The 57,254-nt window shown below is 74.3% G+C and carries 50 protein-coding genes and 1 pseudogene (1 of these 51 running past the window's edge); 28 read left to right on the forward strand and 23 right to left on the reverse strand.

Annotated elements, in window-relative coordinates; translation table 11 throughout:
• The 4 genes from ispG to GCL84_RS27910 all read left to right on the forward strand — a co-directional run.
• Positions 1 to 1,102, forward strand: a 1,102-nt coding sequence (ispG, locus tag GCL84_RS27895) for a flavodoxin-dependent (E)-4-hydroxy-3-methylbut-2-enyl-diphosphate synthase (protein WP_156758554.1), incomplete at its 5' end; no start/stop codon positions are given.
• 24 nt (positions 1,103 to 1,126) lie between these two features.
• On the forward strand, positions 1,127 to 2,965 hold the full coding sequence (locus GCL84_RS27900) for a BTAD domain-containing putative transcriptional regulator (protein WP_156758555.1): 1,839 nt from the start codon (positions 1,127 to 1,129) through the stop codon (positions 2,963 to 2,965).
• A 236-nt stretch (positions 2,966 to 3,201) separates the two neighbouring features.
• Positions 3,202 to 5,034, forward strand: coding sequence for a BTAD domain-containing putative transcriptional regulator (locus tag GCL84_RS27905; protein WP_197523559.1), 1,833 nt, complete (start codon positions 3,202 to 3,204; stop codon positions 5,032 to 5,034).
• 103 nt (positions 5,035 to 5,137) lie between these two features.
• Positions 5,138 to 5,761, forward strand: a complete 624-nt coding sequence (locus tag GCL84_RS27910; protein WP_235926800.1) for a helix-turn-helix transcriptional regulator — start codon at positions 5,138 to 5,140, stop codon at positions 5,759 to 5,761.
• 6 nt (positions 5,762 to 5,767) lie between these two features.
• Here GCL84_RS27910 and GCL84_RS27915 read toward each other — a convergent pair whose 3' ends face one another.
• From GCL84_RS27915 to GCL84_RS27960, 10 genes are all read right to left on the reverse strand, one after another.
• Positions 5,768 to 7,849, reverse strand: a complete 2,082-nt coding sequence (locus GCL84_RS27915) for a BTAD domain-containing putative transcriptional regulator (protein WP_197523560.1) — start codon at positions 7,847 to 7,849, stop codon at positions 5,768 to 5,770.
• Between the two features lie 358 nt (positions 7,850 to 8,207).
• Positions 8,208 to 9,002, reverse strand: coding sequence for a hypothetical protein (locus GCL84_RS27920; protein WP_156758558.1), 795 nt, complete (start codon positions 9,000 to 9,002; stop codon positions 8,208 to 8,210).
• On the reverse strand, positions 8,999 to 9,763 hold the full coding sequence (locus tag GCL84_RS27925; protein ID WP_197523561.1) for a transmembrane-type terpene cyclase: 765 nt from the start codon (positions 9,761 to 9,763) through the stop codon (positions 8,999 to 9,001). The genes GCL84_RS27920 and GCL84_RS27925 overlap by 4 nt, the downstream gene beginning before the upstream one ends.
• A 28-nt stretch (positions 9,764 to 9,791) precedes the next feature.
• Complete coding sequence (locus GCL84_RS27930) at positions 9,792 to 10,982, reverse strand: acyl-CoA dehydrogenase family protein (RefSeq protein WP_156758559.1); 1,191 nt, start codon at positions 10,980 to 10,982, stop codon at positions 9,792 to 9,794.
• Between the two features lie 26 nt (positions 10,983 to 11,008).
• Positions 11,009 to 11,395, reverse strand: coding sequence for a limonene-1,2-epoxide hydrolase family protein (locus tag GCL84_RS27935; protein WP_156758560.1), 387 nt, complete (start codon positions 11,393 to 11,395; stop codon positions 11,009 to 11,011).
• A 2-nt stretch (positions 11,396 to 11,397) separates the two neighbouring features.
• Positions 11,398 to 13,143 carry an FAD-dependent monooxygenase gene (locus GCL84_RS27940; RefSeq protein ID WP_156758561.1) on the reverse strand — a complete coding sequence of 582 codons (1,746 nt, stop codon included), beginning with the start codon at positions 13,141 to 13,143 and terminating at the stop codon, positions 11,398 to 11,400.
• A 29-nt stretch (positions 13,144 to 13,172) separates the two neighbouring features.
• The gene (locus GCL84_RS27945; protein WP_235926801.1) at positions 13,173 to 14,339 is read right to left on the reverse strand and encodes an NAD(P)/FAD-dependent oxidoreductase; all 1,167 of its coding nucleotides are present in this window, start codon (positions 14,337 to 14,339) and stop codon (positions 13,173 to 13,175) included.
• Entirely contained in the window at positions 14,336 to 14,545 is a 210-nt protein-coding gene (locus GCL84_RS27950) for a ferredoxin (RefSeq protein ID WP_156758562.1), read from the reverse strand. Before GCL84_RS27950 ends, GCL84_RS27945 begins: the two co-directional genes overlap by 4 nt.
• Positions 14,546 to 14,560: 15 nt before the next feature.
• Entirely contained in the window at positions 14,561 to 15,769 is a 1,209-nt protein-coding gene (locus tag GCL84_RS27955; protein WP_156758563.1) for a cytochrome P450, read from the reverse strand.
• Between the two features lie 31 nt (positions 15,770 to 15,800).
• Entirely contained in the window at positions 15,801 to 17,237 is a 1,437-nt protein-coding gene (locus GCL84_RS27960) for an MFS transporter (RefSeq protein WP_156758564.1), read from the reverse strand.
• A 161-nt stretch (positions 17,238 to 17,398) separates the two neighbouring features.
• On the opposite strand from GCL84_RS27960, the gene GCL84_RS27965 reads away from it, so the two are divergent.
• From GCL84_RS27965 to GCL84_RS27995, 7 genes are all read left to right on the forward strand, one after another.
• Positions 17,399 to 18,037, forward strand: coding sequence for a TetR/AcrR family transcriptional regulator (locus tag GCL84_RS27965; RefSeq protein ID WP_156758711.1), 639 nt, complete (start codon positions 17,399 to 17,401; stop codon positions 18,035 to 18,037).
• 166 nt (positions 18,038 to 18,203) lie between these two features.
• Positions 18,204 to 19,193: a polyprenyl synthetase family protein gene (locus GCL84_RS27970; protein WP_156758565.1), complete on the forward strand. Its 990-nt coding sequence runs from the start codon at positions 18,204 to 18,206 to the stop codon at positions 19,191 to 19,193.
• Positions 19,194 to 19,236: 43 nt separating this feature from the next.
• Positions 19,237 to 19,830: a tryptophan 2,3-dioxygenase family protein gene (locus GCL84_RS27975; protein WP_197523563.1), complete on the forward strand. Its 594-nt coding sequence runs from the start codon at positions 19,237 to 19,239 to the stop codon at positions 19,828 to 19,830.
• 19 nt (positions 19,831 to 19,849) lie between these two features.
• Positions 19,850 to 21,205 carry an NAD(P)/FAD-dependent oxidoreductase gene (locus GCL84_RS27980; protein WP_156758567.1) on the forward strand — a complete coding sequence of 452 codons (1,356 nt, stop codon included), beginning with the start codon at positions 19,850 to 19,852 and terminating at the stop codon, positions 21,203 to 21,205.
• A 78-nt stretch (positions 21,206 to 21,283) separates the two neighbouring features.
• Positions 21,284 to 22,309, forward strand: coding sequence for a polyprenyl synthetase family protein (locus GCL84_RS27985; protein ID WP_156758568.1), 1,026 nt, complete (start codon positions 21,284 to 21,286; stop codon positions 22,307 to 22,309).
• Positions 22,310 to 22,419: 110 nt separating this feature from the next.
• A complete protein-coding gene (locus GCL84_RS27990) occupies positions 22,420 to 23,979 on the forward strand; it encodes a DUF2079 domain-containing protein (RefSeq protein WP_197523564.1) in 1,560 nt (519 codons plus the stop codon).
• A gap of 235 nt (positions 23,980 to 24,214) precedes the next feature.
• Positions 24,215 to 24,601 carry a hypothetical protein gene (locus tag GCL84_RS27995; RefSeq protein ID WP_156758570.1) on the forward strand — a complete coding sequence of 129 codons (387 nt, stop codon included), beginning with the start codon at positions 24,215 to 24,217 and terminating at the stop codon, positions 24,599 to 24,601.
• Between the two features lie 131 nt (positions 24,602 to 24,732).
• Here the strand turns inward: GCL84_RS27995 and GCL84_RS28000 are convergent, their stop codons facing one another.
• On the reverse strand, positions 24,733 to 25,515 hold the full coding sequence (locus tag GCL84_RS28000; protein ID WP_156758571.1) for an HpcH/HpaI aldolase/citrate lyase family protein: 783 nt from the start codon (positions 25,513 to 25,515) through the stop codon (positions 24,733 to 24,735).
• A gap of 98 nt (positions 25,516 to 25,613) precedes the next feature.
• On the opposite strand from GCL84_RS28000, the gene GCL84_RS28005 reads away from it, so the two are divergent.
• The 3 genes and pseudogenes from GCL84_RS28005 to GCL84_RS30435 all read left to right on the forward strand — a co-directional run.
• A complete protein-coding gene (locus GCL84_RS28005; protein WP_156758572.1) occupies positions 25,614 to 26,171 on the forward strand; it encodes a phosphatase PAP2 family protein in 558 nt (185 codons plus the stop codon).
• 8 nt (positions 26,172 to 26,179) lie between these two features.
• Positions 26,180 to 27,607: a sensor histidine kinase gene (locus GCL84_RS30765; RefSeq protein WP_156758573.1), complete on the forward strand. Its 1,428-nt coding sequence runs from the start codon at positions 26,180 to 26,182 to the stop codon at positions 27,605 to 27,607.
• Positions 27,604 to 28,224 (forward strand): annotated as a pseudogene (locus GCL84_RS30435) (response regulator transcription factor); the annotation flags it as partial. The gene GCL84_RS30765 and the pseudogene GCL84_RS30435, both read left to right, overlap by 4 nt.
• Before the next feature lie 8 nt (positions 28,225 to 28,232).
• Here the strand turns inward: GCL84_RS30435 and GCL84_RS28020 are convergent.
• On the reverse strand, positions 28,233 to 31,571 hold the full coding sequence (locus GCL84_RS28020; protein WP_156758574.1) for a TM0106 family RecB-like putative nuclease: 3,339 nt from the start codon (positions 31,569 to 31,571) through the stop codon (positions 28,233 to 28,235).
• 94 nt (positions 31,572 to 31,665) lie between these two features.
• Here GCL84_RS28020 and GCL84_RS28025 point away from each other — a divergent pair, with 94 nt between their 5' ends.
• Both GCL84_RS28025 and GCL84_RS28030 read left to right on the forward strand, forming a co-directional pair.
• Complete coding sequence (locus GCL84_RS28025; RefSeq protein WP_156758575.1) at positions 31,666 to 31,971, forward strand: hypothetical protein; 306 nt, start codon at positions 31,666 to 31,668, stop codon at positions 31,969 to 31,971.
• A 390-nt stretch (positions 31,972 to 32,361) separates the two neighbouring features.
• The gene (locus tag GCL84_RS28030) at positions 32,362 to 32,772 is read left to right on the forward strand and encodes a hypothetical protein (protein ID WP_156758576.1); all 411 of its coding nucleotides are present in this window, start codon (positions 32,362 to 32,364) and stop codon (positions 32,770 to 32,772) included.
• Here GCL84_RS28030 and GCL84_RS28035 read toward each other — a convergent pair.
• Complete coding sequence (locus GCL84_RS28035) at positions 32,769 to 33,983, reverse strand: MFS transporter (protein ID WP_156758577.1); 1,215 nt, start codon at positions 33,981 to 33,983, stop codon at positions 32,769 to 32,771. The genes GCL84_RS28030 and GCL84_RS28035 overlap by 4 nt on opposite strands.
• 285 nt (positions 33,984 to 34,268) lie before the next feature.
• Here GCL84_RS28035 and GCL84_RS28040 point away from each other — a divergent pair, with 285 nt between their 5' ends.
• The 5 genes from GCL84_RS28040 to GCL84_RS28060 all read left to right on the forward strand — a co-directional run bounded on the left by GCL84_RS28040 (position 34,269) and on the right by GCL84_RS28060 (position 37,927).
• Positions 34,269 to 34,424: a hypothetical protein gene (locus tag GCL84_RS28040; protein WP_156758578.1), complete on the forward strand. Its 156-nt coding sequence runs from the start codon at positions 34,269 to 34,271 to the stop codon at positions 34,422 to 34,424.
• Positions 34,425 to 34,502: 78 nt separating this feature from the next.
• Positions 34,503 to 35,915, forward strand: a complete 1,413-nt coding sequence (locus GCL84_RS28045; protein WP_156758579.1) for an alpha/beta hydrolase domain-containing protein — start codon at positions 34,503 to 34,505, stop codon at positions 35,913 to 35,915.
• A 217-nt stretch (positions 35,916 to 36,132) separates the two neighbouring features.
• Positions 36,133 to 37,368: a lipase family protein gene (locus GCL84_RS28050; protein WP_235926803.1), complete on the forward strand. Its 1,236-nt coding sequence runs from the start codon at positions 36,133 to 36,135 to the stop codon at positions 37,366 to 37,368.
• Between the two features lie 117 nt (positions 37,369 to 37,485).
• On the forward strand, positions 37,486 to 37,677 hold the full coding sequence (locus GCL84_RS28055; RefSeq protein ID WP_156758580.1) for a hypothetical protein: 192 nt from the start codon (positions 37,486 to 37,488) through the stop codon (positions 37,675 to 37,677).
• Positions 37,631 to 37,927, forward strand: coding sequence for a putative T7SS-secreted protein (locus tag GCL84_RS28060; RefSeq protein WP_156758581.1), 297 nt, complete (start codon positions 37,631 to 37,633; stop codon positions 37,925 to 37,927). Before GCL84_RS28055 ends, GCL84_RS28060 begins: the two co-directional genes overlap by 47 nt.
• A 652-nt stretch (positions 37,928 to 38,579) precedes the next feature.
• On the opposite strand, the gene GCL84_RS30775 is transcribed toward GCL84_RS28060, so the two are convergent.
• The 8 genes from GCL84_RS30775 to GCL84_RS28100 form a co-directional block, all read right to left on the reverse strand.
• Positions 38,580 to 38,711, reverse strand: coding sequence for a hypothetical protein (locus GCL84_RS30775; RefSeq protein WP_268891430.1), 132 nt, complete (start codon positions 38,709 to 38,711; stop codon positions 38,580 to 38,582).
• Between the two features lie 151 nt (positions 38,712 to 38,862).
• Entirely contained in the window at positions 38,863 to 41,316 is a 2,454-nt protein-coding gene (locus GCL84_RS28070) for a sensor histidine kinase (protein WP_156758583.1), read from the reverse strand.
• Positions 41,303 to 41,845, reverse strand: coding sequence for a potassium-transporting ATPase subunit C (locus GCL84_RS28075; RefSeq protein WP_156758584.1), 543 nt, complete (start codon positions 41,843 to 41,845; stop codon positions 41,303 to 41,305). Before GCL84_RS28075 ends, GCL84_RS28070 begins: the two co-directional genes overlap by 14 nt.
• A gap of 3 nt (positions 41,846 to 41,848) precedes the next feature.
• On the reverse strand, positions 41,849 to 43,888 hold the full coding sequence (kdpB, locus tag GCL84_RS28080; RefSeq protein WP_156758585.1) for a potassium-transporting ATPase subunit KdpB: 2,040 nt from the start codon (positions 43,886 to 43,888) through the stop codon (positions 41,849 to 41,851).
• Positions 43,885 to 45,498 carry a potassium-transporting ATPase subunit KdpA gene (kdpA, locus tag GCL84_RS28085; RefSeq protein ID WP_156758586.1) on the reverse strand — a complete coding sequence of 538 codons (1,614 nt, stop codon included), beginning with the start codon at positions 45,496 to 45,498 and terminating at the stop codon, positions 43,885 to 43,887. The genes kdpB and kdpA overlap by 4 nt, the downstream gene beginning before the upstream one ends.
• The gene (kdpF, locus tag GCL84_RS28090; protein WP_156758587.1) at positions 45,498 to 45,593 is read right to left on the reverse strand and encodes a K(+)-transporting ATPase subunit F; all 96 of its coding nucleotides are present in this window, start codon (positions 45,591 to 45,593) and stop codon (positions 45,498 to 45,500) included. Before kdpF ends, kdpA begins: the two co-directional genes overlap by 1 nt.
• Positions 45,594 to 46,048: 455 nt before the next feature.
• On the reverse strand, positions 46,049 to 47,530 hold the full coding sequence (locus tag GCL84_RS28095; protein ID WP_156758588.1) for an ATP-binding cassette domain-containing protein: 1,482 nt from the start codon (positions 47,528 to 47,530) through the stop codon (positions 46,049 to 46,051).
• A gap of 412 nt (positions 47,531 to 47,942) precedes the next feature.
• Entirely contained in the window at positions 47,943 to 48,587 is a 645-nt protein-coding gene (locus tag GCL84_RS28100) for an HNH endonuclease family protein (RefSeq protein WP_235926806.1), read from the reverse strand.
• A gap of 85 nt (positions 48,588 to 48,672) precedes the next feature.
• On the opposite strand from GCL84_RS28100, the gene GCL84_RS28105 reads away from it, so the two are divergent.
• The 3 genes from GCL84_RS28105 (at position 48,673) to GCL84_RS28115 (ending at position 52,045) form a co-directional block, all read left to right on the forward strand.
• On the forward strand, positions 48,673 to 49,533 hold the full coding sequence (locus GCL84_RS28105; protein ID WP_156758590.1) for an exodeoxyribonuclease III: 861 nt from the start codon (positions 48,673 to 48,675) through the stop codon (positions 49,531 to 49,533).
• Positions 49,534 to 49,855: 322 nt separating this feature from the next.
• A complete protein-coding gene (locus GCL84_RS28110; protein WP_156758591.1) occupies positions 49,856 to 51,397 on the forward strand; it encodes an ArnT family glycosyltransferase in 1,542 nt (513 codons plus the stop codon).
• A gap of 9 nt (positions 51,398 to 51,406) precedes the next feature.
• Positions 51,407 to 52,045 carry an ankyrin repeat domain-containing protein gene (locus tag GCL84_RS28115; RefSeq protein WP_156758592.1) on the forward strand — a complete coding sequence of 213 codons (639 nt, stop codon included), beginning with the start codon at positions 51,407 to 51,409 and terminating at the stop codon, positions 52,043 to 52,045.
• A gap of 3 nt (positions 52,046 to 52,048) precedes the next feature.
• Here the strand turns inward: GCL84_RS28115 and GCL84_RS28120 are convergent, their stop codons facing one another.
• Positions 52,049 to 52,801 carry a siderophore-interacting protein gene (locus GCL84_RS28120; RefSeq protein ID WP_235926807.1) on the reverse strand — a complete coding sequence of 251 codons (753 nt, stop codon included), beginning with the start codon at positions 52,799 to 52,801 and terminating at the stop codon, positions 52,049 to 52,051.
• 71 nt (positions 52,802 to 52,872) lie between these two features.
• Positions 52,873 to 54,408, reverse strand: a complete 1,536-nt coding sequence (locus tag GCL84_RS28125; RefSeq protein WP_156758593.1) for a DUF2637 domain-containing protein — start codon at positions 54,406 to 54,408, stop codon at positions 52,873 to 52,875.
• A 308-nt stretch (positions 54,409 to 54,716) separates the two neighbouring features.
• On the opposite strand from GCL84_RS28125, the gene GCL84_RS28130 reads away from it, so the two are divergent.
• From GCL84_RS28130 to GCL84_RS28145, 4 genes are all read left to right on the forward strand, one after another.
• A complete protein-coding gene (locus GCL84_RS28130) occupies positions 54,717 to 55,097 on the forward strand; it encodes a YciI family protein (protein WP_156758594.1) in 381 nt (126 codons plus the stop codon).
• Complete coding sequence (locus tag GCL84_RS28135) at positions 55,097 to 56,296, forward strand: RNA polymerase sigma factor (protein WP_156758595.1); 1,200 nt, start codon at positions 55,097 to 55,099, stop codon at positions 56,294 to 56,296. The genes GCL84_RS28130 and GCL84_RS28135 overlap by 1 nt, the downstream gene beginning before the upstream one ends.
• Positions 56,297 to 56,390: 94 nt before the next feature.
• Positions 56,391 to 57,053, forward strand: coding sequence for an NAD(P)-dependent oxidoreductase (locus GCL84_RS28140; protein WP_156758596.1), 663 nt, complete (start codon positions 56,391 to 56,393; stop codon positions 57,051 to 57,053).
• A 9-nt stretch (positions 57,054 to 57,062) separates the two neighbouring features.
• Positions 57,063 to 57,254 carry the beginning of a winged helix-turn-helix transcriptional regulator gene (locus GCL84_RS28145; protein WP_235926808.1) on the forward strand. 195 nt of this gene lie beyond the right edge of the window, so the window shows 192 of its 387 coding nt (coding positions 1–192); the start codon lies at positions 57,063 to 57,065; its stop codon lies beyond the right edge, outside the window.

Raw genomic sequence — 57,254 nt, forward strand, 5'->3', positions numbered from 1 at the left:
GCGCCGCAAGACCCGGCAGTTGCAGGTCGGGACGGTGGGTGTCGGTTCGGACCACCCGATCTCGGTGCAGTCGATGACGACGACCTTGACCTCGGATGTCAACGCCACGTTGCAGCAGATCGCGGAGTTGACCGCGGCGGGCTGCGACATCGTCCGGGTGGCCTGCCCGTCCGCCGACGACGCCGAGGCGCTGCCCGCGATCGCGGCCAAGTCGCAGATCCCGGTGATCGCCGACATCCACTTCCAGCCCAAGTACGTCTTCGCCGCGATCGAGGCCGGGTGCGCGGCGGTGCGGGTGAACCCGGGCAACATCCGCAAGTTCGACGACCAGGTCAAACAGATCGCCCACGCGGCCCGCGACCACCGCACCCCCATCCGGATCGGGGTCAACGCCGGGTCGCTGGACCCCCGCCTGCTGGCCAAGCACGGCAAGGCCACCCCGGAAGCGTTGGCCGAGTCGGCACTGTGGGAGGCGTCGCTGTTCGCCGAGCACGACTTCCACGACATCAAGATCTCGGTCAAGCACAACGACCCCGTGGTCATGGTCCGGGCGTATGAGATCCTCGCCGAGCAGTGCGACTACCCGCTGCACCTGGGCGTCACCGAGGCCGGACCCGCCTTCCAGGGCACCATCAAGTCCGCGGTCGCCTTCGGCGCGCTGCTGCGCCAGGGCATCGGCGACACCATCCGGGTGTCGCTGTCGGCCCCACCGGTCGAGGAGATCAAGGTCGGCACGCAGATCCTGCAATCGCTGAACCTGCGCCCACGCAAGCTCGAGATCGTCTCCTGCCCGTCCTGCGGCCGCGCCCAGGTCGACGTCTACACCCTCGCCGAGCAGGTCACCGCAGGCCTGGAGGGCATGGAGGTCCCACTGCGCGTCGCGGTCATGGGCTGCGTCGTCAACGGCCCCGGCGAGGCCCGCGAAGCCGACCTCGGCGTCGCCTCCGGCAACGGCAAAGGCCAGATCTTCGTCAAGGGCGAGGTCATCAAGACCGTCCCCGAACACCAGATCGTCGAGACCCTCATCGAAGAGGCCATGCGCATCGCCGAGGGCCCCGGCTACACCGACGTCGTCGGCGAGCCGACGGTCGTGACCGGCTGAGCGCGGGGCTATAGGGTCAGGGTCGTGCTGCGCGTCGAGGTGTTGGGTCCGGTGCGGGCGTGGATCGGCGACGACGAAGTCGCCCTGGGCACCGCGCGTCAGCGGGCGGCGTTCTCCGTGCTGGTGGGCAAAGCCGACGAGAGCGTGCCCTCGCGCGAGCTGGTCGACGCCGTGTGGGGCGCGGGCGCCCCGGCCAACGCCCAGGGCAACCTGCACACCTACATCTCCGGTCTGCGCCGCGCCCTCGGCCCGGCCCGCGAGCTGCTGGACACCACGCGGCACGGCTACCGGCTGCGGTTGGCCGAGGCAGACGTGGACGTGCGCGCCTTCGAGCGGCACCGCTCGGCGGCCGACCGGCTGCTGCTGGTCGGCAGGCTCGAGGCCGCGGCCGACGAGCTGTCCGCCGGGCTGGCGCTGTGGCGCGGGGAGGCCTACGCGGCGGTGCCGGGGCCGTTCGCCGAGCTCGAGGGGCAACGGCTGGCCGAGGCGCGCACAGCGGCGGTCGAGCAGCGCGCGCGGGTGCTGATCGAGGTGGGCCGCGCCGCCGACATCGTCGCCGACGCCGACGAGCTGGTCCGCGAGCAGCCGCTGCGCGAGTCCGCCAGGGAGTTGCTGGTGCTGGCGCTGCACCGGGGCGGCAGGCACGCCGAGGCGCTGGCCGCCGCCGAGGAGTCCCGCCGCGTGCTGGCCAGCGAGCTGGGCATCTCCCCCGGGCCCGCGCTGGCGGGCCTGCACGCCCACATCCGGGCGGGCGGCGGGGCGGTCTCCGTCGGGCCGAGGCGGGCGCCGGGCCCGGTGCTGCCCGCCGCGGCGCGCGCGGCCCTGTCCCGCGACCCCGTCCCCGAGCTGATCGGCCGTGACGACGCGGTGCGCCGGGTGCGGGACCTGCTCGCCGGGGTCGCGGCGGGGACCGGCCGCGCGGTCTGGGTGGAGGGCGACGAGGGCCTGGGCCGCACCGCGCTGCTGCACACGGCGCTGGCGGGCGCGCAGGCGCGCGGCTGCGCGATCGGCTGGGGCGACGCCGACGAGCTGCTGGCCCGGTTCGAGCTGCAGGTGCTGCTCAACTGCTTCGACATCGACCTGGTCCCCGGCGGGCGGCTGGCCCCCGGCGCCGACGAGGACCCCGCCGAGGACCGGCTGGCCGAGCTGGTCGAGCGCTCGTGCGCCAAGGCGCCGCTGGTGGTCGTGGTAGAGGACCTGCACTGGGCCGACCCGGCCACGATCCGCTTCTGGCACCGCCTGGTGGCCATGACCGCGCGGCTGCCGCTGCTGCTGGTCGCCACCTCCTGGCCGGTCCGGGGCAGGCAGGACCTGGACCTGCTGCGCGGGGCCGTGGACCGGGCGGGCGGCGCGGTGCTCGAACTCACCCCATTGACCACAGAGGACTCGGTCAGCCTGCTGCGGGTCACCACCGGGTGCGCCACCTGGACCGCGGAGCGGCTGGCCGCCGAGGCCATGGGCAACCCGATGCGGCTGGTGGAGCTGGCCGGGTCGCTGCGCGGCGGCCCGGAGGCGGCGAAGACGGACTGGCGGCCGCCGGTCCGCTCGTCGGCCGCCGCCGCGCACCGGATGCTGCTGGCGCTGCCGAGCGCGGTGGTCGACGTGGTCCGCACGGCGGCGGTGCTGGGCGTGCGGTTCGCCGAGGCGGACCTGGTGCTGGTGGCCGACGCGGCGCGGGGCGAGGTCGGGGCCGCCGTCGACACCGCGCTCGCCGCGCACGTGCTGGTCCGCGAGCACGACCTCCTCTCGTTCCGCACCGCCCCGTTGTGGCGCGCGGCCTACGAGCGCATCCCCGCCCCGATCCGCAGTCCGCTGCAGCGCCAGTTCACCGCCATCCTCGCCGCGGCCAAAACCGGGGACTGACCCGGCAGCGGCCCCGGGCGCGCAGCCCACGAACGCGCCCCCACCGCGCCAATTCACCGCCATCCTCGCCGTGGCGAGAGCCGAGGTCTGACCCGGCGGCGGTCCCTGCGGCCTTCCGGTGGTCGAGTCGATGCTTTATCGTTTCGGTTGGGTCGTGTCGTGCGGATCTCGGCCTGACGGCCGGTGTGCGCGCCAGGCGGTCCGAGTGCCAGCCACCCCGCCACGTGGAGGTCCGGGTGAGTACGGGGAACTCGCTGTCGGTTGCCCTGCTCGGTGAACCCGCGGCCTGCTACGGCGAGCGCGCCGTGCAGCTCGGCGGCGGCCTGCGGCTGGCGGTGTTCAGCGCGCTGGCGCTGCGTGCCGGGTCCATCGTGTCCCGCCCGGAGCTGATCAACGCGGTGTGGGGCCAGCACGCCCCCGTCAGCGCCTCCGGCAGCCTCTACACCTACATCTCCGCGCTGCGCCGCGCCCTGGAGCCCGACCGCGCGCGCGGCAGCGGCACCATCAGCGGCTCCAACTCCGGGTACCGGCTCTCGCTGGCCCCCGACGAGCTCGACGTCAACCGGCTGGTGCGGCTGCGGGACAAGGCCTACGCGCTGCGCGACGCGGGCGACACCGACGGCGAACTCGGGGTGCTCGAGGAGGCGCTGGGGCTGTGGCGGGGCGAGGCGCTGGCGGGAGTGCCCGGCCCGCTGGCCGAGGCGCACCGGGCCAGGCTGGCCGAGGCGCGGCTGGCCGTGGTGCAGCGGCGGGCGACGCTGGTCATCGCGGACGGCAGGTCGGACGAGGTCGTCGACGAGCTGATCGAGCTGGTGCGCAGGCACCCGGCCAGGGAGGCGGTGCACGGCCTGCTGATGACGTCGCTGTTCCGGGCGGGCAGGCAGACCGACGCGCTGGAGGCCTACCGCACGGCGCGCTCGGTGCTCGTCGACCGCTTCGACACCGAGCCCGGCCACGAGCTGCGCACGCTGCACCAGCGCATCCTCGCCGGGGACATGACCGTCGGCCAGCTACCGACGCCGACGCGCACCCACCGCACCCGCCGCACCCCGTCCCCGGCCCGGGGGTCGACGCCGTTCGTGGGGCGCGCGGAGGTCGTGGCGCGGGTGCGCGCGGCGCTGGCGGCGGTGGCCGAGGGCCGGGGCGGCAGCGTGTGGATCGACGGGCCCGCGGGCGGGGGCAAGACGGCGCTGCTGGCCGAGGCGCTCTCCGGCGACGCGGTGGCCACGCACACCGTGGCCTGGGCCTGCGGCGACGAGCTGACCCAGCAGATCCCCTTCCACGCCCTGGACAAATGCCTCGACGACCTCGGCGCGCGGCTGCCGCGCCCGGCCGCCTCCCCACTGGGCGCCAGCGCCGGGGCGCAGGCCACCGCGGCGATGGAGCACGTGCGGCAGGTGGTGGGCGCGCACATCGCCGGGCCGCTGGTGCTGGTCCTCGACGACCTGCACTGGGCCGACCCGGAGAGCCTGGCCGCCTGGCACCAGCTGCGCGGCCTGACCGAGCACCGCCCGCTGCTGCTGGTGGCCGCGGCGCGGCCGCTGCCGTGCCGCCGCGAGATGCACCTGGCCAAGGCCTTCGTCACCGCGGAGGCGCTGCCGCTGCCGCCGCTGACCGAGCAGGAGGCGCACGACCTGCTGGGCAGGCTCGGCGAGCACCCGGCGGCCGCGGCGCGCACGATGGTCGCGCTGGCGGGCGGGAACCCGGCCTACCTGGTGGCGATGGCCGAGGCGGTGCCCCAGCACGGGCACGCGCACCGGTGGCGGTCGGTGCCCGGCCCGGTGGTCGCCGCCGTGGTCAGGCACGTCGACCAGCTCTCCCCCCTGGTCGGCGAGGCGCTGCGGGCGATGGCGCTGCTGGGCGAGACGTGCGCGGTGGCGGACCTCGCGGTGGCGACCAACACCCCCGCCAGCGGCCTGGTCGACGTGCTGGGCGAGGCGCTGCAAGCGGGCGCGGTGCACGCTGAGGGCTCCGGTGTGCGGTTCTCGCAGCCCCTGGTGCGGCGCGTGCTCTACGAGAGCGTCCCACCGCAGCTGCGGCTGGCCGCATACCAGCAGTTCGCCGTCTGAGGTGTCGAGGTCTTGGCCCAGTCGCGCAGAACACGTAGAGAGATCTTGTAGGTGCGCACCGCAGACTTCTCACGTGGGCCAATTACCAACCAAGGAGGCAGTGGTGGAGTCGGTCACCGTGCTAGTCCATGCCAAAGACCCGCTGACCAGAATGGTGCTGGGCAGCCACCTCGACGCGCAGCCGGGCCTGGGGACCGTCCCCGACGACCGGCCCGACGCGGCCAACGTGGTCGTGTGCGTCGCCGACAGCCTGAGCGTCGAGGTGATCTCGCTGCTGCGCCGGATGAAGGCGTACTCCGGGGCGCCCGTCGTGCTGATCGTGAACGAGATCGAGCGGGCGGACCTGATGACCGCCGTGGAGTGCAACGTGGTCGCGGTGCTGCCCAGGTCGGTGGCCAGCGGCGAGCGGATCACCGACGCCGTGCGCACCGCCGCGGTCGGCGGCGGGATGCTGCCCACCGACGTCCTCGGCGACCTGCTCAAGCAGGTGCGGCACGTGCAGCGGGAGGTGCTGACCCCGCAGGGCCTGCACAGCTCCGGGCTGACCCCGCGCGAGATCGACGTGCTGCGGCTGATGTCCGACGGGTTCGACACCGCGGAGATCGCGGTCAAGCTCAGCTTCTCCGAGCGCGCGGTCAAGCGGGTGATCTTCGGGATGACCAACCGGCTCAAGCTCCGCAACCGCCCGCACGCGGTGGCCTACGCCCTGCGGGCAGGCGTGATCTGAGGCCGGTCAGGCCTGCCTAGGCCGGGGGACAGCCCGCTGGACGGGCACCAACCCGGCACCCGGGTGGTCGCGCAGCGCCGCGCGTCCTGCCGCGGGCCGGGCCCCGTACGTCGACAACATCGTTGCCTCGAGCGCGGGCCCCTCGAGCGCCTGCCCAGCCAGTTCCGACCCTTCGAGCGCAGGCCCATCGTGCCGCGCCTGGTCCTCGATCTCAGCCGCGGGCTCCTCTCCGCTCCGGTCCCCCTGTGCCGCCTCGGCCAGCACGCGCCGCACCACCGGGTGCCGGAAGCGCAGCCGTGCTCCGTCCACTTCACACAAGATCCCCCCGGTCAGCGCCTCGTCGACGAGGTTGAGCAGGTCGTGGGCCCGTTTGCCGCTGGCGCGCAGGATGTCGCCCACCGTGTGCGAGTCCCCGAGCAGCGCCGCGCAGCTCAGCATCTCCCTGGTCGCCTTCGACATCGTGGCCAGGTGCGCGTGCACTTTGTCGGCCACCTCCGCCGGGATCGCGGGCCAGTCCACGATTGGCCGCCGCAGCGAGGCCCGCGCGATGGCGTCGGCGAAACCGGGGCTGCCGCCGGACATCGTGGCCACCAGCGCCGCCGTCGTGCGCACCCCGGGGTGCGCGCGGTCGAGCAGGTCGACCACGTCGACGTCGTCGAGCCCGGTCAGCTCCATGTGGCCGCAGCCGGACTCGGTGGCCAGCACCCGCAGCAGGTCCACGTTGCGCCGCCGGGGCAGCGGCCTGCAGGCGCTGACCAGCAGCAGCGGCAGCGAGTCGGTGGTGGTGAGCAGGTGCCGCCACACCAGCAGGGTCTCCTCGTCAGCCTGGTGCAGGTCGTCGATGACCAGCAAGACCGGCCGCCCGCCTGCGGACTCCACGAGCGCGCGCACGGTGGAGATCACCGCGCCCAGCCACAGCCTGGCCTCGGTCCTGGGCCCCGTACCCCCGGTGACCGCGTCCGGCGCGGACAGCCCCACCTGCTCGCGCAGGTCGGGGTCGATGCCCGCCAGGCAGTCCTGCAGGCCCCCGAAGGGGACGCTGGCCGTCGCGCGGTCGGCGGTGCCCCAGCCCACGACGCAGTCCTCCGTATCGGCCAGGGCGCGGGCCAGCCCCTCGGCCATCAGCGCGGACTTGCCCGACCCCTGGGCGCCGTCGATCCACAGCGCGCCGCCGCGTCCGGCGCGGACGCGCTCGACGTCGGCGCGGATGCGCTCGATGCCCTCCGCGCGTCCAACGAAGGTGACGGGCCGGGCATTCGAGAGGCGTTCCATCGCGCCGACCTGGCGGGGCCCGTCCGCAGCCGGGGCGGGCCGGGCGGTGCGCGGGGAGCCCGCGGCCAGCACGCCGCGGCGCAGCGCGCGCAGCGCGGCGCCCGGCTCGGTGCCGAAGCGGTCGACCAGCACCTGCCTGGCCTCGCTGTAGACCTCCAGCGCCTCCCCCGGCCGCCCGGAGCGGCACAGCGCGAGCATGAGCGAGTGGTAGACGTCCTCGCGGGCGGGGTGGCTCGCGGCGAGGTCGCGCAGATCGTCGACGACCTCGCCCGGGCGGCCCGCGGCGACCAGCAGGTGCGCGCGGCGGGTGCGCAGGCCCAGGCGGACCTCCTCCATCCGGGTGCGCCAGCACTCGGCCAGCGGCCCGTTCACGCCCGCGAGCGCCTCGCCCCGCCACAGCGCCAACGCGCTCTCCACTGAGGACAGTTCGGCGACGGCGTCGCCGCGGCCGCGGTGCGCCCTGGCCTCGTCGCGGTGGCGCCGCACGAGGCCGGAGTCCAGCGCGTCGGGCGGCAGCAGCAGCCGGTAGCCGGTGGAGCCGCTCTCCAGCACGTCCGGGCCCGTGTGCGCGTCGCCGTGGATGGCCCGGCGCAGCGCGGAGACGTAGGTGTAGATGCGGTCGCGCGCGCCCCGCGGCGGCGAGCCGTCCCAGAGCGCGTCGCCCAGTTCGGCCTTGGACACCACCTGGTTGGCCTGCAACGCCAGCGTGGCGAGCACGGCGGTGGGCAGGCCCCTGCCCAGCGGGACGCGCTCGCCGCCGCGCAGCAGGGCGGGCCGCCCCAGCAGGACGACGTGCAGATCCGCTTCCGGAGCCATGCGCACTCCCTCATCCATTCATGGGACCGCACCAGTCGGCGAGGTATTCGAGCCGTACCAGAAAGATTACGAACCCATGGTGGGGTGGCGCACGGTCAACTGACCGATTGGGCGCAGGCGGCGTCGACTCGGTCACCACTCGATCACTTCGGGACGATGGACGTGCGACTTTCCCAGTCCACGATGACCGAGTGGGCCCGATCCCGGTTGGAGTTGTCCGAGCGGGCACCACCACCGAGCGGCGGGGAACGCGCCGGCTAATTCAATTGCACGTGCCGCTGGCCGCCCATTTCCCCCCGGGGGAATGGGCGGCCAGCAAGCAAACTACGCGAAAGTTAATTTTGGAAGTCGCTACGGGTCAACGGCGTAGAACCCCGCTGACGAGGACCTCGCCGCCGGACACGCCGTCGACGCTGACGCCGATCAGCGCGCGGCCGAGCCCGGCCGTGCGGTCCCACGCCAGGCACTCCAGGGTCGGGTAGCTCAACCACGGCCCGCCGCCGGTCAGGGTCAGCGTCAACGAGCGCACGTCGAACCGGACGTCCTGGTCGTCGTCCGCCTTGGCGACCAGGGTCGCGACCTGGCAGACGGCCTCCAGCAGCAGGCTGACCTGCTGCACGCCCGCGTCGCCCGGCGCCGACGGCCCGACCATGGTCGCGGTCAACCGGGAGTCCGGGGTGCGCCGGGGCGGGCCGACCAGCACCCGCCACGGCTCGGCCTTGTCCAGCAGGGTGTGCCCCGCCCGGGAGCCCGGGTCGAGGATCCAGGGGGCGAACAGCTCGTCGTCGCGGGAGTGCGACACCCAGACCTGCCCGCGGCACACCTCGACGCGGCCCTGGCCCACCGCGAACCGCACGCCGCTGGCTCCCCGCCACAGGTCGGGGGCGGCCAGCCGCAGGTCGGTGCGGACGCCGCGCCTGCACGGCTCGGGGAAGGCGACCACCAACGCGGTCACCGCGCTGGAGTCCCGGTCGCGGTCGACCCGGCCGAGCATGACGGCGGCGGCGCGCACGGCCGCGTCGGCCAGCGCCACGGCGGGGATGTGGTCCTGGGTGGGGTCGGCGAAGAACGAGTCGCGCTCCACCTCGCCTGCGCTCATCCAGCACTGGTCGTACCGGGTCGACCCGAGGCCGACGACGTCGGTGACCGTCATACCGCCACCTCCTCGACCTCGGTGGCGGCCCGTTCGGCCGGTCGCGGCGCGCGGGCCCGCAGGTCCCACAGCGGCCGCCCCTCGGCCAGCATCCTCCTGCGCAGCAACACGATGTAGACGACGTCGAGCGCGACCATGGTCGGGATCAGGACGAGGAACAGCGTGCGCGACGGGTAGAGCATGAACCCGGTCAGGCCGGCGAACAGCGATCCGACGAACTTCGCCACCGCTATGTGCATCGACTGGCCGACCGAGGACCCGCGCGAGCGCAGCATGACGAGGAACCCGGCGCTGAGCGGGACGTTCACCATCATCCCGATGTACATGCCGTCCAGGTCGTGGAACTCGTTGGCCCCGGCCATGACCAGCAGCGCCGCCCAGACCAGCATCCCGCCCAGCGCCCAGCGGAAGCCCCTGGGGGACAGCCAGGTGTGGTCGCGGCGGCCGTGGCGGAAGGCTTGGTAGACCAGCACCGAGTTGACAACGGCCCAGGCGCCGTTCATCACCCGCTGCTCCGGGTACTGCTCCAGCAGGAAGGTCAGGCTGAACTCCCACGCGAAGTTCACCGCGACCAGGAACGCCGGGATGGCCACCCGGCTGTCGCGCGCGGCCTGGCGGATCGCCAGCACGTAGGTGGTCAGCCAGCCCAGCGCGGTGAGCCCCGCGGTGAGCGCGAACAGCCACTGCGGCACGTCCGCCCGGCCGATCGAGACCGGCGGCACCTCGGACATCGGGAACAGGAACGGCGGCAACCAGTCCACGGGGGCACCCTTTCCTAGAGCTGGATTCCTAGAGGCTAGGTACGATGCTGTCGAGGCCGAAGAACGCCCCGCCGTAGAGCTCGTGGCCGACGCGGGTGTTGAGCATGGCGTGCCGGGCGGCGGTGTTGGCGTCGCGCCAGTACTGCTGCAACGGGCTGGACAGGCCGAACGCGCCCGCGCCGTGCGCCCACATCAACTCGTCGAGCGCGGTGGTGACCAGGTTGACCGCCTGGCCGACATCGCCGCGGATGCGGCGCAGCTCGGCGTCCGGCACGCCCACACCCGCCGCCGCGGCCGCGTCGAGCACGTCCGCGGCCCGGCTGACGTGCATCTCCGCCGCGTCCAGGGTCAGCGCGGTGCCGCCCAGCGCGGAGACGAAGGTCTGCGACATCGGGGCGCTGCTGTAGACCGTCGGCGCGATCCCCTTGGCCGGGGCCTTGTCGACGACGTGCGCCCGCGCCGCGAGCCCCGCGCCGACGACCACCGACGCGCAGATCACCGCCATCCCCGCCACCGCGGCGGTGCGCAGCAGCGGCGGCAGCGACAAGTCGGTGGTGTTGGCCCGGCCGAGCTGGTCGGCGAAGGAGATCACCCGGTGCCCGGGGACGAACACGTCCGTCGCCGTGGCGGTGTGGCTGCCGGTGCCGCGCATCCCGACGGTGTTCCAGGTGTCCTGGACGACCAGGTCCGCGACCGGCGCCAGCACCGACAGCGGCGCTCCGCCGGGGTCCTTGGCCAGCAGGATCGCCCAGTCGTCGTGCAGGATTCCCGAGGCGTAGGGCCACTTGCCGCTGAGCTGGTAGCCGCCGTCGACCGGGGTCGCCGCGCCGGGGGCGGCGAAGATCGAGGCCAGCCGCGCGCCCGGGTTGTCGCCGAACACCTCGTCGCGCACACGCCGGGGGAACCGGGTGGCCAGCAGGTTGGAGCCGTTGATGTTGTTGACCACCCAGGACGTCGACGGGCAGTAGCGGGCCAGCGCCTTGGTGACCTCGCTGAGCGTGCGCACGTCGGTCTCCAGGCCGCCGTAGCGCCGCTCGGTCCAGAGCGCCGCCAACCGCTCCTCGTCGATCGCGCGCAGCGTGGCGTCGGGGAGCCTGCGCTCCAGGTCGCCCTCGGCCACCCCGGCGGCGAGCGTGTCGCCGACGGAGTGGACCCGCTCGACCACACCGGCCCAGCGCTCGGTGGCGGCGGGCGCGGTGGGTTCGACCGTGTTCGTCATGGACTGCCTCCTGTGTCTGGTGCGCGTCAGTCCCGCTGGGCGGAGATCAGGTTCGTGATGTCGAAGTAGTCCCGCCAGGCCGCGATCCGGCCGTCGCGCACCTCGAAGGCGGCCATCACCTTGAGGTTGCGGGCGATCGGCGTCCCGTCGACGCGCAGCATGTCCTCGACGCGCTCGACCAGGACGGTGCCGCCCGCGTGGGCGATGTGGCGGAACTCGACGTCGAGCTGGGCGAAGTCCGGCGGCATCAGCTCCAGCACCGCCGCCTTGCCCCGGCACACCGGCGACCCGGGGTTCTCCCAGACGACGTCGTCGGTGAGGAACTCCTCGACCGCGGCCCGCACGTCGCCCGGCGTCGGGCCCATCCTGGTCAGGAACTCGCGGACCAGCTTCTCGTTGTCGCTCTCGGACATGGTCAGCTCCCGGTGCTCTGGTGGGCGAGGACGCGGCGCAGCACGTCGGTCAGCCGGTCGGGGCCGTCGGCGCCGCTGCGCCAGGCCACGTGGTTGTCGGGGCGGACGAGCACGGCCCCGCCGTCGTCGACGCCGCGCACCCTGGCCCAGCGGCCGGTGGCGACGGGCGCGACGGCGATGGGGACGCCGAGGGCGTCGGCGGCCTGCTTGGCCGCGACCGCCCAGGCGCCGTCCGACGTGCCGGTGATGAGCGCGAACCCGCCGTGCGCGCCGACCAGGTCGTGCGAGGACACCTGCTCGCCGGGGTCGAGCCAGGCGTGCGGCAGCCGGTGGCCGGGGATGGTCACCGGGTGGTGCTCGGCGCCCATCGGGTCCAGCGGCGGCGGCGGGGTGCCGTCCGGGACGAAGGCGCCCTCGGGGTAGGCGATGCCGATCTCGATGTCGTGCGCCTGGTACTCCACCCGCTGGGTGCGGAACACCTCGGCGGCGCGGACCCGGCGGGTCTCGCCCATCGGCGTCTCGGAGAACAGCGCCTCGAAGTTGGCCTTGGTCGCCTCCGGCGGCTGCCCGGGGAACAAGCCGAGCCCGGCGTGCGCCACGGCGTGGTTGCGGAAGGCGTACATCGCCCAGGGGACGTTGCGCTCGGCGACGGCCCTGCGCTCGGGCTCGTAGGTGTCGAGCAGCCCCTCCCCCGCGTGCCCGCCGACCACCGCGGCCAGCTTCCAGGCGAGGTTGTGCGCGTCCTGCACGGCGGAGTTGAGGCCCAGGCCGGTGGCGGGCGGGTGCCGGTGCGCGGCGTCGCCCGCGAGGAACACCCGGCCGACGCGGAAGGTGTCGGCGATGACCGCCTCGGGGATGTACTGGCTGACCTTGTGCACGGTGACGTCGAGGTCGGGCAGCTTGAGCAGCTCGCGGACGGTGGCGGTGACCGACGCGTCGTCGGTCTCCGGCGTGACGCCCACGGGCAGGTGGAAGTGCAGCGCCCACTCCTGGGAAGCCAGGCCCCAGTCCGGACCCATCGCGACCATGCCGTAGCGGGAGATGCGCCCGCCGTCGGGGCTGACGAAGTTGGTGATGAGCACCTTGTCGCCGGGCCAGTGCGCGGACAGGTCGGCGCTGAAGTGCACGGAGATGACGTTGAACGCGCCGCCGTCGCCGACCATGGACACGCCCAGCCGCGTGCCGACGCTGCGGCCGCCGTCGGCGGCGACGAGGTACTGCGCGCGCACGGTGGTCGACTCGCCGGTGACCCGGTCGGTGACCAGGGCGGTGACGCCGCTGTCGTCCTGGGTGAACCCCTCCATCACGTGGTTGAAGCGCAGGCTGCCGGGCGCGCGCTCGGTGGCGTGGCGCAGCAGCAGCGGCTCCAGCCGGTGCTGGGGCAGGTTGGTCGACGGGCCGGGGCTGTCCTCGGCGTAGGGGGCGGCCGTGCTGCCGCCGCCGAAGGAGTCCATGCGGTGCAGGTCGCGGGCGTCGAGCGGGCCGTCACCGGCCAGCGACGTGCGCCAGACGACCTCGCCGATGTTCTCCAGCGGCGCGCTGACGGCGTAGACGTCCTCGGCCAGGCCGTGCTGGCGGAAGACCTCCATCGTGCGCTGGTTCAGGTAGTGCGCCCTGGGCAGCGCGGACGTGGTCGCGCGCCGCTCCACGAGCAGGTGCCCCACGCCCAGGTCGGACAGGAAGATCGACGCGGCCAGGCCGCACCCGCCTCCGCCGACCACCAGGACCGGGACTGACACTTCGGACATCGTGCGGCTCCTCGGATGGGGACCCCGGGTCAGCGGTGGTCCGCTGTGATGAGTTGGCGGGCGGTGCGCACGCCCTTGGCGCTGTTCCAGCCGACGACGCCGACGACGGCCCCGTCGCGCTCGGCCACGGCGACGAACTTGCGGTCGCGCGGGTCGCCGTCGACCACGCGCAGCGGCCCGCCGAGCAGGTCGCCGTGCACCTGGACGCGCACGCCGTGCTGGTCGGTCCAGAAGTAGGGGACGGGGGTGTAGGCCCGGTCCGCGCCGAGGATGTTCCCGGCGACGGCCAGCGCCTGCTCGGTGGCGTTGGTGCGGTTCTCCATGCGCGCCGACCGGTCCCAGCCCTCGTGGTGCCAGCGGGCGACGTCGCCCACGGCCCACACGTTCTCGGCGGCCCGGCACCGGGAGTCGCACACGACCCCGTCGTCGATGCCCAGCCCGCTGTCGGCGAGCCAGCCGGTGGCCGGGGTGGAGCCGATGGCCACCACGACCACGTCGGCGTCCAGGGTCCCCGCGGAGGTGACCACGCCGGTCACCCGTCCGTCGGCGACCACCGGGGCGTGGGCCTTGGTGCCGGTGAGCACCTCGACGCCCTGGTCCCGGTGCAGGTCGGCGAGGAACCCGCCGACCTCGGCGCCGACCTGGGCGACCATCGGCAGCGGGGCCGGGTCGACCATGGTGGTGCGCAGGCCCAGCGCGCGGGCGGTGGCGGCGATCTCGCAGCCGAGGACGCCCGCGCCGAGCACGACGACCTCGCGGGCGGCGAGCAGGTCGGCGCGCAGCGCGGCGGTGTCCTCGACGGTGCGCAGGGTGTGCACGCCCGCCAGGCCCGCGAACGCGGGCAGGACCCTGGGGACCAGGCCGGTGGCGATCACCAGGTGGCCGTAGCCCAGGCGCCGCCCGTCCTCGAGCTCGACCTCGGCGGCCGCGGTGTCCACACCGGACGCCCGGGCGCCGAGCACGACGTCGGCGTCCAGCGCCGCGATGACCTCGGGCGGGCGCAGCGCGGCCTGCTCGGCCGTCCACTGCCCCGTGAGGACCTTCTTCGACAGCGGCGGCCGGTCGTACGGCGCGTGCGGCTCTTCGCCGACCAGACACAGCGAGCCGGTGAAGCCTTTGCGGCGCAACGCCTCCGCCGTGGCCAGACCGGCGGCCGACGCGCCGACCACCAGCACGTCGGTCACGGCCCCGCTCACGTCGACGTCGCCTTCTCCAGCAGCAGGATCGCCGCCGCCGGGCACAACTGCGCGGCCTCGCGCGTGTTCTCGTGCTCGTGCTCGGGCGGGTCAGCGTCGAGCAGGATCACCACGCCGTCGTCGTCGCGCTGGTCGAACACCTCCGGCGCGGCCACGACGCAGTGCCCGGCGCCGACGCACTTGAACTCCTCGATCTCGACCTTCATCGTCGCCTCCTCGGGTTACCAGGTGACCGGCAGGGCGTTGACGCCGAAGACCAGCGCCGTGGTGCGGTAGTCGACCTCGTCGTCGGGGACGGCGAGCGTGAGCGTGGGGAACCGCTGGAACAGCGCCGGGAGCGCGACCCGCAGCTCCATCCTGGCCAGCTGCTGGCCCAGGCACTGGTGCGCGCCGTGGCCGAAGGTGACGTGCGGGCGCTGCGGGCGGCGCACGTCGAGCGTGTCGGGATCGCCCTCGACGTCGTCGCGCTCGTCGCGGTTGGCGGCGAGGATGGAGAAGACCACCCGCTCGCCCTTGCGGATCTCCTGGTCGCGGACGGCGAAGTCCTCGGCGGCCTCGCGCGGCATGATCGTCGCCGGGCACACGTAGCGCAGCAGCTCCTCGATCGCGCGGTCCACCGCCTCGGGCTCGTCGCGGACGACGGCGAGCTGCTCGGGGTTCTGCAGCAGCAGCGCGGCGCTGGCCGAGAGCATGCTGGCGGTGGTCTCGTGGCCCGCGATCAGCAGCATGTTGCCGATGCCGGTCAGCTCGTCGTCGTCGAGCTCGTGGCCGAAGTCGCGCACGACCTGCCCGAGCATGTTCTCCCCCGGGCTGCGCCGGTGCGCGGCGACCAGGCCGGACATGTACTCGTCCATGTCCTTGAGGTTCTGGACCTGCACCTCGAGCGTGGTGTTGACGTCCAGGCCGACCTTGGCCCGGCGCTGGAAGTCGGCGCGGTCGGCGTAGGGCACGCCGAGCAGCTCGCAGATGACCTGCGTCGGGATGGGCGTGCTGAACAGCCGCACCAGGTCGGCCCCCTGGCCAGCCGCCTCGACCTCGTCGAGGCGGTCGGCGACGACCTGCTCGATCATCGGGCGCAGCGCGCGGATCCGCTTGATGGTGAAGAACCCGGTCAGCATCCGGCGCAGCCTGCTGTGGCCCTCGCCGTTGTAGTTGAGCAGGTTGCCCGGCTGGTTGAGCATGGTGCGCGGCTTGTCCGGGTCGAACTCGAAGCCCATTTGCAGCCGCGAGTCGCCCAGGGCGTCCTTGACGTCCTCGTAGCGGGTGATGGCGACCGCGTCGAACTCGCCGAGCAGCGGGCTGGGCACCTTGACCCTGGGCAGCTCCGCCTCCTTCTGCAGCGCGCGCAGCTCGGCGGCGGGCTGGTAGGGGCACTGGGGCTCGCGCGCGGCGATGGGCAGCGACTTCGGTTCGGTGTGTGCCTCGGTCATCTCAGCGATTCCTCTCGGGGGACAAGGGTTTTCAGCGTTCCGCCTGCACGGTCGGGATGAGGGCGCTGACGGCCAGGGCGGCCACCGACCCGACGACGCCGATGACGCCGACCAGGACGAAGGCGCCCCGCAGCGGGACGTGCGCGCCGCCCGCCGCCGTGCTGCCCTGCGCGGCGAACACCGCGCCGACCACGGCGCCCGCCGCGGCGGAGCCGATCGAGCGCATCAGGGTGTTGAACCCGTTGGCCGCGCCCGTCTCCGACGGCGCGACGGCGCGCATGATCAGCGCGGGCAGCGACCCATAGGCGAAGCCGACGCCCGCGTTGGTCACCACGGTCCCGGCGACCAGCGCGGCCACCGAGTCCAGGGCGGCCAGGCACACCAGGTAGCCTAGTCCCATTAGGACAGTGCCGAGCAGCAGCGCGGCTTTGGGCCCGCGCGCCGCCGCGATCCGCGCGGCGGCCGCCGACGCGGCCATCATCGCCGCCCCGGCAGGCGCCATCAGCAGGCCCGCGGCCAGCATCGCGAAGCCCAGCCCGTGGCCGGTGGCCTCGGGCAGTTGCAACAGTTGCGGCACCATCAGGATCTGCGCGTACATGGCGAACCCGACGACCACCGACGCGGTGTTGGTCAGCAGCACCGGTGTCCGCGTGGCCGTGGCCAGGTCGATCAGCGGGGTGGCGACGCGCCGCTCCCAGCCTGCCCACGCAGCCAGGGCGAGCGCCGCGCCGACCAGGAGTCCGACGGTTCCCGGGGCGGTCCAGCCCCACTCGCCGCCGCGCGAGACCACCAGCAGCAGCGCGGTGAGCCCCGCGGACAGGGTCACCGCGCCGACCAGGTCGAACCGGCCCTCGGCCGGACCGGGGGCGGCGGTCACCAGCCGCGCGACGAGCACGGCGATGACCGCGGTGAGCACCCCGACACCGGCGAAGAGCAGGTGCCAGTCGGCCACCTCGGCGATGGCGGCGGCGAACGGCAGCCCGAAGGCCGCGCCGACGCCGAGCGCCGAGGAGGTCACCGCGATGGCCGAGCCCACCCGGCGCGGGGAGATCACCTCGCGCAGCAGGCTGATGCCCAGCGGGACCACGCCCATGCCGAGCCCCTGCAACGCGCGCCCGGCGACCATCGGGGCCAGCGACCAGGACACCGCGCACAGCAGCGACCCCAGTGTCACCAACCCCAGCACGACCAGCAGCACCAGCCGCTTGCCGTGCAGGTCGCCCAGCCTGCCGATGACCGGGCTGGTCACCGCGCCGCTGAGCAGGGCCGCGGTGACCACCCAGGAGGTGGCCGCCGGACCGGCGCCCAGCAGCGCGGGCAGGTCGCCGAGCAGCGGGACCACCAGCGTCTGCGACATCGCCGCGATCCCGGCGGCCACCGCCACCACGACCACGACGGCGCGCTCGCCATCGGTGCCGTCATGGTCGGTGACCTGCTGATCGGTGATCCTGACTGCCCGCTCGCCCATGGGGCCCCACCTCGGCGTGTCGGTGCCGCTGCTCGCATTGTGGGACCCACCGTAGCATTAATTGGCACGCCGTGCCATTTTGACTTTGATAGACATTTTGTCCCGATACGGCGCGGCGGCCCCCACCCGCCCCGCGGCCGGGGGAGGATGGGCGCGTGATCATGAAGCAGACCGACGACCAGGACAAGACCGGGGAGGAGCGGGCCGAGCGCGGCCGGGGCAGGCCGCCGATGACCGAGCGGCGCAAGGACATCATCCGGTTGCAGATCGCGACGGCGGCGCTGGAGCTGTTCATGGCGCAAGGGGTCGCGGCGACCTCGGCCGAGCAGATCGCCGGGCAGCTGGGGATCTCCACCAGGACGCTGTGGCGGTACTCGCCGTCGAAGGAAGACTGCGTGCTGCCGCTGCTGTCGCACGGGATCGACGTGGTGGTGGAGAAGTTGCGCGCCTGGCCGCACGGCGAACCCTTGGTCGAGCAGCTGCTGCACGAGACCGACCTCATCGAGCGCACCCCCGAATCGACGTTGGACCTGGTGCGGCTCACCAGGACCGAGCCGTCGCTGCGCGCGGTGTGGTTGCAGAGCCACCTGAACTCCGAGGCGGCCTTCGCGGGCGTGATCGCCGAGCGCACCGGCCTGGCGACCGAGGCGCTGGAGACCAAGGTGCAGGCGGGAATGCTGAACGTGGCGCTGCGACTGGCGGTGGAACACCACGCCTGGCACGGCGGCTCCGCCCCCGGCGGTCTCACCGACGCCACCCGGACCGCGTTGCGCACCGCACTCGGCGGCCTGTCGATGTGACGCCCGCGCGCGGGGCCCCCTTACGCGCGCGCAAAATCTTGTGGGAAAAGAGATCCGTTGCGCGAACGGCTCGGACGGACCGAAGAGACCAGACCGGTTTCCCCTTCGGGCCCCACCCGAGACGACCTCACGACAACCGCTTCCCCGCCTACCTACAGTCGATCGCATGACGGAGATCGATGTGCCCCAGGTGGCCGATCCCGAGATCGCCGCCCTGATCCGGTCCGAGGTGGAGACCCGGTGGCCCGCCGATGTCTCCGGACTCGACGAACTCGTCCGCTACGGCCTGGTGCCGTTCGGCAAGATGATGGGCCCCTGGCTGCTGGTGCGCTCCGCGCTGGCGGTCGGTGGGACGGTCGGGCCGGTGCTGCCCGCCGCGGTCGCGGTGGAGTGCGTCCAAGTGGGCGCGATGATGCACGACGACATCGTCGACGGCGACGGGCAGCGACGCGGCAAGGTCGCCGCGCACGCCGCCTTCGGCGCGTCGTCGGCGATCGTCGGCGGCGACGGGCTGTACTTCCACGGGTTCGCCGCGCTGGCCGACTGCCAGGCCGCGGGCGCGCCGGTGGAGGGGGTCGGCCGCGCGCTGACCATCCTGTCCCAGGCCGGTCTGCGCATCGGCGACGCGGCCATCCAGGAGATCAGGATGGGCGGCGGGATCTGCTCGACCGAGAGCTACCTGTCCATGATCCGCGACAAGAGCGGCGGGCTGCTGTGGATGGCCTGCGGCGTCGGCGCCGCGCTGAGCGGGGCCACCGAGCTGGAGCTGGCGGCGCTGCGCGACTACAGCGACCTGCTGGGCATCGCCTACCAGATCCGCGACGACCTGATGGCCTTCGACGGCACCCGCGCGGGCAAGCCGTCCACATCGGACGCCCGCAACGGCAGGCCGACGCTGCCGGTGCTGCTGGCCCACCGCCGGGCCCCCCGCGAGCACCAGCGGGCCATCGAGGTGCTGCTCGGCGACGCCGAGCTCACCGTCGACGAGCGCCACCGCCGGATAACGGCGCTGGTCGACGAGCACCAGGGCGTCGCGGCCGCGCGCGCGATGTCGCACCGCTACGCCGATGAGGCGGGGAGGGCGCTGGCGGACCTGCCGCCCTCGCCGCACCGCAGCGCGCTCGCCGCGCTGACGGTCCCCGGCCACCTGGTCTGAGGACCTTCCCGGTCTGCCCGCAGAGAACCCCGGAGGTGGCCCGTTGTCCGCGCCGACCTACGCAAGCTACTTGCACCTGGACGAACTGCTGTCGTTGCAGCGCCCGTTCAGCCCGCCGGACGACGTGGACCTGCACGACGCCGAGCGGCTGTTCATCGTCGTGCACCAGGCCTCGGAGGTGCTGCTCGGCCAGGCCCTCACCGACCTGCGGCGCATCGCCGGGCCCGGCGGCGCCGAGTCCGCCGGGCACCGGGCGGACCGGGCGACGTGGGTCGTGCACACGCTCGTGGGAAACGTCGGCCTGCTGCGCGAGGCGTTGCGGCCACGGGACTTCCTCGGCTTCCGCGACCTGTTCGGCAGCGCGAGCGGGTTGCAGTCCACCCAGTTCCAGGAGCTGTTCCGGCTGACCGACCGGTTCGCCGCGGCGGGCCTACCCGACCGGGCGCGCGCCGAGCGGCTGCGGGCGGCCGTCGTCGCCTGGCGCGAGGCGCACCTGGAGCTGGTCCGGCACACGATCGGCGACCACCCCGGCTCCGGCGACACCTCCGGGATCGACTTCCTGCGGCGTCGGCTGACCGCCTCGGCCCGCGGCAAGGCGGTCGCCGCGCCGGGGTGCCCGGTCGGCGCCAACCACTGAACCCCTGGAAGGACAAGCGATGCCCGCACAGAGCCTGGGCCACGTGGTCGTCCTCGGTGGCGGCGTGGCCGGTCTGCTGGCCGCCCACGTCCTGGCCCGGCACGCCGAGCGCGTGACGGTCGTCGAGCGCGACCACCCCGGCGCGGGCCCGGCCCCGCGCCCCGGCGTCCCCCAGTCCCGGCACACCCACGTCCTGCTGACCAGTGGCATCGACGCCTTGGACGCCCTGCTGCCCGGCCTGCCCGACGAGGTGCGGGCGGCGGGCGGGCCGCGCCTGGACATCCCCGGCGACGTCGGGGTGTGGCAGGGCGGGCAGTGGGTGAACCGGCGCAACCCCTCGCGCCCGGTCCTCACCGCCTCCCGGCCGCTGTTCGAGCACGTGCTGCGCGAGCGCGTCCTGTCCGGGCCCGGCATCGAGGTGCTGGCCTCGACCGAGGTCGTCGGCCTGACCGGCGACCCCGGCGCGGTCACCGGGGTCGTCCTGCGCGAGCGGGGCGAGCAGGCGCGGCCCACGGGGTTGGCCGCCGACTTGGTCGTCGACGCCACCGGCCGCTCCAGCAGGCTCCCCAGGTGGTGGGCGGAACTGGGCGGCGGAGCGGTCGAGGAGGACCTGCTCGAGACCGGCCGCGCCTACGCGACCTGCGTGTTCGAGTCCGACGACGCCCCGCCGCAGGACATCGGCGGCTTCTACCTGGTGCCCGAGGCGGGCCAGCCGCTCGGCGCGATCGTGCTGCCCGCCGAGGGCGACCGCTGGATGGTCACCCTGTCCGGGCCGCGCGGGCAGGCCCCGCCCGCCGACGTGGCCGGGTTCGTCGACTTCGCCCGCCTGCTGCCGCACGACGCCCCGCACAAGTGGCTGAGCACCGCCCGCGCGGTCGGCCGCCCGTCCGGGTACCGGCACACGGCCAACCGGCGCCGCCGCTGGGACCGGGCGCTGCGCCGCACGACGGGCCTGCTCGTCGTCGGCGACGCGCTCAGCGCCTTCAACCCCGTGTACGGGCAGGGGCTCTCGGTCTCCGCGCTCAACGCCGTCGCCCTGCGCGACGCCCTCGACCGCTCCGGCGAGGTGTCCCGGTGGCAGCGCGCGGTGCTGCGCTCGGGGGCGGGGGCCTGGGTGGTGGCGACCGGGGCCGACTCGCCGATGCCCGGAGCCGAGGGCGGCGCGCTGCGCTCCGGCCCGGTCGAGGGCGTGCTCAACCGCTACCTGGCCCGGGTCCGCGACCGCGTGCCCGGCGACCCGGTGGTGTGCGCGGCGTTCCGCGACGTGCTGTTCCTGCTCGCCCCGCCGACCAGCTTGCTGACGACTCCGGGGGTGCTCCGCCGGGCGCTGCTCTCCCCGGTGGTCCCCACCCCGCCCGACCTGCCCACCCGGTGACCGCCCGACAGCGAAGGTGACACCCATGCGCGACAACCGCGGCCTGACAGTCCACATCGGAGCAGAGGAGGTGGCGGCATGACCACGACACCGGTCCGCAGGCTGCCAGGGGCGATCGAGGCCGGGCTGCGGCTGGTCGACCCCGCGCTGCGCGCCGCCGTGCGCGAGCACCTGTGCGGGGAGGCGGCCACGATCGCCCGCTACCACCAGGGCTGGATCGAGGCCGACGGCACGCCCACCAGCGCCTGGGGCGGCAAGCTGCTGCGCCCCGCGCTGGCCCTGCTCGGCGCCCAGGCCGCGGGCGGGCCCGCCGAGGGCGGCGTCCCGGCCGCGGTGGCGATCGAGTTCGTGCACAACTTCTCACTGCTGCACGACGACATCATGGACGGCGACACCGAGCGCCGCGGCCGGGCCACCGCCTGGACCGTCTTCGGCGTCCCGCAGACAATCCTGTCCGGCGACGCCCTGCTCACCGCCGCCGTGTCGGTCCTGCTCGACTCGGGCGCCCCGGGTGCGGCGCGGGCGGCGACGTCGCTCATGACGGGCACCCAGCGCATGATCACCGGCCAGGCCTCCGACGTCGACTTCGAACGCCGCGACGACGTCACCCTGGCCGAGTGCGTCCGGATGGCGGGCGACAAGACCGGCGCCCTGCTGGCCTGCGCCTGCTCCCTCGGCGCCGCCCTGGTCGGCGCCGACCGCGACCTAGTCGACCGCCTGGCCGCCTTCGGCGAGAACGTCGGCCTGGCCTTCCAGTTGGTCGACGACCTCCTGGGCATCTGGGGCGACCCCGACCGCACCGGCAAGCAGGTCGGGGCCGACCTCCGGGCCCGCAAGAAGTCCCTCCCCGTCGTCGCCGCCCTCAACGCCCCCGGCTCCACGGCCCTGGCCACCGCCTACCTCCGCCCCGGCCACCTCGACGAGCAGGCCGTCGCCCACGTCACCGCGCTGATCGAGTCCCTCGGCGGACGGGCCTGGGCCCAGGACGAGGCCGAGCGCCGCATCGCCGCCGCCCGCGACGCCCTCCTCGGCGCCGACCTCCCCGACGACGTCCGCCAGTCCTTCTTCGACGTCGCCGCCTTCATCACCGGGAGGGCCTTCTGAGCTGACCGGCACCCGCCCCGGCCGGTCGCGCGGCTGCGCCTACCATCGGGTCCGAGTCGGGAGGGGGCTTGGGCGTGGCCGTTCGGGGGTCTGGGGTGAGCGGGCGGTGGGTGACCGCCGGGGTGTGGGTCGGCGTCGCGGTGCCGTTCCTGCTGGCGGTGTGGGCGGCCGCGCGGAGCACGCGGGTCAACCTGCTGCTGGACTTCTGGTACGTCCTGTCCAAGGTCACCGACGACGGGGGCGGGCTGCTGGTCGGCCCCCTGTTCTCCTACTACCTCGAGCAGCCGTTCGCTGTGCCGTCGCTGCTGTTCTACTCGGACGCCGCGGTGTTCGGCGGGGACAACCGCGTGCTGACCGTGTTGGCCGTCGTCCTGCTCGGGGTGGTGGTGGCGGCGCTGGTGTCCATGCTGGCGCCGCGCGGGGCGGTGCGCGCGGCGGTGGCCGTGGTGTTCTCGTCCCTGGTGTTCACCCCGCACCTGTCCGAGCTGTGGGTGCAGGCGTCGAACGGCGTGAGCTGGGCCCCGGCGCTGGCGCTGGCCGTCTGCGCGCTGGCCGCCGCGCACCGGGGCAGGCACGTCCCGGCCCTCGTCGCGGCGGTCGGGGCGACGCTGTCGTTCGGGTCGGGGCTGGCGGTGTGGTTCCCGCTGGCGGTGGTCGCGTGGGTGCGGCGGGACAAGCGGTGGGCGCTCGCGCACCTCGGCGCCGGGGTGGTCGTCGTGGGGGCGTGGCTGCTGACCCGGCCACCCGGTCCGCAGGCGGGCGCCATCCCGGGGTTCGCGCCGGTCGAGCAGGCCAAGGTCGTGCTGGCCACGCTCGGCGCGGTGTGGTCCGCGGAGAGCCCGAGGACCGCCGTGGTCGCGGGTGGGCTGGTCGCGCTCGTCCTGCTGGTGCTGGTGATCTTCACACTGGGCGAGCGGGACCCGCTCGACGCCGGGTGGATCGGGCTCGCCGGGTACGCGGGAGCGCTGGCGGTGCTGATCGGCGTCGGCCGGGCCAGCGACGCCGTGCCGGGCAGCAACACGGGGATGCTCAGCCGCTACGCCGTGGTGGGTGTGCTGGCGCTGTGCGCGGTGATCGCCATGGTCGTCCGCCGCGTTCCGGCCCGGCGGTCGACGGCCGTGGCGGGGGTCGCGGTCGCGGTGCTGGTCGTGGGCGCCACCTACGCCGCGGGCCTGCCCAAGGAAGCCGCCGTCCGCGCCTCGTACGCGCCGCTCGGGGTTGTCCCGGTCGCGCTGCGGATGGAGTCGGTGCCCGCGCTGGACCAGCTCGACATCGAGCCGACGGTGCTGCCCGCCGCCAAGGCCCTGGGCATGTACCCCTTCGACGGCGGGTTCACCCTCGGCTGCCACGGCGTCGAGCTCGGCGACACCGTCGACCTGGGCCGCGTCGAGGACCTCCCACCCAGCGCGGGGACGGTCGACTCCCGGACCCTGGTCCAGGACACGGTCGTCGCCGGCTGGGCCGCCATCCCCGCGGACTGCGTCCTCGCGGTGTCCGCCGAGGGCGAGGTCGTCGGCGGCGGTGTCACCAGGCTCCAGCGCCCCGACGTCCCGCACGCCGACGGCCTGGCCGGGTTCCGGGTCGTGCTCGGGCCCGGGACGCGGGACGTGCTCGTGCACGACGGGCAGGTCCTGCGCCGGGTCACCGGCCGAGCCGATCCCGAGGCCTGAAACGCCCTCTACCCGTCTGGAACACATGTCGGCGGTAAACCTCGGGTTTTCGTCGCCATGGGTGCGCCGCGGCGGGACGGGCTGTCCGCCGTTCACGCTGCCGGGTGGTGGCCGGTGGCGGGCGAACGCGAAGCGGAACGGGGAGACGATCAGTGCGACCATGATCGAGTCGTGGCTGCCCGGTGGGGTTGATAAAGCTGGATAAGCAACGTCCCACCAGCGAGGAAGCCAACAGATGCGCCACGAGAAGACAGCTCGAATCGCCGCCGCCGTCACCGCCGTCGTCGCGCTCTCCGGGATCGGGGTCGCGGCCGCCCTCGCCGAGCCCGTCGCACCCACCGCCGGGGTGAGCCAGCCCGCCCCGTCCACGACCCCCTCGCAGTCCTCGGAGCCCTCGGAGGAGCCGACCTGCGAGGAGCCCACCCCGTCGGAGTCCTCGTCCTCGACCCCGTCCACGACCCCGTCGAGCGCCGCGGGCGAGCGCCAGCCCGACCCGACGTCCTCGGCCACGTCATCGACCCAGCCTTCGGAGGAGCCGGACCCGTGCGAGACCCCGTCGGAGGAGCCGACCTCGTCCTCCCCGTCCTCCTCGACCTCCCCGTCCGGCGAGAGCGGGGCATGAGTGGTCCCGCCTGTGCGCGGCGCCCCCGCGCACAGGCGGGAGTCCCACGACGCAGGCGAACCGCGCGCCGGTCAGCGGATTCCCGGTCGTCCTGACCGGGGCGGTTCATGTCCTAACAGGACAGACGTGGGTCAGGGCGCCCCGGCGCGGGCCAGCAGCGCCCGGGCGCGCTCCAGCACGGGCCGGTCGACCATCTGCCCGTCGTACCGGGCGACCGCCCCGTCGGCCACCGCGGCGAGCAGCCCGCGCGCCCAGGCCAGTTCCTCGGCGCTGGGAGCCAGGCCGGTGTTGACCGCCGCCACCTGGTTCGGGTGGACGCAGAGCTTGGCGGTGAAGCCGAGGGCGGCGGCGTGCCGGAGGTCGGCGTCGAGCACCTCGGCCGAGCGCAGGTCGGTGGTGGCGCCGTCGACCGGCCCCGGCAGCCCGGCGGCCGCGGCGGCGAGCACGAGGGTCGACCGGGCGTGCCGCAGCGCGTCGTGGTCGCGGTGGTCGACGCCGAGCTGGGTGGCCAGGTCGACGCTGCCGAAGGCCAGCCGCACCACCCCCGGCGCCGCGCACACCGCGTCCACGTCCCGCACCCCGCGGGCCGTCTCGACCAGGGCGATCACCGGCACCCCCGCGGGCAGGTCGCGCTCGGCCTTGGGCACCATGACGGCCCGGGCGCCGCGCGCCGCGGCGAGGTCGTCGTCGTGCCACTCGGTCCCCAGCGCGTTGACCCGGACCACGGCCTGACCGCCTGCAGCCAACCACTGCCGCGCGTTCTCCCTGGCCGCGGGCTTGTCCTCGGGCGCGACAGCGTCCTCGAGGTCGATGACCACCACGTCCGCGCCGCTGGCCGCGGCCTTGTCGAACCGCTCCGGCCGGTCGCCGGGGACGAACAGGAAGCTCCGCGCGCTCACCAGGTCCCGGCCCATGCCCGGCAGCCTACCGAGCGGCCGGTTGACGAAAGTAAGGGTCGACCCTCGCCGGTCGGCAGCGTCGCGGGCCCACCCCCGCGCCCCAGCGTCGAGGCATGATCGAGTTCTTCGCGACGGCAGTGACGGACGGCGTGATCCTGGTCCTGGGGGCGCTGCTCCTGGTCGCCTGGTGGCGCGCCAGGACCAACGACGCGGCGGCGGTGGCCAGGGCCCTGCTCGGCCCGGCGGCCGTCGTCGTGGCCTACCTGGTGAGCGAGGTGGTCAAGGTGCTCTGGCGCCAGGACCGACCGTGCCGCACGGCGCCCTCCCTCATCGAGTGCCCGGAGGTCGGCGACTGGTCGTTCCCCAGCAACCACGCGACCGTCGCGGCCGCCGCCGCCGTGGCGCTGCTGTGGTCCGGGTGGCGGTGGGGCGCGGCGGGCGCGGTCCTGGCGGTCGTCGCGGCTTCCTCGCGGGTGCTGGTGGGGGTGCACCACGTGCACGACGTGGTCGCGGGGATGGCGCTGGGCGCGGCGGTCGTGGCGACGGTGTCGCTGCTGCTGGGCGGTGTCACCACGGGGGTGGCGCGGGCCCGGTGCCGCGGGAGGGCGGCGTTCGTCGTCGGACGGGTGTGTGATGCTCCGACAGTGACGTTGCCGCGGGTTCGGGGGTGAGCTCGGGGGTGAGCACAGTGGTCGCGCGCTGGTTCGGCTGGATGGCGCCTGCCTGCGCGCCGGTCGCCCTGTCGGCCGTGATCGCCCGCGAGGGCAGGCTGGCGGTGTGGGAGGCGGCCGCGCTGGTCGTCGTGTTCGGCGTGGCGGTGGCCTCGGCGCGCCGGTGGCCCGGACCGGTCACGGTCGTCTCGGCCGGGGCGTGGCAGCTCGTGTACCTGTCCCGCGTCGATGTGGACAGCGCGCTGGGGGCGGTCGCGGCGGCGGGCGGGGTCGCGGTCGTGGCGTTCCTCGCCGGGCGCCACCGCGTGGGGTCGGCGCCCCTGGCGGTCGCGGGCACCCTCGGCGCCGTCGCCGGGGCCGTCGCGGGCGATGTCGACACGGCCATCGCGGTGGCCGCCGGGACGGCCGTGCCGTGGGCCGTCGGGCACTACCGCGCCCGCTACGCGGAGATGGTCCGGATGGGCTGGGACCAGGCCGAGCGGTGGGAGCGGGACGCGGACCGGGCAGCGGAGCGCGAACGGGCCCGCCTCGCCGCGGACGTGCACGACCTGGTGGGCCACGAACTGGCCCGCGCGGCTCTCCTGGTGGGCTCGCTGGAGGTCTCCCCGACCCTGGCCGCGGGCCAGCGCGCCACCGTCCGCCAGGCCAGAGCGGCGGTGACGGCGGCGGCCGAGCGGCTGTCCGACGCCGTGCGGCTGCTGCGGTCCGAGGATCGCGAGCCGGTCGAGTCGGTGGTGGGGCGGGCTCGTCGGTCCGGTGTGGACGTCCAGGTCGTGCAGGAGTGGGAAGGCGACAGAGATCCGGTGGTGGAGCGGACCGTGCACCGGGTTGTGACGGAGGGGTTGACGAACGCGATGAAGCACGCGGCGGGCGCGCCGGTTCGGGTGCGGGTGCGTGGGGCGGAAGCGGTCGAGGTGGTGGTGACCAGCGGGCCTGCGAGGTCGACGGTGGGACAGGGGGCGGGGCAGGGCTTGGCGGGGTTGGCGGAGCGGGTGGCGTTGGTGGGGGGTGAGTTCTCGGCTGGGGCGGCGGCAAGGGGTGGGTTCGAGGTCCGGGCGGTGCTGCCCGTCGTGGCCGCGATCGGGGACGGGGTGACGCGGGCGGCGGTGGAGCGGGGGGTTCGGGACAGCGCGCGGCGGACGGCGGGCATCGTGGTGGGGGTGTGCGGGGGCGTCCTGGTGTGCGTGCTCGGGTACCTGGTGTTCGACGCCGCGTCGTCGGTGGTGCGGGCGGAGGACTTCGCGCGGCTGCGGGTCGGGCAGGCGCGGGCGGAGGTCGAGCGGGTGCTGCCCGGTCGGACCCGGGACCGGGACGACGAGCCGGGGTGCCGCTCGTACGGGACGCACGCCAACCCGTTCGACGGGCAGCGGGCCGACCGGTACCGCCTCTGTTTCCGCGGTGGCACGCTGGTGTCGAAGGAGGTGGTGCGGCGGTGACCGGCGTGCGGGTCGTGCTGGCCGACGACGAGCCGCTGGTGCGGGCAGGCATCCGAGCGGTGCTGGCCGCCGCCGGGGGTGTCGAGGTCGTCGCCGAGGCGGCGACCGGGCGCGAAGCCGTCGACCTGGTGCTGGCGCACCGGCCGCGGGTGGCGGTGCTCGACATCCGCATGCCCGACCTGTCCGGCCTCGACGCCACCGCCGAGCTGCGCCGCGTGGCCCCCGGCACCGCCGTCCTGATCCTCACGACCTTCGCCGACGACGCCTACATCTCCCGCGCCCTCACCGCCGGGGCCGCGGGCTTCGTCCTCAAGACCGGCGACCCGCACGACATCCTCCGCGGCGTCCACGCCGTCGCCGCGGGCGCCGCCTACCTGTCCCCCACCGTCGCCAAGCGCGTCATCGACCACCTCACCGACGGCCCCCGCCTGCGCACCACCGACCGCGCCGCCGCCCTCACCCCCCGCGAACGCCAAGTCCTCGGCCTGGTCGGCGCGGGCCTGTCCAACGCCGAGATCGCCCGCGCCCTGCACGTGGTCGAGGGCACGGTGAAGGTCTACCTCACCACGATCTTCAAGCGCCTCGACGTCCGCAACCGCGTGGAGGCCGCCGTGACCCCCACCGCTCACCGCCCTGGCGCCCGCCACGGGATCGCGGCGTCCAGCAGGCCGATCATGCCGGACACGAGGCGCATCTGGGCGATGGTGCGGATGTCGGCCTCGACCAGGCGGGGCGAGCAGACCAGGACCGCGGTCGACTGGGCTCGCGACAGCGCGACGTTGAGGCGGTTGCGGGAGAGCAGGAAGTCCAGTCCCCTGGGCAGGTCCGTGGCCGAGGACGAGGTCATGGTGGCGATGACGACCGGGGCCTCCTGGCCCTGGAAGCGGTCGACGGTGCCCACGCGGACCTCGGGGTGGCCCGCGTCCTTCAGGGCGCGGGCCACGATGCGCTGCTGCATGTTGTACGGGGCCACGACGAGGAAGTCCGACTGGTCCAGCGGGCGGGTCCGCGTGCCGTCGGACCAGGGGCGGCCGAGCAGGGAGGCCACTGTGGACACCACGACGGCGGCTTCCTCGGTGGAGCGGGTGGTGTTGCCGGAGTGCTCGACCATCGCCACGTGCAGCCCCGGCGCCACGCCGTCGACGGCGCGGGTGGCGGCGACCGGGTGGGACTGGAGCATGCCCGCGTAGGACAGGTTCGACACCGGGGCGCACACCGCCGGGTGCATGCGGCGGGACTGGTCGAGGAAGTAGCCCAGGGCGGGCGGCACGACGTCGGCGGCGCCGATGAGGTGGCCCAGGGCGGAGGCCTCGGCGCCCGCGGGGTGGGTGCCCTGCACGACCTGGGGGAGCTGCTGCGGGTCGCCGAGCAGGACCAGGTTGTCGGCGGCCATCGACACGGCCAGGGCGTCGACCAGCGAGAACTGGCCCGCCTCGTCGACCAGGAGGATGTCGAGGCCGCGCACGGACGGGTTGGCGAAGGTCCACGCGGTGCCGCCGACCACGTGTCCGCCGGGGTGGTCCTCGCGCCAGCGGGCGAGCGCCTTGTTGTCCTTGGGCGTGTCCCACGGGACCTCGACGGGCTTGCCGCGGCCCAGGCCCTTGGCGACCGGGATACCGGGCGCGGCGGTCAGGGCGGCCGACAGCACGTTCTCCACGGCCTTGTGGCTGTTGGACGTGACGCCGACGGACTTGCCCTGGTCGACCAGGTGCTTGATCAACTGGGCGGCGAGGTAGGTCTTGCCCGCGCCGGGCGGGCCCTGCACCGCCAGCACCGACCGGTCCAGGCCGTCGACCGCCTCCAGCACCGTCGCGACCAGGTCGAAGCCGGGGTCGGGCAGCTCGCGCGGCGGCAGGCGGCGCAGCAGGTCGACGCCGGGGTGCGCGGGCAGGTCGGGCAGCCCGGCGGCGACGAGCTCGGCGAGCTCCTCGACGGCCTTGTCCTTGGGCGTGGGCGAGATCGGCTTGCCCGGCAGCACCGCCTCCGGCGCCGCGGCGAACTGCTCGGCCACGGGCGCGGTCTCCACCAGCTCCAGCCGGTCGGCGTGGGCCGAGACCACGGTGGCGTCGCGGCCCTCGTCGGGGTAGCGCAGGCGCACCTGGTCGCCGGGGGCGAACGGGTGCGGGCGGTCGGGGTCGCACGCCATGGTGATGGTGCGGCGGGCGTTGCGCTGGCGGCCCTGCGGCTGCTCCCACTCCCCCACCCGCATCGACACCGGGACCGCGCAGTTGCCGTCGGACTCCAAGTCGGACAGCGGCACGGCCATGCGGTGGAAGAACTCCCACCACGCCGGGTTCGCCTCGCGCCGGTAGTAGCCGACGGCGGCGGCCAGCAGCGCGCGGGCCCGGTCGTCGCCGGTGAAGTCGGCCGAGTCCTCGGGCAGGCCCTCGATCAGCGGTTCGACCAGCATGGCGATCCGCTTCTCGCGCTCCTCGCGCTCGGCCGCCTTGGCCTCGTCGACGATGTCCGGCGGCGGCGGCTCGACCGACTCGATGCCGCGCTCGGCGCGGACGCGGTGCAGGAAGCCGAACAGCTCCATGGTCGACACGCAGTCGTACTCGTTGTAGTCGGCGATGCCGCGCAGCACCTCGTCGGCGCGCTCGACCTCGCCGAGGGCGGTCAGCGTCAGGTACTCCTCGTAGGCCTCGATGCTCGACGCGGCGGTCTTCACCTCGCCCTCGCGCGCCGAGGGCATGTAGAGCGGTTCGAGGTACTTGATGGAGTACGAGCGCTGCGACACCCGCAGGCCCTTGCGGACCACGGCGTAGAGGTCGACCAGGGCGCCCGCGCGCAGCAGCTCGTCGACCGCGGCCTCCCGGGTGCCGTGCAGGGCGGCGAGCCGCTTGACGGCGGCGGCCTCGTAGGGCGCGTAGTGGTAGATGTGCGCGCCGGGGTGCTCGGCGAGCCGGTTGACGGCGAAGTCGACGAAGTCCTCGAACGCCTCGCGCTCCTGGCGCCGCGAGTGCGCCCAGAACGGGGTGAACTGGCGGACCCCGTCGCGGGTGACCGCGCCGAACAGGTACTCCAGGCCCTCCCCGCCGACCGCGTACGGGTCGCCCTCCATGTCGAAGAAGACGTCGCCGGGGCTGGGCGCGGGCAGCTCGGCCAGCGCCGCGGGGTCGACGACCTCGTAGCTGACCTCGCCGGTGGCGTCCTGGCGGACCTGGATGGCGGCCTGGGCGCGCAGCGCGGCGAACGACCCGGCGGAGACCGACCTCGGCCGCTCGTCCGCCTCGGCCAGCGCGTCGATGGTGTCGAGCCCGGCGGCGGCGAGCTTGCGGCGCTGGTCGGCGCGGATGCCCGCGACCAGCGACAGGTCGCGGGCGCTCGCGCGCCCGTCGGCGCAGTGCGTGGCGAACGCGCAGCCGCCACAGGCCGGGCGCTCGTCGGCCCACAGCCGCTCGGGCAGGCCGGGGGCCCGCGACAGCAGCCGGTCGCGCAGGCGGCGCAGCAGCGGCAGGAAGTCCTCGACCAGGAAGGACTCGGTGGTGCCGTCGCCGAGCAGCAGGTGCATCCTGGGCCCGGTCGGCCATCCCGCCCGGCGCAGCGCGTCGGCGTAGGCGGCGAGCTGGATCACCGCGGACGGCTTGGCCCGGCGGGCCAGCTTGGTGTCGTAGACCTCGTAGCGGCCGCGCTCGTCGCGGCGCAGGAAGTCCGCCCGCCCGGAGAACTCGCCGTCGACGAACACCGCCTGGTAGACGACCTCGGCCCCGGCGGCGAGCGCCTCGGCGGTGCGGGCGGCCGCGGTGTCGGTGTCGACCTCGGCGATCTCCACCACCGCGCTGACCTCGGCGCGCAGCGCGCCGAGGGTGGCCTTCTCGTGCTCGCGGCCGTGCTTGGCGGCCAGCCCGTCGCCGCCGTCGCCGGGCTCGGGCGCCCCGGGCAGACCGGCCTTGCGCGCCTGCCGCAGAACGCTGCGGTGCTCGCAGTCCAGCAGGTCGGCGAGGTCGGACGGCGTGTACACCGCGGAGAGTCTGGCAGCCGGGCCGGACCGGACACAGGAGCGACACGCCCGGAACCCGCGCGCGCCCGACGGCCCGGCTCGCCATCATGTCGGCATGCCCCTCGACACCCTCCGCCTCGATGTGGCCGTCCCGCTCGACTCCACCGACAGGCCGACCCACGCGGTGCGGGTGTTCGTCGACGAGGTCGAGCGGACCGAGCGCGGGGCCGGGATGGGGATGGACCCCTACGACGTGTTCGTGCCGGTCAACCGCCTGGTCGCGGCGGCGGAGCCGCGCACGGTGCCGATCGCCCGCTGCTCGTGCGGGAGCTACGGGTGCGGCCGCACCGACGTGACGATCACCCGGGTCGGCTGGCGCTGGCCGGGGCGGACTGGGAGGCGTTGGCGCGGCACGGGTTGACGCCGGGTTTCGTGGGTGGGGCCCCCTGGGACCCCGGGGTGTTCGTGATCTCGTTGAGATACCGCGCCTCCGAGCACCAGGTGTTCTTGCGCGAGCCCTGGGGCGAAGGCTCCCCCGGAGGACCTGGCGGAGCGGTTGATCGCGCGGCTGGCGGCCCCGCCGCGGGAGTGGGATGCCACCTGGCACCCCATCGTCGTCAAGAAGACCGACCCACCCGCGATCGCGGGTGCGGGGTGGCAGCGCCACAGGTACCCCTAGCCGTCCGCCCGCGCTCGCTGACCCCGCGTCGCGGCGGCGAATCCGATAGTCCTAGTAGGACGATCAACTCACCTGGCGGTGGTGTGGCCACCGACCACGGCCACCCCGTTGCGCCTCTGCGAACATGAGGACATGTTCAGCCGTTTCACCACCACCGCGCGGAACGCGGTCCTGCACGCGGGCTTGCGCGCGAAGGCGGAGCAGAGCGACGAGATCCACGCGGGCCACCTCCTGCTCGGCGTGGTCGACGCGGGCGGAATCGGAGCCGCGGCGCTGGACCGGGACGCCGACGCGGTGCGGCGGGCGCTGGACACGGCCCCCGTCCGCTGGTCGGCGTGGCGGCGCTGGCGCGACCGCCGCTTCGAGCCGCCCCTGTCGGCTGAGGCCAAGCGCGCCCTGCGGGCGGCGGAACGGGCGGCCGCGGGACCGATCGACTCGGGGCACCTCGCGCTCGGCGCGCTGGAGGTCGTCGCCATGCCCGCGGACGGCGTGGCCGACCGCGTCGCCGAGCGGCGAGCGGCCCAGGCGGAGCCGACCGCCTAGTCCCTGGTCCCGTGGGCGGTGGAACGCAGTGCGCGCGGGAGGCTGATCGCCACCGCGGCGGTGGCCAGCACGCCCGCGCCGCCCGCGATGAGCAGTGTCGTCGGGGCGTCGGTGGCGTCCAGCAGGAGGCCGCCGCCCAGGTAGGAGATGGCCGCTGCGATGCCGATGGCCCCGTAGAGGTTGCCGAAGACCCGGCCCAGGAGGGCGGCGGGGACCAGGCGTTGCAGCAGGGTCGAGGAGGCCACGTCCATGGCGGCCAAGCCCAGGCCGCGGACGGCCTGGACCGCGAAGGCGGCGGACACGGCCCAGGCCAGGCCGGTGAGCAGGTTGCCCGCGCTGCTCACCAGGAAGCCGCCGACCAGCAGCGCGGTCATCGATGCCGCGGGGGCGAACCGGGTCAGCAGGGCGTACCCGGCCAGCAGGCCGACGCCGACCGCGCCCAGCAGCAGCCCGACCGCCGAGCCGCCCGCCTGGAAGGTCTCGGTGGCCAGCAGCACCAGCGCCACGTCGTCGACGCCGTTGCACGCCACGACCGCCACGAACCCGATCGCGACCACCCGCACCGGCCGGGTCCGCAGGATGTAGCCCAGCCCCACCCTGGCCTGCCCCAGCAGCGACTCCCCCGGCGACGGCGTCGGCGGCAGCGACGGCACCCGGACCAGCACCAACGCCGAGATCAGGAAGGACGCCGCGTCCACCAGCAGCACCCCGCGCACGCCCAGCACCGGCAGCAGCGCCGCCGCGAGCAGCGGTCCGAACGCCTCGGCGGCGTTGGCGCCGAAGCCGACCGCCGAGTTCGCCGTCTCCAGGTCCCGGTCGCCCACCAGCGCGGGCACGGCCGACCGGGACGCGGGCTGGAAGACCTGGCCCGCCAGCGCGCGCACCCCGACCAGCACCAGCAGCGGCCCCAGCGGCGGCAGCGCGACCGCGATCGCCAGCACGGCGGCGGCCTGCACGAGTTCGCACACCACCATCACCCGCCGCCGGTCGAACCGGTCGGCCACCGCCCCGGCCAGCGGGCCGGTCAGCGCGGGCACGAAGTCGCCGACCAGCAGCAGCAACGCCACCGCCACGCCCTGCCCGGTGGTCGCCGCGACGTGCAGCATCAGGGCCACCAGGCTCAGCGCGTCGCCCCCGTAGGAGATGACGCGCGCGGTGAACAGGGCGCGCAGCGGCCGATTGGCGCGCAACAGCCCGAAGGCGGTGGGCATGGCTCCCCCGAGGCGTCAGCCGTTGGTGATCGGGGCACCGTAGCGGGCCGGGTCCGGCGCCACGCACCGGTTTTCGCCGCGCCCGGGTGTTGTCACGCGATTGCCAGAAGCGGCCCCCGCCGGTGTCAGGCCCCGGCGAAGACCCACCGGGTGGCGACAAAACCGGGGTCGCGCCATTTCGAAATTGACAATTTTCCCCGCTCCGCAACGATTGCGTCCCAGTATTCCCAGGTGGAACACTTCGGTCACCAACCCATGGGAATGACCGCAGGAGGCGATACCGGAATGGCAGGAAAATCCTGGGTCGCAACCGCGCGCACGGCTTCGGACCGCCACCACGCCCACACCGCCCCGGCGGCCACCCCCGCGCGGCGCGAGGAGCCCCACCCCGAGGACCGCGCGAAGGCGATCGCCCGCGCCCAGGCCGCGCCCGTCCCCTGACCCGGGACACCGGCCGCTGGTCCTCCCTCCCCGTCCGGGCCCCATGAACCCCTGGCACGACAACGAAGGAGAACCTTGATGGGCAGCAAGCTCCGAAGCCGGTTGGCGCTGGGCGCCGCCGCCACGGCGCTGGTGGCGGGATCGGCGGTGGCCCTGGTGCCCGGCGCGACCGCGGCGGAGCCGGGGGTCCCCACCGTCACCCCGATCGCGCCGCAGGCGGGCAAGGGCCACGGCGTGTCCACCGGGCAGGGCGTCATCGACCTGGACGCGATCGGCTACGCCGAGTCCGAGTTCCTGATGTCCGGCCAGGCGACCACCTACGGCCAGTCGGGCCTGTGGACCGACAACGGCCGGTGGGCGACCAAGGTGGCCGCCGAGGGCACCGACTACACCACGCGCCTGCTCGTCGAGCGGCCCAAGGACCCGGCCGAGTTCAACGGCACCGTCATCGTCGAGTGGATGAACGTCAGCTTCGGCGTGGACATCCCCGTCGACCTCTCGCAGTCCTACCAGTACGCCGCGCGCGAGGGCTACGCCTACGTCGGGGTGACCGCGCAGCGGCGGGGCGCGCAGAAGCTCACCGAGCTGGACCCCGAGCGCTACCCGGGCGTCGACCTGCCCAACGACGACATCTCCTACGACGTGCTCACCCAGGCCGCGCGCGCGGTGCGGACCAACCCCGAGATCATCGGGGCCACGCCGACGACCGTGCTGGCCTCCGGGCACTCGCAGTCGGCCGGGCGGCTGGTCACCTACATCAACGCCGTCCAGCCCCAGGCCGGGCTCTTCGACGGCTTCCTCGTCCACGGCCGGGCGGGCGGGGCCGCGAAGGTCGCGGGCGGCAGCGCGCCGCTGTCGGCGAAGATCCGCACCGACCTCGACGTCCCGGTCTTCGTGCTGCAGGCCGAGACCGACGTGCCGCTGTCGTCGTCGGCGCGGCAGAACACCCCCCTCGTGCGCACCTGGGAGGTCGCGGGCACCGCGCACGCCGACCAGTACGGCCTGGACCTCTACAACCCGGTCAACGCCAGGGACAAGGGCATCAACGACGGCGCCGCGACCTACTGCGACAAGCCGGTCAACTCGATGACCTTCCGCTACGCGCAGAACGCCGCCTACCACCACCTCAACCGCTGGGCCCAGGGCGGCCCGCCGCCGCCGAGCGCCCAGCAGATCGACGCCTGGTTCGGCGTGCTCATCCAGCGCGACAAGGACGGCAACGCCGTCGGCGGCGTGCGCCTGCCCGACCTGGTGGCCCCGGTCGCCACGTACTCGCCGAACAACAGCGGCGGCAACGTGCTCGGCGCGTGCCTGCTGCTGGGCACGACCACCCCGTTCACCGCCGAGCGGCTCAAGGAGCTCTACCCCGACCACGCCGCCTACGTGAAGCGGTTCACCGAGGCCGCCGACGTGGCGACCCGGCTCGGGTACATGCTCCCCGCCGACCGCGACGAGGCCGTCGCGCGCGCCCAGGCCGCCCAGGTCCCCTGACCGGTCGGTAACGAGACCGCGGCCCGCGCCCAGTCCCAGCAGCGGACCGGGCGCGGGCCGTTCCACACCCGCTGACAACGCACGGGCGTGGAATTGCGCGTATCGCACAACTATTCATTGTTTCACCGCCCTTGTCCTGGTATTGGCGTCACTTGTAGATTCATTTCTGGAAACCACCGGTTTCCCCCAGGTCAGACAGGCTCGACGAGGAGTTCCCGTGAGGCCAGTGTCCCGGTTTTTCCGTAAGTCCGAGGGCGGGGCGCGGCGGTGGCCTGTGGTCGCCGCGGTCGTGACCGCGTTGTCCGTTCCCGCGGCTGTCGGTGTGTTCGCCACGGTGTCCGCCGCGCCGGTCAGCCAGGCCGCCGAGCCGCCGCAGGGTCCCGTCGGCGACGCGTTCTACACCCCGCCGACCCCGCTGCCGCCGGGTGGAAACGGTGATGTGATCTGGTGGCGGCAGATCGCGGACAAGTCCAACGCCAAGGGCTACCTGGTGCTGTACCGCTCGGAGTCGGCCACCGGCCAGCCGATCGCGGTGTCCGGGCGGGTGTTCGTGCCGAAGAAGGCGTGGACCGGCAACGGGCCGCGCCCGATCATCTCCACCGCCCCTGGCACCCGCGGCATCGGCGACTCCTGCGCGCCGTCGAAGTACCTCGACTACGAGGCCCCCTTCACCGACCCGCTGCTGAACAAGGGCTACGCGATCGCCACGACCGACTACGAGGGCCTGGGCACCCCGGGCACCCACACCTACGTCGTCGGCCAGTCCGAGGGCCGCTCGGTCATCGACGCCGCCCGCGCCGCAACCCGCCTGCCCGCCGCGGGCCTGGCCCCCGGCGGCCAGATCGCCTTCGCCGGCTACTCCCAGGGCGGCGGCGGCGCGGCCTGGGCCGGTGAACTGGCCCCGACCTACGCCCCCGACCTCAACGTCGTCGGCATCGCCGCGGGCGGTGTCCCCGCCGACCTCACCGAGGTCGCCAACTTCCTCGACGGCGGCCTGGGCTTCGGCTTCCTGCTCCTGGCCTCGCTGGGCCTCAACTCCGCCTACCCGGACCTGGACCTCCCGAAGTACCTCAACGACAAGGGCCAGGAACTCTACGAGACCAAGCAGGGCGTCTGCGTCGACGCGGTCTTCGGCTACGCGTTCCAGAAGATCTCCGACTACACCACCACCAACCCGCTCAACACCCCGGAGTGGCAGGCCAAGCTCGCCGAGAACAAGCTCGGCTCGGCCAAGCCCAGCGCCCCGGTCTTCCTCTACCACGGCCTGGTCGACGAGATCATCCCGCTCAAGCAGGCCGAGACCCTGCGCAAGGACTACTGCGAAGCAGGCGTGAAGGTCCAGTGGGGCCCGTTCCTCGGCGAGCACGTGACCACCATGGCCTTCGCCTCGCACGACGTGGAGAAGTTCCTGACGGACCGCTTCGCGGGCAAGGCCCCCAGGAACAACTGCTGATTCACCCCTGAGCCAACTGGATCGGTAGACGTGTCCCCCGCCGGGTTCCCGGCGGGGGACACGTCTTCTCCGGGCCCCCCGGGGCGCGGGCGAGGGTGTGTTCGAGCTGATCCGGCGATGGACGCGGGCGAGGTCGATGACCTCGACTCCGACGCGGTGGGGCACGAGCGGCTCGCGGAGGTGCTGGAGGACTTCTGCGACCGCTGGCAGGTCGGTGTGGAGAACCTGCTGGCAGACGGCGGGGTAGACGGCGCGGCGCCTGGTGGACACCGCCGCCCAGTACGAGACGACCGAGGCGGGCCTGGCTGAGCTGGGGCAGTCGCGCGACCCCCGGGAGCTGGTCCCCGGCGACCCGGCCGCGCTGCGGGCCACAGCGACGGGGATGCAGCGCTTCGGCGAGGCGCCGGGCCGGGTGGGCGACGGGTTGCGCGCGATCGACGACGGCGGCTGGACCGGCGAGGCGGCCGACCGGTTCCGCGACCACTTCGACGAGGAGCCGCGGCGCTGGGTCACCTGCGGCGAGTCGTTCGACAACGCCCGGGACGCGCCGCGGCGCTAAGCCGGCCTGGGCGCACGAGCGGGCCGAGGAGGCGGCGCTGGCGTGGGACCGGGCTGAGCGCAGGCCCGCCGCGAGCACGACCCCGGCCCGTTCGACGACCCCGGCGAGCCGGGCCGGGCCGAGGCCCGGCGGGTGCTGGCGCAGGCCCGCGACCAGGTGCGTGCCGACGACGAGGCAGCAGAGGTCGTCGACCAGGTGCAACAGGCCGCGCCCCAGGAGCGCGGCCTGCTCGAGTCGGCGGTGAACGCGGTCGCGGACTTCGTCGGCGGGGCGGTGCGGGCGACGGGCGAGGCGGTCAGCGGCGTCATCGACGCGGTGGGCGATGTGGGCAGGGAGGTCCTGGAGACGGGCGGGTCGGCGGCGGCCACGCCCCGCACACGGGGTCGCCGAACAAGACGGAGTTCCCCGAGCGCTGGGACGACGAGAGCATCGACAACGTCGAGGACGTGGCCCGCGACCCGGACTCCCCACCGGTCCAGCAGGACAACGACCGGTGGCGGGTCACCGGCACCCGCGACGGCGTGATCTTCAACGACGAGAACGGCAACCCGGAGTAGCGGAGGAACACGGTGGACCTGGTCAAACTGCACAACCAGACGCGCGAACTGCTCGAGGCGCTGGCTGATCGGCTGCCCGCCGACCGGGTGGCGGGCTACCGGTCGCTGAGCGCGGCGGGCGAGTGGGCCGAACTGGTGGACATGGTGAGCGCGAGCCTGGTGAAGCGGCGGATCCCGGTCACCCCCGCCGAGCGCGACCAGTTGGCCGAGGTGCTGGCGCAGTTCACCCCCGACCCGGAGTACCGCTACCTCAGCGACCCCGATCTGCTGACCAAGCTCACCATCGCCTGCCCCCGGCAGGCGCGGCCGGGTCCGTGGCGGCGGCGTGGTCGATCGGGTCGCCACCGCTGGTGCTGTCCTAAGACCGGCCCGGGTGGCTCAAGCGGCGGCGGGCAGCGCCACGACGACGGTCAGGCCGCCGCCCGGTGTGTCCTCCAGACGGATCTCGCCCGCCATCGCCTCGACGAACCCCTTGGCCACGCTCAGCCCCAGGCCCGTCCCCGTGGTGGAGCGGTCGCCCAGGCGGTGGAACGGCTCGAACGCCTCGTCGGCGGTCTTGTGCGGCAGGCCGGGGCCGTGGTCGACGACGCGCAGCTCCACCCGGGGGCCGTGGGCGCTGGCCCGCAGGGCGACGGTGGTGCGGCCGTGGCGCAGGGCGTTGTCGACCAGGTTGGCGATGACCCGTTCCAGGAGGCCGACGTCGGCCAGGACCGGGGGCAGGTCCTCGGCCACGGAGACCGAGACCGGGGCGGCGAGGGGGGCCAGGGCCCGGGCCACGACCTCGTCGTAGCCGGTGGGGCGCAGGGCGGGGCGGACGGCGCCGGTGGCCAGGCGGGAGGAGTCCAGGAGGTTGTCGACCAGGGCGGTGAGGCGGTCGGCCGACTCCTCGACGCCTGCCATCAGCTCGGCCACGTCGGACCCGCTCAGCACCAGGTCGGGGTCGCGGAGGCTGCCGATGCCCGCCTTGATCGACGTCAGCGGGGTGCGCAGGTCGTGGCCGACCGAGGACAGCAGGGCGGTGCGCAGCTCGGTGTCGGCGGCCCGGCGCTGGGCCTGCGCCTTCTCCTCGGTGAGCCGCTGCTGGCGCAGCGCCAGGAACGCCTGGCGGGCGGCGGCCTCGAGGACCAGCCGGTCGCGGGCGGGCAGGGTGCGGCCGCGCAGCACGAGCCGGACGTCGTCGGTGACCGCCACGTCCACATCGGACTCCGCCGCCGCCTCGTCGCCCGCGACCCGGGTCCACGCGCCGCCGCGGCGTTCGAGCAGGGCGACCGCGTCCATGGCGAAGTTCTCCCGCACCTTCTCCAGCAGCCGGGCCACGGGGTCGTCGGCCATGAGGACGGTGCGCGCGTAGGAGGCCAGCAGCGCCGCCTCGGTGCGGGCGCGCGCGGCCTGCGCGGCCAGCCGCGCGGCGCGGTCGACCACCGCCGCCACGAGCACGGCCACGACGACCATCGCCACCAGGGCGACGACGTTGTCCGGGCCCGCGACGGCCAGGCTGCGGTACGGCGGGGTGAAGAAGTAGTTGAGCAGCCCGGCGGCGAGCACGGCCGAGAGCACCGCGGGCCCGATGCCGCCCACGACCGCCACGGCGCACGCGGCCAGGATGAACGCGGCCAGGTCGGTGGGGTAGCCCGCCCACGACCGCCAGAGCAGGCCCGCCGCCGTCACCAGCACGGGCAGCGCGACGGCCAGGACCCAGCCCAGCACCCGGGTCCGGCCCGGCGGCCGGGCGCGGGCGCGGCGGGCCCGCGGGTGGGTGACCATGTGCACGTCGATGGGCCCGGAGGCGGCGATGACCGCGGCGCCGACGCCCTCGTCCAGGGCGCGGGCCAGCCGGGAGCGGCGGGAGGTGCCCAGCACGAGCTGGGTGGCGTTGACCCCGCGGGCGAAGTCGAGCAGGGCGGTCGGCACGTCGTCGCCGACCACCGGGTGGAAGGTCGCCGACAGGTCCAGCGCGGTGCGGCGGCAGCGGGCCACCACCTCCGGTGACGCGCTCGCCAGCCCGTCGCCGCGCAGCACGTGCACCACCAGCAGCTCCGCCCCGGCGCGCTGGGCGACCCGCCTGCCCCGGCGGATCAGCGTCTCGCTCTCCGGGCCGCCGGTCACCGCGACGACGACGCGCTCGCGGGCCTCCCAGGTCTCGGTGATGTCCTGCTCGGCCCGGTAGCGCTGCAACGCCACGTCGACCTGGTCGGCGACCCACAGCAGCGCCAGCTCGCGCAGCGCGGTGAGGTTGCCGACGCGGAAGTAGTTGCCCAGCGCGGCGTCGACCCTGTCCGCGGCGTAGACGTTGCCGTGGGCCAGCCTGCGCCGCAGCGCCTGCGGGGTGAGGTCGACCAGCTCGATCTGCTCGGCCCGGCGGACCACGGCGTCGGGGACGCACTCGCGCTGCGCGACGCCGGTGATGCGGGCGACGACGTCGTTGAGCGACTCCAGGTGCTGGACGTTGACCGCGGAGAGGACATCGATCCCGGCGGCGAGCAGCTCCTCGACGTCCTGCCAGCGCTTGGCGTTGCGGGAGCCGGGGGCGTTGGTGTGCGCGAGCTCGTCGACCACGGCCACCTCGGGCCGCCGCGCCAGCAGCCCGTCGAGGTCCAGCTCGCCCCCGCGCCGCGCCAGGACCTCGAGCCCGGCGACCAGCTCGGCGGTCTTGGCCCGCCCGTGCGCCTCGACCAGGCCGACGACCACGTCGGTGCCGCGCTCCCGGCGCCGGTGCGCCTCGCCCAGCATGGCGAAGGTCTTGCCGACGCCGGGCGCGGCCCCGAGGTAGATGCGCAGCTCACCGCGTTTGCCCACCGGGTGATTCTGCGCCCGGACCTCAGCCCCGCGCATCCAGGGCCCGGTTGAGCCGGGTGACGTTCACGGTCACCTCGCCGACGAGACCGAGCCCGCGCCCGCTGGTCGCCTCGGCCACCAGCGCGCGCACCCGGTGCTCGTCCACGCCCCTGGCCCGCGCGACCCTGGGCACCTGCAGCTCGGCGTAGGCGGGGCTGATGTGCGGGTCCAGCCCGGACGCCGACGCGGTGACCGCGTCCTGCGGGACCCGGTCCCCGGCCACGCCCTCCCGCCGGGCGACCCCGGCCCGGCGCTCGGCGACGACGGCGGTCTGGTCGGCGTCCACCTCGGACTTGTTCGACCCGCCGGAGGCGGGCGGCGCCGCCGCCGACGGCCGGGTGTGGAACCACTGGTCGCCCTCGCGGTCGACGCCGACCAGGGTCGTGCCGACGGCCTCGGCGTTGGCGTGCAGGCCGGGCGCCCGGCTCACCGCCCACACCGACGCCGGGTAGAGCACGCCGGTGATCACGGTGAGCACCAGCAGGACGCGCAGGCCCGCCAGGGACTGCTTGGACAAGGTGGACACGGGTCACCCGATTCCGGGGATGAGGCGGACGAGCAGGTCGATGAGCCAGATCCCGGCGAACGGCGCCACGACGCCGCCCACGCCGTAGACCAGCAGGTTGCGCCGCAGCAGCGCGCCCGCGCTGGTGGGCCGGTACCGCACGCCGCGCAGGGCGAGCGGGATCAGCACCACGATGACCAGCGCGTTGAACACCACCGCCGACAGGATCGCCGACTCCGGCGTGGCCAGGCCCATCACGTCGAGCCCGCCGAGCTGCGGGTGGACGGCGGCGAACATGGCCGGGAGGATGGCGAAGTACTTGGCCAGGTCGTTGGCGAGGCTGAAGGTGGTCAGCGCGCCCCGGGTGATCAGCAACTGCTTGCCGATCCCGACGACCTCGATCAGCTTGGTCGGGTCGGAGTCCAGGTCGACCATGTTCCCGGCCTCCTTGGCGGCCGAGGTGCCGGTGTTCATCGCCACGCCGACGTCGGCCTGGGCCAGCGCGGGGGCGTCGTTGGTGCCGTCGCCGGTCATCGCGACCAGCCGCCCGCCCGCCTGCTCGCGGCGGATGAGCGCCACCTTGTCCTCGGGCCGGGCCTCGGCGAGGACGTCGTCGACCCCGGCCTCGGCGGCGATGGCCGCGGCGGTGCGCGGGTTGTCGCCGGTGACCATGACCGTGCGGATGCCCATCGAGCGCAGCTCGGCGAACCGGGCGGCGATCCCGGGCTTGACCACGTCGGACATCCGGATCACGCCGAGCACCCGGTCGTCGACGGCGACCACCAGCGGGGTGCCGCCCCCGGCGCTGACCTCGTCGACCACGGCCCGCGCGGCCCCGCTGAGCGCGAAGCCGCTCGCCGCGCCCTTGCGGACCCGGCGGCCGTCGAGGTCGACGCCGCTCATCCTGGTCTGGGCGGAGAACGGCACGAACCCCCCGGTCTTCTCGTGCGCGGACGGCTCGGCGGGCAGCCCGTGGTCCGCGGCGCACAGCGCGACGACGCTGCGCCCCTCCGGGGTGCCGTCGGCCAGGCTGGACAGCCGGGCGGCGGCGGCGAGTTCGTCGAGGGCGGCGCCGTCGACCGGGTGCAGCGCGGTGGCCCGGCGGTTGCCGAAGGTGATGGTGCCGGTCTTGTCCAGCAGCAGGGTGTCGATGTCGCCCGCGGCCTCGACCGCCTTGCCCGAGGTGGCGAGCACGTTGCGCTGCACCAGCCGGTCCATGCCCGCGATGCCGATCGCCGACAGGAGCGCGCCGATGGTGCTGGGGATGAGGCAGACCAGCAGCGCGGTCAGCACGACCACCGACTGCTTGCCGCCGGAGAACGCCGCGAACGGCTGCAGGGCCACCACCGCGAGCAGGAAGATGACCGTCAGCGTGGACAGCAGGATCGTCAGCGCGATCTCGTTGGGCGACTTCTGCCGCCGCGCGCCCTCGACGAGCGCGATCATCCGGTCCACGAAGGACTCGCCCGGCTTGGTGGAGATCTCCACGACGATCCGGTCCGAGAGCACGGTGGTGCCGCCGGTGACCGCGCACCGGTCTCCCCCGGCCTCGCGGACCACCGGCGCGGACTCGCCGGTGATCGCCGACTCGTCGACCGTGGCGATGCCCTCGACGACGTCGCCGTCGCCGGGCACCTGCTCCCCGGCCTCGACCACGACCCGGTCGCCGACCCGCAGGTCCGCGCCCGGGACCCGCTCCTCGGCCCCGTCCGCGCGCAGCCGCCGCGCCACGGCGCCGGTCTTGGTCCGGCGCAGCGAGTCGGCCTGCGCCTTGCCCCTGCCCTCGGCGACGGCCTCGGCCAGGTTGGCGAACAGCACGGTGGCCCACAGCCACAGCGCGACGGTGGCGGTGAACACGCTCGGGTCGGCGACCGCGAAGGCGGTGACCAGGACCGAGCCGACCCAGACCACGAACATGACCGGGTTGCGCACCTGGTGGCGCGGGTGCAGCTTGCGCAGCGCGTCCGGCGCGCGGGCCAGCAGTTGCCGGGGGTGGAACGCGCCCGCGGCGACCTGGCGCGCGGCGAGGGCCCGGGTCGGCGGGGGGTCGAGGACGGTGCTCACAGCATGGCCTCCGCGATGGGACCGAGGGCGAGGGCGGGGACGAAGGCCAGCGCGGCGACGAGGACGACCACGCCGCCGAGCAGGGACGCGAACAGCGGCCCGGTGGTGGGCAGGGTGCCCGCGGTGACCGGGGCCCCGCGCTGCGCGGCGAGGGACCCGGCCAGCGCCAGGACGGCGATCATGGGGACGAACCGGCCCACGGCCATGCACACGCCCAGCGAGGCCTGGAACCAGTCGCCGGTGGCGGTGATGCCCGCGAACGCGCTGCCGTTGTTGTTCGACGCCGACGCGTAGGCGTAGAGGACCTCGGACAGGCCGTGCGGCCCGTCGTTGGCCAGCGCGTCCGCGGTGCCGGGCAGGGCGGCGGCGACGCCCGCGCCGACCAGCAGGACCGTCGGCACGGCCAGGATGGACACCGCGGCGGCGGTGACCTCCTTGCGCCCCAGCTTCTTGCCCAGGTACTCGGGCGTGCGGCCGACCATCAGCCCGGCCAGGAACACCGCGATCACCGCCATGACGAGCATGCTGTAGAGGCCGGTGCCCACCCCGCCCGGCGTCATCTCGCCGAGGAGCATGTTGAGCAGCGCCCCGCCGCCGCCGAGGCCGGTGTAGCTGTCGTGCGTGGAGTTGACCGCGCCCGTGGAGGTGCCCGTGGTCGTGTTGGCGAACAGGGACGACCCCGCGATGCCGAACCGCAGCTCCTTGCCCTCCAGCGGGCGGGTCCCGGCCGCCTCGGCCGCCCAGATGAGCGCCAGCATGGCCGACCAGAGCGCGCCCATCACGCCCAGCAGGACGTGGCCCTGGCGGCGCTCGCCGACCATCGTGCCGAAGGTGCGGGTCAGGCAGACCGGGATGAGCAGGATCAGGAAGACCTGGACGAGGTTGGACCAGGCGTTGGGGTTCTCGAAGGGGTGCGCGGAGTTGGCGTTGAAGACCCCGCCGCCGTTGGTGCCGAGCACCTTGATGGCTTCCTGGCTCGCGGTCGGCGCCTGCGCGATGGTCTGACCGTCAACGGTGACACCGCCGCGCAGGCTCATCGTCACGCCGGTCGCGATGAGCACCAGCGCGAACACGAACGCCACCGGCAGCAGGATGCGGATCGTGCCGCGCACCAGGTCGACCCAGAAGTTGCCCAGCCGGTCGGTGCCGACGCGGACGAACCCGCGCACCAGTGCCATAGCCACCGCCAGGCCCACGGCGGCGGAGACGAAGTTCTGCACCGTGAGCCCGACCGCCTGCACGGTGTGCCCCATGACCTCCTCGGGCACGTAGGACTGCCAGTTGGTGTTGGTCACGAAGCTGACGGCGGTGTTGAACGCCATCGCGGGCTCCACCGCGCCGCGACCGAAGTCCAACGGCAGCAGCGGTTGCAGCCGTTGCAACAGGTAGAGCGCCACGACACCGACGAGGGACAACCCCAGCACACCGAACGCGTAGGTGCCCCAGTTCTGCTCGGAGCGCGGGTCCACACCGGTCACGCGGTAGACCGCCGACTCGGCGCGGGAGTGGTCCGCCCTGGTGTAGACCCGCGCCATGTAGTCACCGAACGGGCGGTAGACCACCGCCAGCGCCGCGAGCACGAGCGCCACCTGCGCCAGGCCCGCCCACATCAGAACCTCTCCGGCCGCAGCAGGACGAGGAACAGGTACGCCAGCAACCCCAGCGCCACCACCCCGCCGATGACGTCACCGAGCACTCCGCTCACAACCGCCCCAGCCCACGGACGATGAGCGCCAACCCGGCGAACACCGCGACGATGAGCACCGCGTAGGCCATGTCAGCCACGCCGCACCTGCTCCCACTTGTCTGCGCGCCCACCCCGCTGGTGGCCGCTGGAGCAGGACACTCCGGCACGGCCACCAGCGGCTGAAGGGGTCAGAACGGGCTCTTGACGCGCCTGCCCGGGATCTTTACGACTCCTTGACGGCCCAGCATGCCGACCGGCAAGCAGAACACCTTCGGCAACCGCACCCTGCCCGACGCCGTGCTCGTCGTCGCACGGGAACCAGGCCGGTCAACCTGGCCGGGGCGTTCGAGGAGGCTGTCGGCGACGGGACCGAGGGCGGCCGCATCGCGGCGTCCATCGTCCGCGTGGTCGAAACGGGGCGGGGGCAGCGGCGCCGCCAGCGGTCGTCCTGGCGCGGCTGTCGCGGACACGCCCTACCCCAGGCGCAGCCGCGGCCAGTCGGCGAGGTCGGCCAGCAACTGCCGGTCGTGGGTGGCGACGACGACGGCGGCGGGCGTGCCGCGCAGGGCTTCGGTCAACTCGTCGACGAGCGTTGCCGACAGGTGGTTGGTCGGCTCGTCGAAGATGAGCACGTCCGGGTGGCCCGCTAGCCGGGCGCCCAGGTGGCGGCGGCGCTGCTGGCCCAGCGACAGCGGTGCGCCCGCGAGGTCGTCGGGCACCTCCTGGGCGATCATCTCCACCCGGGCCCCACCGTGGTGGCGCACGCTGCCCGCGCTGGGGTCGAGGGCGCCTGCCAGCAGCGCGAGCAGCGTCGACTTGCCCGCCCCGTTCGGCCCGGTGACCAGCAGCCGGTCGCCCGCCTCGAGCACCAGCGACACGGGGGCGTCGAGCCTGCCGCCCATGGTGACCCCCTCGGCGGTGAGCAGGGTCCCCCTGCGGGGCTTCAGGGCGGGGAAGGTCAACGAGGGCGGCGGCGCGGGCACGGTCACCCGGTGCGCCTCCAGCGCGGCCCGGTCCCGGTTGAACGCCTGCACCACCCCGGCCGCCCGGGACTGGCGCTGGTGCTTGGCCGCACCCTTGTCCGGCCGCCACCCGGTGCTCAACCGCCCGCGCGCGGCGTCGACGGCGGTGGCGAGCCGGTCGCGCTCGGCCCGCTGGTCGGCGTACTCCTGGGCCCACCGCTCCCGCGCCCGGCGCCGGGCGTCCTGCCAGGCGTCGTAGCCGCCGGAGTACAGGTGGGCCCGGCCGTCCTGCGCCGGGTCGAGGTCGAGGAACTCGGTGGCGGCCTCACGCAGCAGGGTCCGGTCGTGGCTGACCAGGGCGACCCCGCCGGGGTGCTCGCGCACCCGCTGGGTGAGGAAGGCGATCCCGTCCGCGTCGAGGTGGTTGGTCGGCTCGTCGAGCAGCAGCAGGTCCTGCCGCGCCCCCAGCAGGCATGCCAGCCGGACCCGGTAGCGCTGCCCGACGGACAACGTCGCCAACGGCCGCCCCCGGTCCGGACACGCGTCGAGCGCCGCCAACGCGACGTCGACCCGCCGCTCCGCGTCCCAGGCATCGAGCCGCGTGGCGGTGTCGAGCGCGGCGGCGTACCGCTCGTCGGCGCCCGCCCGCCCCTCGGCCAGGTCGGCGGTGGCGGTGTCGAGGGCGGCCAGGGCCGCCAGGGAATCGGCCAGCGCCTCGTCGGTCAGGGTGCCGACGGTCTCGCCGGACCGGGCGGGCATGGCCTGCTGGGCCAGGCCGAAGGACCCGACCCGGTGGACCGCGCCGTGGTCGGGCTCGAGGAGGCCCGCCAGAACGTGCAACAACGTGGACTTGCCACGCCCGTTCTCCCCGACGACCGCCAACCGCGACCGTGTCGAGACGGTCACGGAGACATCGGTGAGGACCTCACGCGCGCCACGCACGACAGTGACGCCCTCGGCGCGCAGGTGGGACGAGTGCTCAAAGGTAGACAAGAGGGGGCTCCGCGGCTCGGAAGGGAGCCGGGCAGCACAACTATCGCCGCCCGGCCAAGGACCGGGACGACGGAGCAGGACACAGATCGCCAACGCACCGCCGTCAGCGGCGGTTGCGCAACCTCATGAATCTGATGTTCATGCCCCCACCCTACCCAGGCCCCTGACCCCCCACCACCGAATTACCCACGCCCCCCACACCCGCCACTCCCCCACCCAGCCACACATACGCACCAAACCCCACCGCACCAAACCCCACCGCACCAAACCCCACCGCACCAAACCCCACCGCACCACTGGGGGCGGCCCTCAGCCCATTCTACCGGTCTCACCCGATCGACACCGCGAAGTCGATCAAGCCTGTGGACAACTCCAGGGCGCCCCCAGGCAGCGGCTCAGCGAGGGCAGCGGCTCAGCGAGGGCAGCGGGCCAGCAGGGAGTCCAGGGTCTCGCGCTCGGCCCGGTCCACGGTGAGCTCGTACTTGCTCTTCACCGCCACCCACTTCACCGCGTACTCGCAACTGTGGGAGGCGTCGGGCAGCCACTTCGCCGGGTCCTGGTCGCCCTTCTGGCGGTTGGAGCGGGCGGAGACGACCAGGAGCTGGTCGAGGTCGTTGGCGAAGGCCTTGCGCTGCTCGCGGGTCCAGTGCCGGGTGCCGGAGCGGTTGGCCTCGGCGAGCGGGACGACGTGGTCGAGGTCGGCCTCGCGGGCGTTGGTGATGGTCACACCGTCGTAGAGGCTGGTCCACGAGCCGCTCTCGACCTTGCAGGCGGCGCCCGTGCGGACCTCGGCGCCCTGGCGCTTGAGGGCCTCCTCGCGGGTGTCGCAGCTCTCGCCCTGGGCGGACCAGTGCGGCCAGTCGTCGCGGTCGTAGGGGTTTCCGGTGTCCTCCTCGGCGACGACCAGCCGGGCGAGCTGGTCGCGGGCCTGCTGGGCGTCGACGCCCGCGGGCTCGTCGGCGCCCCAGGTCGACCACAGGATCGTGGCCGCCAGCACGATGACCGCCAGCAGCGCCGACAGCCACCTGGTCTGCTTGGACTTCGCCCGCTGCGCCAACCCCGTCCCCTCTCCGCTCGACCACCGCATGGTCGCCCATGCGTCCCCCGATCGTGTGAGGGGGGTCGGCACTACGCTGACACCGGTGCGGATCGCCACCTGGAACGTCAACTCCGTCAAGCAGCGCGTGCCCCGGTTGCTGCCCTGGCTCGACGAGCGCGCGCCCGACGTGGTGTGCCTGCAGGAGACCAAGCTGACCGACGAGGCGTTCCTGGCCCTGCTGGCCGACGACCTCGCCGAGCGCGGCTACCAGGTCGCCAGCCACGGCCAGGGGCAGTGGAACGGCGTCGCCCTGCTCTCCCGGGTCGGCCTCGACGACGTGGTGCGCGGGCTGCCCGGCGGGCCCGGCTTCCCGCAGCAGGAGGCGCGGGCGGTCTCGGCCGTGTGCGGCGGCGCCCGGGTGTGGTCGGTCTACGTGCCCAACGGCCGCGAGCCCGACTCCGACCACTACCGGTACAAGCTGGAGTGGCTCGCCGCCCTGCGCGACGCCGTGGCGCCCGACGCCGCGTCGACCGCCGTCTGCGGCGACATCAACATCGCCCCGACCGACGCCGACGTGTTCAGCCCGGCCGCGTTCGAGGGGCACACGCACGTGACCGCCCCCGAGCGCGCCGCCCTGGCCGCGCTGCGGGACCTGGGGCTGCGCGACGTCGTCCGCGAGCGCTGGCCGGACGAGACCGTGTTCAGCTACTGGGACTACCGCGCGGGCATGTTCCACACCAACCGCGGCATGCGCATCGACCTCGTCCTGGCCGCCCCCGCGCTGGCCGACCGCCGCGCGGCGGCCTGGGTGGACCGCGCCGCCCGCAAGGGCGCCAAGCCCAGCGACCACGCCCCCGTCATCGTCGACCTCGACGAGGCCCCCGACGGCGACGTCGGCCCCATGGTCCCGCCGCCGTCGGCGCGGACCGAGCGCTCCGGAAGGCCGCCGCGGGTCCCGAGGTGAGCCTGCCGGGCGAGTGGCCGCGCTCGCGAACGATCAACCGCCGGCGCAGATGAGACATCGTCGTCGTCGAATCCGCCCAGATTGGTCTCCGCCGGTACCACACCACTCCCAATTATTTGTCAAGGCCGAAACACACCCACGCGCGGAACTCCGGTAAAAGCCGACAAATATCCACCGAAACACTGTCTCGATCAGTCTGGACCACTTTCCCGCCGCCCGCGGAAAACCGGTGCGCGACATTTCCGATCGCGTCCGGGGTCTCCTAGATTGGCCCTCGGGCGACAGCGCCCGCCAACCGCCGGTGGCGACCGAGGAGCCGTGGATGAGCACGACCGACCAACGGCGCTCGTCCGGCGCGCTCGCCGCGCCCGCGGTCGCCGGGGTGGCGGCGGTCCCGTGGCGGGGGGTGCTCGCCATCGCGGGCGCGGTCGTGGCGCTGCTGCTGCTGGTGAGCCCGCGCTACGGCCACGACGGCGACGAGATGTACTTCGTCATCGCGGGCGGGCACCCGTCCTGGGGCTACGTGGACCAGTCGGCGGTCATCCCACTGCTGGCCAAGGGCGTCGACCTGCTGTTCCCCGGCGAGGTGGCCGCGCAGCGGGTGCTGCCGGCGCTGATCACCGGCCTGACCGTGGTGCTCGGCGCGCTGATCGCCAGGGAGCTCGGCGGTCGGCCGCGCGCGCAGCTCCTGACGGCCGTGGCCACCGCGGGCGGGCCGTTCCTGCTGTGGACCGGGCACCTGCTGGCCACCACCACCTTCGACATCACGCTGTGGGTGGCGATCAGCTACCTGGTGCTCAAGTGGACCCGCACCCGTCAGGACCGGCTGCTGCTGGCCGCCGGGCTGTGCACGGCGCTCGCTTTGCAGATCAAGTACCTGGTCCCGCTGCTGTGGGTGGGCATCGCGATCGGCGCGCTGGTCGCGGGCCCCCGCGACCTGTTCGGCCGCCCGGCGCTGTGGCTCGGCGCGCTGATCACCGTCGCCACCGCCGTGCCGGGCCTGCTGTGGCAGGCCGACCACGGCTGGCCGTACCTGGCCATGAGCGACGCCGTGGGCCAGGAGCAGGACGCGTTCCAGGGCGGCAGGCTCGGCTTCGTCGGCTGGTTCGCCCTCTACCTGGGACCGGTCGGGCTGGTGCTCGGCGCGCTGGGCCTGCCCGCGCTGCTGCGCGACCGGCGCACCCGGTTCCTGGGGATCGCGCTGCCGCTGCTGTTCGCGCTGCTGGTCCTGTCGAACGGCCGCCCCTACTACCTCGTCGGCCTGTTCCCCCTGCTGTACGCGGCGGGCGCGGTCGCGTTGCAGAACCGCGCCCCCGGCTGGTGGCGCGGCCGGTGGCCGTTCGTCGCGACCGCGGCGCTGGGCGTGGTGGCCGCGGTGGCCCTGCTGCCGGTGCTGCCGCAGTCGGTGGCCGAACGCCACCCCGCCGCCGTGCCCAACCCCCTCCTGCGCGCCCAGGTCGGCTGGCCCGCCCTGGCGGACGACGTGGCCCAGGTCTACCGCGGCCTGCCCGCCGACCGGCGGGCGGACACCGTCGTGCTGGCCGACGTCTACCCGCACGCGGCCGCCCTGGACTTCGAACGCGAGCGCGCGGGCCTGCCCGCCGTCTACAGCGGACACCGCGGCTACTGGTTCTTCGGCGCCCCACCGGACACGGCCACCACGGCCGTCGTCGTCGGCGGCAGCCCGGACTTCCTCCGCGAGCGCTTCGCCTCGGTGACCGCCGTCGGCAAGGCCGACGACGGCTCCGCGCTGGACAACGTCGTGCTCCGCTCGCCCACGATCTACCTGGTGGCGGACCCGGTGCGCCCGTGGTCGGCCATGTGGCCGGAGTGGATGCACATGACCATCGACGACACCCAGTAGGGTCGTGCCATGGCAGGGCAATGGGACGGTGTCACGCTCCGCACCACCTTCAAGGAGCACATCACCGCCCGTCGCGACGCCGTCGCCGACGCCGCCCACGCGGGCGACTGGGACACCCTGCTGGCGGCCCTGCGCACCCACCCGGACCTGGTCAACTCGTGGCGCCTCGGCGGCTCGTCGTGGTTCACGCCGCTGCACCAGGCCGCCTGGCACAACGCCCCGCTCGAGGTCGCCCGGGCCCTGCTCGCACACGAGCCCTGGCTGTCGCTGCCCGACGCCGCCGGGGACACCCCGTGCGACATCGCGCTGCGCAACGGAAACCACGCCTTGGCCGAACTGCTCACCCCCGTGTTCCGGCACCCCGCCCCCACCCAGGCGCTGCGCCCGCACCTGCACGCCGTGATCCTGGAGCGCGTCGCCCCCGAGGTCGCCGAGCACCGGCTGCGCCTGCCCGAGGTCTCGATCATCGCCGAGCAGCGCGACCCGCGCATCGGCTTCCCCATCCCCGGCATGTACGGCGGCTTCACCCTGCGCCTCGACGGCGACACGCTGGTCTCGGAGAGCTGGTCGCGGGTGGTCGGCGGCTCCGGTCAGCGGCACGTCATCACGGCGGCGGGCGCGGAGCTGGTGGAGTCCGGTTTCGTCTGATCCCTAGGCGGCGTCGGTGCGCTTGGACTCCTGGAACTCCGGCTCGGCCATGCCCTTGCGCCAGTAGCCGGACAGCGAAAGCCGGTCCACGCCCGCGAACACCGGGCGGAGCTGCTTCATCGCGCCTGTCTCGCCGTGGGCGAAGACGTGGCCCGAACCCGTGGGCAGCGCGACGGCGCGGACTTCCTCGACCAGGGAGTCCGGGGACACCCAGCGCACGTCGAGGTCGGCGGTGGTGTCGAACTTGACCTCGTCGGCGGGGTGGTCGACGGCGATCAGGGCGGTGGCGCGGGCGCCGACCGGGAGGGCCTCGATGCCCGCGGCGATGGCGGGCAGGGCGGCGGTGTCGCCGACGAACAGGTGCCAGTCGGCCTCGGGGGCGGGCGCGTAGCCGCCGCCGGGTCCGAGGAAGAGCAGGTCGTCGCCGGGCTTGGCGGCGGCCGCCCAGGGGCCCGCGAGGCCGACGTCGCCGTGGTGGACGAAGTCGATGACGAGCTCGTCGGCGGTGCGGGCGCGGATGGTGTAGGTGCGGGTCACCAGCCTGCCCGCGGCGCGCAGGGCGGCGGGGTCGATCGCGCCCTCGGGGCGGCCGTCGGGGAAGAACAGCAGCTTGACGTAGGCGTCGGTGCAACCGTTGTCCGGCACCGCGGCCAGGCCGGGGCCACCCGCGCGGACGCGCACCATGTGCGGGGTGAGCCACTCGGTCCCGGTGACCGTGAGCGCGTGCACCGGCCGCTGTCGTTGTGGGGTCGTCACGTGCGAAACCTCCCGGGAGTTACTTAGGTGAGCCTAAGCTACTCCCGGGAGGTCCCGTTGCGCAGTGTGGATTAACGCACGCTCGACACGGGCTCCTCGATGCTGGTCAGCTCCGCGTGGCGGACCGAGCGGCCGCGGGCGTGCGTGACGCGCCAGAGCGTGGTCAGGCTCTGCAGCGGGTGCAGGAACCATCCCCACGCGCCGATCACCGGCAGCGAGCGGGCGACCCGGCCGCGGGCGCGGCGCTCGGAGCGCGAGTGCCAGCCGATGTGCAGCTCGAACAGCAGGATGCCGACGGCGGCGGGGGCGGCGAACATGATCGACGCCTCGATGCCGTAGCCCTTGCCCGCCGCGTGCTCCCAGTTGAGGTAGCACGAGCCCGCCAGGAGCAGCAGCAGCGCGATGCGCGGCCCGGCGCCCGAGTAGGGCGAGAGCGCGTACCGGTGCGCCAGGCCCGCCACGATGAGCGCGGACGCGTCGAACACCAGGGAGACGACCGCGGCCAGCGGGGTCGGGATGCTGAACCCGCGCGCGTACTCGAACAGCGACCACCACGAGATGCCCATCGCGGCGATCAGCACCACGATCCAGGCCATGTTTGCCGAGAAGCTCAGCACGACCGGCATCCGCTGGGTGGACATCGGCTCCGGCTCGGGGTCGCCCGCCGGGGCGACCCGCTGCGCGTGCGCGGTGACCGGCTCGACCGGCTCCGGCTCGGTCGCCTGCGCATCGGCGACGATCAGGTCCTTGCTCACCGCGGCCTCCGCCTCGGCGCCCTGCGCGCCCTTGACGACCTTCAGGTCCTTGGCGGCGGCGGCGTCGGCCGCCTCGCCCTTGATCGCTTTGCCGTCCTCGGCGACCCCGGTGACCTCCGGGTCGTCGACCGCGTCGAGCCAGCTCAGGTCGGCGCCGTCGCGGGCCGGGTCGCCGAGCCAGCTCGGGGTCTCGGCCTCGGCGTCGGGGTGCTTGGCCGGGTCGACCGCGCTGAGGATCTCGGTCGCGGCCTCGGCCGGCTGCTTCTTCCCGCCCGCGTTCGCGTCCGGTTCGACCGCTGTGTCCATGCTCTTCGCTGTGTCCTTGTCTGCCGGGGCAGTCTCTGCCGGGGCACTCTCCGCCGGGGGTGCGGCCTGCGGCGGTGTGCCTGCGGCCTTCCCGTTGGCCTTGCCGTTGACCTTGCCGTTGGCCTTCGCCTTCGCCGGACCATTCGCCTTGGCCTTCGCGCCGTTGGCCGAGCCGTTGGTCGAACTGTTGGACGACGCGCCGTTGGCCCCTGCGCCGGTGGACGCCGAACCGTTGGACGCGGCACCCTTGGACGACGGGTCGTCGGCGGAGCCGTTCTTGAGGGCGTCGAGCTCGGCGAGCAGCCCGGGGCTGAGCGCCACGAGGTCGCCGGTGTCGCCGACCGCGTTCTCCCGCCGCCAGGTGTCGATGACGTTGGTCGCGTACGACTGCGCTGTGGTCACGCCGTAGGCGTCGAGGAACTGCCGGACCTCGTGGGTCGTCGGCGGGTCCACCTGCCCGCAGGCGTAGCGGATCTTGTCAGCGATGGTGTTCCGCTCGGCCAGCGCGACGGCGTGTGCGGGGTCGAGGGCGCTCTCCTGACTCACCTGCGCGGTCCTCCTGGCTATGGCGGCTGACGAGTGTGGTCGGCGTGATCGGGCGGGGTGTGCACTTTTGGGGTATGAGCACTGTGGCGGACAGGGGAACGAGCACCACCACCGGGGTACCGGGCGACCGCGATCTTGATGCAGTCGTGCTCCACCTGTTATCTCCGCCTCGGCGCGGCATACCGAACGTCACACTAGACGCAGCCCCGAAAAGTTTTCCAGCCGACCCTGTCGATCCGCGGGCGCCCGGTTCGTTCAGGGTGTGAGCGCGCACGACGGCGCGCCCGCAGACACGAGGAGCGACCGACATGTCGAACACCACGACAACCCCTCAGCCGGACACCACGCAGCACTACCTGCTCAGCATCTTCCAGCCCGAGGGCCCCACCCCCACCGAGGAGCAGCTCGCCCCGGTGATGGCCGAGCTGGGCAAGCTCAACGACGAGCTGCGCGCGGCGGGCGCGTGGGTGTTCGGGCAGGGCCTGGAGGCGCCGGAGACCGCGACCGTGCTGCGCGCCGACGGCGACGGCGTGCTGGTCACCGACGGGCCGTTCGTCGAGCTCAAGGAGTACCTGGGCGGGTTCAGCGTCATCCGGGCCGCCGACCTGGACGAGGCGCTGGGCTGGGGCGGGCGGCTGGCCCGGGTGCTCGGGCTGCCGGTCGAGGTCCGCCCGTTCGCCGCGGGCTGATGGACGAGCGCGTGGCCCGGGTGTTCCGGGCCGAGCACGGGCGCGCGGTGGCCGTCCTGACCCGCGTCCTCGGCGACATCGACCACGCCGAGGACGCGGTCCAGGAGGCCTTCGTCGAGGCGCTGCGGCGCTGGCCCGAGACCGGGCAGCCGCCGAGCCCGGCCGGGTGGATCATCACCACCGCCCGCAACCGCGCCATCGACCGGCTGCGCAGGGAGTCCACCCGCGGCGACCGCGAGGCCGCCGCGCACGCCCTGCTCAGCGCCGAGCCGGACGAGCCGGAGGAGCTGGGCCCGGTGCGCGACGACCGGTTGCGGATGCTGTTCACCTGCTGCCACCCCGCGCTGGCCGCGCCCGCCAGGGTCGCGCTGACCCTGCGGCTGCTGGGCGGGCTGACCACGGCCGAGATCGCGGGCGCGTTCCTGGTCCCCGAGCCCACCATGGCCCAGCGGCTGGTGCGGGCCAAGGCGAAGATCAAGAAGGCCCGCATCCCCTACCGCGTCCCGCACGACGTCGACCTGCCCGCCCGGCTGACCGGCGTGCTCGCCGTCGTCTACCTGGTGTTCACCGAGGGCCACACCGCGACCTCCGGCGACGCCCTGGGCCGGGCCGACCTGTGCGCGGAGGCGGTGCGGCTGGGCAGGCTGCTGGTCGAGCTGATGCCGGACGAGCCGGAGGCGGTCGGGCTGCTGGCGCTGATGCTGCTCACCCAGTCCCGCGCGCCCGCGCGCACCGCCCCGGACGGCTCCGCGGTCCTGCTGGCCGACCAGGACCGCACCCGCTGGGACGCGGCGCTGGTCGCCGAGGGCCGGTCCCTGGTGCGCGCCTGCCTGCGCCGCGACCGCCCCGGCCCCTACCAGGTGCAAGCCGCCATCCAGGCCGTCCACAGCGACGCCGCGAGCGCGGAGGACACCGACTGGGCGCAGGTCCTGGCCCTGTACGACCATTTGCTGCGGCTGTCGCCGACACCCGTTGTCGCGCTGAACCGGGCCGTGGCGGTGGCGGAGGTCCACGGGGCCGCCGCGGCGCTGGCCGAGGTGGACCGCATCGATCTCGACGCCTTCGGGCCCGGCCACACGCTGCGCGGCGAACTGCTGCGCAGGCTGGGGCGGGAGGAGGAGGCCCGTGCGGCGTTCGGGTCGGCGGCCGAGCGGACCGCCAACGCGGTCGAGCGGGCCCGCTTGTGGGGCCTCATCTAGGCGTTTCCCCTGCTGGGGGTCGATATCGTTGCGGGAACCGACCCCTGCGCCGCTAGCGTCCGCCGCGCTGAACAGCTACTGGCGAGGGGGAGCGATGGGAACGTTCGCGGTGTTCGGGGCCGGTGGGCGCGTGGGAAGCCGGATCGTGGCGGAGGCGGTGCGGCGGGGCCATGACGTGGTCGCCGTGCTGCGCTCCCCCGGTCAGGCGCCCGGTGCGCGGGCGGCGGTCGGCGACGTGACCGACGCGGGGTCGGTGGCGGCGGTGGCGCGCGGGTGCGACGCGGTGATCACCTCGGTCCACTCGGCCGACTTCGCGGACGGGTTCCACGCGCGGGCGGTGGCGGCGCTGGCCGAGGGGCTGGGGCGGGCGGGCGTGCGGCGGCTGGTGGTGGTCACCACGGGCAGCGTGCTGCCGGTCCCGCCGGGGGTGCCGTTCCACGACCTGGACTCGTTCCCCGCCGGGTACCGCGGTCTCAGCCGCGCCCGGGAGCACGAGCTGCGCTTGCTGGCGGGGACCGACCTGGACTGGGTCGCCGTGGCGGGCCCGCCGTCCGTCCTCGCCGACGGCGACGCCACGGGCGACTACGCCGTGTCCACCGAGCTCGAGCCCTACGCCACCCCGGACGGCCTCTCCCACGACTTCCCCTGGCAGGGCCCACCCCTGCGCGCCGCCGACCTCGCCCACGCGGCCCTCGGCGAGGCCGAGGCCCCGCTCCACCGCCACGTCCTCGTCGGCGTCGCACCCCGCGATCCCTAGGATCGGGCTGTGGGCGAGGACTTCCGCTACGCCGAGCTGACCCCGGACACCTTCGCGGGCTGCGGCGCCGCGCCCTCGCCCATCCGCATCGGCGGCAAGTGGACTTCCCGGATCCTGGTCTGCCTCGACCGCGGGCCGCTGCGCTTCAGCCTGCTCCGCGTGCCGCTGCCGGAGGTCACGCCCAAGGTCCTCACCGAGTCG

This window comes from Actinokineospora pegani, from assembly GCF_009745975.1.
Classification (GTDB): domain Bacteria; phylum Actinomycetota; class Actinomycetes; order Mycobacteriales; family Pseudonocardiaceae; genus Actinokineospora; species Actinokineospora pegani.

What these genes read in the sequence shown, in the direction of transcription:
- GCL84_RS27915 (WP_197523560.1), bottom strand. Translation starts at nt 7,849, where the DNA reads ATGGCTCCGGAAGCGGATCTGCACGTCGTCCTGCTGGGGCGGCCCGCC.
- GCL84_RS27920 (WP_156758558.1), bottom strand. Translation starts at nt 9,002, where the DNA reads ATGACGGTCACCGACGTCGTCGGCCTCGGGTCGACCCGGTACGACCAG.
- GCL84_RS27930 (WP_156758559.1), bottom strand. Translation starts at nt 10,982, where the DNA reads ATGACGAACACGGTCGAACCCACCGCGCCCGCCGCCACCGAGCGCTGG.
- GCL84_RS27935 (WP_156758560.1), bottom strand. Translation starts at nt 11,395, where the DNA reads ATGTCCGAGAGCGACAACGAGAAGCTGGTCCGCGAGTTCCTGACCAGG.
- GCL84_RS27940 (WP_156758561.1), bottom strand. Translation starts at nt 13,143, where the DNA reads ATGTCCGAAGTGTCAGTCCCGGTCCTGGTGGTCGGCGGAGGCGGGTGC.
- GCL84_RS27950 (WP_156758562.1), bottom strand. Translation starts at nt 14,545, where the DNA reads ATGAAGGTCGAGATCGAGGAGTTCAAGTGCGTCGGCGCCGGGCACTGC.
- GCL84_RS27955 (WP_156758563.1), bottom strand. Translation starts at nt 15,769, where the DNA reads ATGACCGAGGCACACACCGAACCGAAGTCGCTGCCCATCGCCGCGCGC.
- GCL84_RS27960 (WP_156758564.1), bottom strand. Translation starts at nt 17,237, where the DNA reads ATGGGCGAGCGGGCAGTCAGGATCACCGATCAGCAGGTCACCGACCAT.
- GCL84_RS27965 (WP_156758711.1), top strand. Translation starts at nt 17,399, where the DNA reads ATGAAGCAGACCGACGACCAGGACAAGACCGGGGAGGAGCGGGCCGAG.
- GCL84_RS27970 (WP_156758565.1), top strand. Translation starts at nt 18,204, where the DNA reads ATGACGGAGATCGATGTGCCCCAGGTGGCCGATCCCGAGATCGCCGCC.
- GCL84_RS27980 (WP_156758567.1), top strand. Translation starts at nt 19,850, where the DNA reads ATGCCCGCACAGAGCCTGGGCCACGTGGTCGTCCTCGGTGGCGGCGTG.
- GCL84_RS27985 (WP_156758568.1), top strand. Translation starts at nt 21,284, where the DNA reads ATGACCACGACACCGGTCCGCAGGCTGCCAGGGGCGATCGAGGCCGGG.
- GCL84_RS27995 (WP_156758570.1), top strand. Translation starts at nt 24,215, where the DNA reads ATGCGCCACGAGAAGACAGCTCGAATCGCCGCCGCCGTCACCGCCGTC.
- GCL84_RS28000 (WP_156758571.1), bottom strand. Translation starts at nt 25,515, where the DNA reads ATGGGCCGGGACCTGGTGAGCGCGCGGAGCTTCCTGTTCGTCCCCGGC.
- GCL84_RS28005 (WP_156758572.1), top strand. Translation starts at nt 25,614, where the DNA reads ATGATCGAGTTCTTCGCGACGGCAGTGACGGACGGCGTGATCCTGGTC.
- GCL84_RS28025 (WP_156758575.1), top strand. Translation starts at nt 31,666, where the DNA reads ATGCCCCTCGACACCCTCCGCCTCGATGTGGCCGTCCCGCTCGACTCC.
- GCL84_RS28030 (WP_156758576.1), top strand. Translation starts at nt 32,362, where the DNA reads ATGTTCAGCCGTTTCACCACCACCGCGCGGAACGCGGTCCTGCACGCG.
- GCL84_RS28035 (WP_156758577.1), bottom strand. Translation starts at nt 33,983, where the DNA reads ATGCCCACCGCCTTCGGGCTGTTGCGCGCCAATCGGCCGCTGCGCGCC.
- GCL84_RS28040 (WP_156758578.1), top strand. Translation starts at nt 34,269, where the DNA reads ATGGCAGGAAAATCCTGGGTCGCAACCGCGCGCACGGCTTCGGACCGC.
- GCL84_RS28045 (WP_156758579.1), top strand. Translation starts at nt 34,503, where the DNA reads ATGGGCAGCAAGCTCCGAAGCCGGTTGGCGCTGGGCGCCGCCGCCACG.
- GCL84_RS28055 (WP_156758580.1), top strand. Translation starts at nt 37,486, where the DNA reads ATGGACGCGGGCGAGGTCGATGACCTCGACTCCGACGCGGTGGGGCAC.
- GCL84_RS28070 (WP_156758583.1), bottom strand. Translation starts at nt 41,316, where the DNA reads ATGCGCGGGGCTGAGGTCCGGGCGCAGAATCACCCGGTGGGCAAACGC.
- kdpA (WP_156758586.1), bottom strand. Translation starts at nt 45,498, where the DNA reads ATGTGGGCGGGCCTGGCGCAGGTGGCGCTCGTGCTCGCGGCGCTGGCG.
- GCL84_RS28110 (WP_156758591.1), top strand. Translation starts at nt 49,856, where the DNA reads ATGAGCACGACCGACCAACGGCGCTCGTCCGGCGCGCTCGCCGCGCCC.
- GCL84_RS28115 (WP_156758592.1), top strand. Translation starts at nt 51,407, where the DNA reads ATGGCAGGGCAATGGGACGGTGTCACGCTCCGCACCACCTTCAAGGAG.
- GCL84_RS28130 (WP_156758594.1), top strand. Translation starts at nt 54,717, where the DNA reads ATGTCGAACACCACGACAACCCCTCAGCCGGACACCACGCAGCACTAC.
- GCL84_RS28135 (WP_156758595.1), top strand. Translation starts at nt 55,097, where the DNA reads ATGGACGAGCGCGTGGCCCGGGTGTTCCGGGCCGAGCACGGGCGCGCG.
- GCL84_RS28140 (WP_156758596.1), top strand. Translation starts at nt 56,391, where the DNA reads ATGGGAACGTTCGCGGTGTTCGGGGCCGGTGGGCGCGTGGGAAGCCGG.